Annotated in this window: 42 protein-coding genes and 1 pseudogene (1 of these 43 running past the window's edge); 27 read left to right on the top strand and 16 right to left on the bottom strand. The window is 68.5% G+C overall.

The features are described from left to right. A protein-coding gene (locus ACFXGJ_RS00215; RefSeq protein WP_378615236.1) for a non-ribosomal peptide synthase/polyketide synthase crosses the window boundary here: on the bottom strand, positions 1-11,148 show its 5' end (the start). Its footprint begins 15,720 nt before the window's first position; 11,148 of the gene's 26,868 nt are visible here — the first part of the coding sequence; it begins with the start codon at positions 11,146-11,148; its stop codon lies off the left edge, out of view. Between the two features lie 401 nt (positions 11,149-11,549). On the opposite strand from ACFXGJ_RS00215, the gene ACFXGJ_RS00210 reads away from it, so the two are divergent. The 4 genes from ACFXGJ_RS00210 (at position 11,550) to ACFXGJ_RS00195 (ending at position 14,501) form a co-directional block, all read left to right on the top strand. After that, entirely contained in the window at positions 11,550-12,056 is a 507-nt protein-coding gene (locus tag ACFXGJ_RS00210; protein ID WP_378615234.1) for a hypothetical protein, read from the top strand. Continuing rightward, the gene (locus ACFXGJ_RS00205) at positions 12,053-12,694 is read left to right on the top strand and encodes an RES family NAD+ phosphorylase (RefSeq protein ID WP_378615232.1); all 642 of its coding nucleotides are present in this window, start codon (positions 12,053-12,055) and stop codon (positions 12,692-12,694) included. Before ACFXGJ_RS00210 ends, ACFXGJ_RS00205 begins: the two co-directional genes overlap by 4 nt. Positions 12,695-12,775: 81 nt before the next feature. Then, positions 12,776-13,408 carry a DUF998 domain-containing protein gene (locus ACFXGJ_RS00200; RefSeq protein ID WP_378615230.1) on the top strand — a complete coding sequence of 211 codons (633 nt, stop codon included), beginning with the start codon at positions 12,776-12,778 and terminating at the stop codon, positions 13,406-13,408. A 43-nt stretch (positions 13,409-13,451) separates the two neighbouring features. Further along, entirely contained in the window at positions 13,452-14,501 is a 1,050-nt protein-coding gene (locus ACFXGJ_RS00195) for a tyrosine-type recombinase/integrase (protein WP_378615228.1), read from the top strand. A gap of 128 nt (positions 14,502-14,629) precedes the next feature. Here the strand turns inward: ACFXGJ_RS00195 and ACFXGJ_RS00190 are convergent, their stop codons facing one another. The 6 genes from ACFXGJ_RS00190 to ACFXGJ_RS00165 all read right to left on the bottom strand — a co-directional run bounded on the left by ACFXGJ_RS00190 (position 14,630) and on the right by ACFXGJ_RS00165 (position 21,729). Further along, positions 14,630-15,067, bottom strand: coding sequence for a MaoC/PaaZ C-terminal domain-containing protein (locus tag ACFXGJ_RS00190; protein WP_378615226.1), 438 nt, complete (start codon positions 15,065-15,067; stop codon positions 14,630-14,632). Then, entirely contained in the window at positions 15,064-15,513 is a 450-nt protein-coding gene (locus ACFXGJ_RS00185; RefSeq protein ID WP_378615224.1) for a MaoC family dehydratase N-terminal domain-containing protein, read from the bottom strand. The genes ACFXGJ_RS00190 and ACFXGJ_RS00185 overlap by 4 nt, the downstream gene beginning before the upstream one ends. Before the next feature lie 518 nt (positions 15,514-16,031). Then, complete coding sequence (locus ACFXGJ_RS00180) at positions 16,032-17,297, bottom strand: hypothetical protein (protein WP_378615222.1); 1,266 nt, start codon at positions 17,295-17,297, stop codon at positions 16,032-16,034. Positions 17,298-19,250: 1,953 nt separating this feature from the next. After that, the gene (locus ACFXGJ_RS00175) at positions 19,251-20,042 is read right to left on the bottom strand and encodes an ABC transporter permease (RefSeq protein WP_378615220.1); all 792 of its coding nucleotides are present in this window, start codon (positions 20,040-20,042) and stop codon (positions 19,251-19,253) included. Next, a complete protein-coding gene (locus ACFXGJ_RS00170) occupies positions 20,039-21,001 on the bottom strand; it encodes an ATP-binding cassette domain-containing protein (RefSeq protein WP_378615217.1) in 963 nt (320 codons plus the stop codon). The genes ACFXGJ_RS00175 and ACFXGJ_RS00170 overlap by 4 nt, the downstream gene beginning before the upstream one ends. Before the next feature lie 119 nt (positions 21,002-21,120). After that, on the bottom strand, positions 21,121-21,729 hold the full coding sequence (locus tag ACFXGJ_RS00165; RefSeq protein WP_378615215.1) for a hypothetical protein: 609 nt from the start codon (positions 21,727-21,729) through the stop codon (positions 21,121-21,123). A gap of 441 nt (positions 21,730-22,170) precedes the next feature. Here ACFXGJ_RS00165 and ACFXGJ_RS00160 point away from each other — a divergent pair, with 441 nt between their 5' ends. From ACFXGJ_RS00160 to ACFXGJ_RS00145, 4 genes are all read left to right on the top strand, one after another. Further along, on the top strand, positions 22,171-24,021 hold the full coding sequence (locus ACFXGJ_RS00160) for an HSP90 family protein (protein WP_378615213.1): 1,851 nt from the start codon (positions 22,171-22,173) through the stop codon (positions 24,019-24,021). Next, entirely contained in the window at positions 24,011-26,353 is a 2,343-nt protein-coding gene (locus ACFXGJ_RS00155; RefSeq protein ID WP_378615211.1) for a tetratricopeptide repeat protein, read from the top strand. Before ACFXGJ_RS00160 ends, ACFXGJ_RS00155 begins: the two co-directional genes overlap by 11 nt. Before the next feature lie 172 nt (positions 26,354-26,525). Then, positions 26,526-26,717, top strand: a complete 192-nt coding sequence (locus ACFXGJ_RS00150; RefSeq protein ID WP_378615209.1) for a hypothetical protein — start codon at positions 26,526-26,528, stop codon at positions 26,715-26,717. Positions 26,718-26,823: 106 nt separating this feature from the next. Next, a complete protein-coding gene (locus tag ACFXGJ_RS00145) occupies positions 26,824-27,384 on the top strand; it encodes a hypothetical protein (protein ID WP_378615207.1) in 561 nt (186 codons plus the stop codon). A gap of 340 nt (positions 27,385-27,724) precedes the next feature. Here ACFXGJ_RS00145 and ACFXGJ_RS00140 read toward each other — a convergent pair. Further along, positions 27,725-27,796 (bottom strand): annotated as a pseudogene (locus ACFXGJ_RS00140) (hypothetical protein); the annotation flags it as partial. On the opposite strand from ACFXGJ_RS00140, the gene ACFXGJ_RS00135 reads away from it, so the two are divergent. Both ACFXGJ_RS00135 and ACFXGJ_RS00130 read left to right on the top strand, forming a co-directional pair. Further along, positions 27,785-30,310, top strand: coding sequence for an ATP-binding protein (locus ACFXGJ_RS00135; protein ID WP_378615205.1), 2,526 nt, complete (start codon positions 27,785-27,787; stop codon positions 30,308-30,310). The pseudogene ACFXGJ_RS00140 and the gene ACFXGJ_RS00135 overlap by 12 nt on opposite strands. Before the next feature lie 90 nt (positions 30,311-30,400). Next, complete coding sequence (locus tag ACFXGJ_RS00130) at positions 30,401-30,721, top strand: hypothetical protein (protein ID WP_378615203.1); 321 nt, start codon at positions 30,401-30,403, stop codon at positions 30,719-30,721. A gap of 107 nt (positions 30,722-30,828) precedes the next feature. On the opposite strand, the gene ACFXGJ_RS00125 is transcribed toward ACFXGJ_RS00130, so the two are convergent. Both ACFXGJ_RS00125 and ACFXGJ_RS00120 read right to left on the bottom strand, forming a co-directional pair. After that, entirely contained in the window at positions 30,829-31,158 is a 330-nt protein-coding gene (locus ACFXGJ_RS00125; RefSeq protein WP_378615201.1) for a hypothetical protein, read from the bottom strand. 242 nt (positions 31,159-31,400) lie between these two features. Then, positions 31,401-31,766 (bottom strand): nuclear transport factor 2 family protein, encoded by a 366-nt coding sequence (locus ACFXGJ_RS00120; protein WP_378615199.1) that lies wholly within the window; start codon positions 31,764-31,766, stop codon positions 31,401-31,403. Between the two features lie 128 nt (positions 31,767-31,894). Here ACFXGJ_RS00120 and ACFXGJ_RS00115 point away from each other — a divergent pair, with 128 nt between their 5' ends. Then, positions 31,895-32,713, top strand: coding sequence for a helix-turn-helix domain-containing protein (locus ACFXGJ_RS00115; protein WP_378615197.1), 819 nt, complete (start codon positions 31,895-31,897; stop codon positions 32,711-32,713). Between the two features lies 1 nt (position 32,714). Here ACFXGJ_RS00115 and gdhA read toward each other — a convergent pair whose 3' ends face one another. The 3 genes from gdhA to ACFXGJ_RS00100 all read right to left on the bottom strand — a co-directional run bounded on the left by gdhA (position 32,715) and on the right by ACFXGJ_RS00100 (position 37,176). After that, positions 32,715-34,064 (bottom strand): NADP-specific glutamate dehydrogenase, encoded by a 1,350-nt coding sequence (gene gdhA / locus ACFXGJ_RS00110; protein ID WP_378615195.1) that lies wholly within the window; start codon positions 34,062-34,064, stop codon positions 32,715-32,717. A 121-nt stretch (positions 34,065-34,185) separates the two neighbouring features. Continuing rightward, positions 34,186-36,672 (bottom strand): ATP-binding cassette domain-containing protein, encoded by a 2,487-nt coding sequence (locus ACFXGJ_RS00105; RefSeq protein ID WP_378615193.1) that lies wholly within the window; start codon positions 36,670-36,672, stop codon positions 34,186-34,188. Between the two features lie 63 nt (positions 36,673-36,735). Further along, the gene (locus ACFXGJ_RS00100; protein ID WP_378615191.1) at positions 36,736-37,176 is read right to left on the bottom strand and encodes a helix-turn-helix transcriptional regulator; all 441 of its coding nucleotides are present in this window, start codon (positions 37,174-37,176) and stop codon (positions 36,736-36,738) included. Positions 37,177-37,300: 124 nt separating this feature from the next. Here ACFXGJ_RS00100 and ACFXGJ_RS00095 point away from each other — a divergent pair, with 124 nt between their 5' ends. The 15 genes from ACFXGJ_RS00095 (at position 37,301) to nuoN (ending at position 54,980) form a co-directional block, all read left to right on the top strand. Further along, on the top strand, positions 37,301-38,713 hold the full coding sequence (locus ACFXGJ_RS00095) for an NAD(P)/FAD-dependent oxidoreductase (RefSeq protein ID WP_378615189.1): 1,413 nt from the start codon (positions 37,301-37,303) through the stop codon (positions 38,711-38,713). Between the two features lie 16 nt (positions 38,714-38,729). Beyond that, positions 38,730-39,125 carry a hypothetical protein gene (locus ACFXGJ_RS00090; protein WP_378615187.1) on the top strand — a complete coding sequence of 132 codons (396 nt, stop codon included), beginning with the start codon at positions 38,730-38,732 and terminating at the stop codon, positions 39,123-39,125. Between the two features lie 184 nt (positions 39,126-39,309). Further along, complete coding sequence (locus ACFXGJ_RS00085; protein ID WP_378615185.1) at positions 39,310-39,720, top strand: NADH-quinone oxidoreductase subunit A; 411 nt, start codon at positions 39,310-39,312, stop codon at positions 39,718-39,720. 48 nt (positions 39,721-39,768) lie between these two features. Then, on the top strand, positions 39,769-40,323 hold the full coding sequence (locus tag ACFXGJ_RS00080) for a NuoB/complex I 20 kDa subunit family protein (protein ID WP_378615183.1): 555 nt from the start codon (positions 39,769-39,771) through the stop codon (positions 40,321-40,323). Then, on the top strand, positions 40,320-40,970 hold the full coding sequence (locus ACFXGJ_RS00075) for an NADH-quinone oxidoreductase subunit C (RefSeq protein ID WP_378615181.1): 651 nt from the start codon (positions 40,320-40,322) through the stop codon (positions 40,968-40,970). Before ACFXGJ_RS00080 ends, ACFXGJ_RS00075 begins: the two co-directional genes overlap by 4 nt. Next, on the top strand, positions 40,970-42,292 hold the full coding sequence (nuoD, locus tag ACFXGJ_RS00070; RefSeq protein ID WP_378615179.1) for an NADH dehydrogenase (quinone) subunit D: 1,323 nt from the start codon (positions 40,970-40,972) through the stop codon (positions 42,290-42,292). Before ACFXGJ_RS00075 ends, nuoD begins: the two co-directional genes overlap by 1 nt. After that, complete coding sequence (nuoF, locus tag ACFXGJ_RS00065) at positions 42,289-44,406, top strand: NADH-quinone oxidoreductase subunit NuoF (protein ID WP_378615177.1); 2,118 nt, start codon at positions 42,289-42,291, stop codon at positions 44,404-44,406. Before nuoD ends, nuoF begins: the two co-directional genes overlap by 4 nt. Then, positions 44,403-46,844: an NADH-quinone oxidoreductase subunit G gene (locus tag ACFXGJ_RS00060; protein WP_378615175.1), complete on the top strand. Its 2,442-nt coding sequence runs from the start codon at positions 44,403-44,405 to the stop codon at positions 46,842-46,844. Before nuoF ends, ACFXGJ_RS00060 begins: the two co-directional genes overlap by 4 nt. After that, entirely contained in the window at positions 46,844-48,166 is a 1,323-nt protein-coding gene (gene nuoH / locus ACFXGJ_RS00055; RefSeq protein ID WP_378615173.1) for an NADH-quinone oxidoreductase subunit NuoH, read from the top strand. The genes ACFXGJ_RS00060 and nuoH overlap by 1 nt, the downstream gene beginning before the upstream one ends. Further along, complete coding sequence (gene nuoI, locus ACFXGJ_RS00050; RefSeq protein WP_378615171.1) at positions 48,150-48,701, top strand: NADH-quinone oxidoreductase subunit NuoI; 552 nt, start codon at positions 48,150-48,152, stop codon at positions 48,699-48,701. The genes nuoH and nuoI overlap by 17 nt, the downstream gene beginning before the upstream one ends. Continuing rightward, the gene (locus ACFXGJ_RS00045) at positions 48,698-49,561 is read left to right on the top strand and encodes an NADH-quinone oxidoreductase subunit J (protein ID WP_378615169.1); all 864 of its coding nucleotides are present in this window, start codon (positions 48,698-48,700) and stop codon (positions 49,559-49,561) included. The genes nuoI and ACFXGJ_RS00045 overlap by 4 nt, the downstream gene beginning before the upstream one ends. Next, the gene (gene nuoK / locus ACFXGJ_RS00040) at positions 49,558-49,857 is read left to right on the top strand and encodes an NADH-quinone oxidoreductase subunit NuoK (RefSeq protein ID WP_378615167.1); all 300 of its coding nucleotides are present in this window, start codon (positions 49,558-49,560) and stop codon (positions 49,855-49,857) included. Before ACFXGJ_RS00045 ends, nuoK begins: the two co-directional genes overlap by 4 nt. A 1-nt stretch (position 49,858) precedes the next feature. After that, a complete protein-coding gene (gene nuoL / locus ACFXGJ_RS00035; protein ID WP_378615165.1) occupies positions 49,859-51,784 on the top strand; it encodes an NADH-quinone oxidoreductase subunit L in 1,926 nt (641 codons plus the stop codon). Further along, positions 51,781-53,403: an NADH-quinone oxidoreductase subunit M gene (locus tag ACFXGJ_RS00030; RefSeq protein ID WP_378615163.1), complete on the top strand. Its 1,623-nt coding sequence runs from the start codon at positions 51,781-51,783 to the stop codon at positions 53,401-53,403. Before nuoL ends, ACFXGJ_RS00030 begins: the two co-directional genes overlap by 4 nt. Beyond that, entirely contained in the window at positions 53,400-54,980 is a 1,581-nt protein-coding gene (gene nuoN / locus ACFXGJ_RS00025) for an NADH-quinone oxidoreductase subunit NuoN (protein ID WP_378615161.1), read from the top strand. The genes ACFXGJ_RS00030 and nuoN overlap by 4 nt, the downstream gene beginning before the upstream one ends. Here nuoN and ACFXGJ_RS00020 read toward each other — a convergent pair. Together ACFXGJ_RS00020 and ACFXGJ_RS00015 are read right to left on the bottom strand one after the other, a co-directional pair. Further along, positions 54,895-55,683: a nitroreductase/quinone reductase family protein gene (locus ACFXGJ_RS00020; RefSeq protein WP_378615346.1), complete on the bottom strand. Its 789-nt coding sequence runs from the start codon at positions 55,681-55,683 to the stop codon at positions 54,895-54,897. The two genes, nuoN and ACFXGJ_RS00020, sit on opposite strands and share 86 nt — an antisense overlap. A 70-nt stretch (positions 55,684-55,753) precedes the next feature. Next, entirely contained in the window at positions 55,754-56,314 is a 561-nt protein-coding gene (locus ACFXGJ_RS00015) for a pentapeptide repeat-containing protein (RefSeq protein ID WP_378615159.1), read from the bottom strand. A 106-nt stretch (positions 56,315-56,420) separates the two neighbouring features. Here ACFXGJ_RS00015 and ACFXGJ_RS00010 point away from each other — a divergent pair, with 106 nt between their 5' ends. Next, on the top strand, positions 56,421-57,017 hold the full coding sequence (locus ACFXGJ_RS00010) for a TetR/AcrR family transcriptional regulator (protein WP_378615157.1): 597 nt from the start codon (positions 56,421-56,423) through the stop codon (positions 57,015-57,017). Positions 57,018-57,056: 39 nt separating this feature from the next. Here the strand turns inward: ACFXGJ_RS00010 and ACFXGJ_RS00005 are convergent, their stop codons facing one another. Then, entirely contained in the window at positions 57,057-57,509 is a 453-nt protein-coding gene (locus ACFXGJ_RS00005; protein WP_378615155.1) for a PaaI family thioesterase, read from the bottom strand. Between the last annotated feature and the right edge of the window lie 162 nt (positions 57,510-57,671).

Raw genomic sequence — 57,671 nt, 5'->3', positions numbered from 1 at the left:
CCGTCGCCATGCGATCAAGGCCAGTGCCACGGCGGTGAGCATCCCGTCCACCACGTTTCCGTGGAACGCCCGCGGCAGTGTGGTGAGCAACGCACCGGTCACGCCCGGCGGCACCGCGACGGCGACGGTACCGACGGTCGCGTGAACGTCCCGCGTGGGATCCAGCGGGCGCGCACCGATCAGCGGGTCCTGACCGTCGAGGATCCTCTCCCACAACGCGAGTTCGCCCGTTCGTTGCCACACTGCATCGCGCAGGCCGTGCGACCACCGCCGCATCGACGTCCCGACTGCCGGTAGCGCGGGAGTCCGACCGGCCTGCAGACGGCTGCATGCCGACGCGAGATCCGCGACGAGAATGCGCCACGAGACGCCGTCGACCACGAGGTGATGCACCACCACGAGCAGTCGCCCGGCGTCGTTCGGGACGTCGAACCAGACCGCCCGCACCATACCGGCGGTCGCCGGATCCAGGTGGTCCGCCGCTGCGTCGAGTTCGCTGGCCGCGAGCGAGGTGAAGTCGTCTCCCTCCACCGTGTCGACCGGCACCCGACGCACCAGCGCGTCCGCCGGAACCGATCCGGTCGGCAGCACGTCCATGCCGTCTGCGAGCAGACGCGCGCGGAGCATGTCGTGCCGGTCGCGTAGCGCCTCGACGGCTTCGGCGAGAACCTCGAACGTGAGACCGGCGGGGGCAGTCAGCAACAGCGCCTGCGAGAACCTGTCGAGCCGTCCACCGCTCCGCCCCGACAGCCATCGCGCGACGGGTGTCAACGGCATGGGGCCGACGCCACCGCCCGGCAACTCGTCGAGCACCACCGCGCCGACATCGTCGAACCTCGCCCACTCGGCGAGACCGGCAACGGTTCTGCGATCGAACACGTCTCGGGGAGAGAGGATCACGCCGGACGCTCGCGCGCGGGCCACCAACTGGATCGACATGATGCTGTCGCCGCCGAGGGCGAAGAACGAGTCGTGTACACCCACCGAGTCCAGTCCGAGGATCTCCTCGAACAGCCCGGCGAGAAGCTTCTCCGTCTCGGTTCGTGGTGGGCGGCTCCCCGGCACCGCGGCTGCGAAGTCGGGCGTCGGAAGGGCTGTGCGGTCGAGCTTTCCGTGGACAGTCAGCGGAAGCGATCCGAGTGTCACCAGCGCCGTCGGCACCAGGTAGGACGCCAACCGGCCGCCGACGAAGTCGAGGACCGCTGTCGAATCGATCGTCGAGCCGGGTTCGGGCACCAGGTAACCGACCAGCCGATCCCGGCCGCCGTCTCCGTTCCACGCGACCGCCACGGCCTGTGCGACATCGTCGTGTGCGAGCAGTGCCGACTCGACCTCGCCGAGTTCGATGCGGAAACCCCGGATCTTCACCTGGGAATCGGTGCGCCCCAGATACTCCAACTGTCCGTCGGTCGTCCAGCGCGCCCGGTCGCCGGTGCGATACATCCGACTTCCCGCCGGACCGTAGGGATCGGCGACGAAGCACGAGGCCGACAGCGCGAAGCGCCGGTGGTACCCGCGCGCGAGTGCGGGACCGGCGAGATACAACTCCCCCGGCACCCCCGCCGGTACCGGGTGCAGTCGCGGGTCCAGCACCACTTCCGCGAAACCGAGACAAGGCGTGCCGATGGTGACCGGCGCCGCCGGCACCAGCGCGGCGCTGATGCTCGAGACGACCGTCGCCTCGGTCGGACCGTAGGCGTTGAACATTCGCCGCCTCGCTCCCCCGGTACCCGGGAGTTCGGTTTCCGCCCACCTCGCGACCAGCTCGGGAGGACACGCCTCCCCGCCCGTCACCACGCACCCGAGGGTGGCAAGGCCGGCCGGATCGACCGACGCCAGCGCCACCGGCGTGACGAAGCAGTGTGTGACCCCTTCGGAGTCCAACAGCCGGGCCAACTCGGCACCGCCGTACAACGACGGCGGTGCGATCACCATGGTGGCTGCCGCGCCGACCGCCAGCAGCAGCTCGAGTACGGATGCGTCGAAGCTGGGCGACGCGAAGTGCAGCGTTCTGCTCTCGGCCGTCGTCGCGAAGGTCCGTCTTTGCTGCGCCGCGAGGCTCGCCAACCCGCGATGCGTGGTCACCACGCCTTTGGGTCTGCCGGTCGAGCCCGAGGTGTAGATCAGGTAGGCCGGGTTGTCGACCCGCACCTTCGATATCCGATCGTCATCGGTGACCGGCGATGCCGGGTGGTTCGACAGCTCGTCCTCGACCTCCGGTTCGCCCAGCACCAGCCACGGCACCGTGTCGGGCACCGCGCCGCGATGCGCCGATACCGTCACGCCCCACGTGGCACCGGAGTCGGTGAGGATGTAGTCGATCCGGGCAGCCGGATGACTCGGATCCACCGGAAGGAAGGCGGCCCCCGACCTGGCCACCGCCCACACGGCCAGCACGGAGTCGACGGACCGCGGCAGGCACAGGGCGACCACGGATTCCGGCCCGACACCGCGCTCGATCAACATGCGGGCCAACTGGTTCGAGCGCTCGTCGAGATCGGCGTAGCGCACGTCGCGGCCTTCGAAGACCAACGCCACCGCATCCGGATCGCGCGCGGCCGCGCCGGCCAACAGATTTGGCAGCGTCCGTGCCGCCACTGCGGCGTCGCCGCGCACCGGGGTCAGTCCGGCGCGCTCCCGGGTGCCGAGGATGTCGATGTCTCCCACTCGGGCGGTGGGGTCGGCAGTGACCGCCGCGAGGATGCGCTGTAGTCGCGTCGCGAACCCGATCGCCGTCTCCTCGTCGAAGAGATCCGTGGCGTAGCCGAGAGATGCTGCGATCCCTGTCGGGTTGCCGCCCGAATCCACCCTCTCGGCCAGAGTCAGCTGCAAGTCGAAGTTGATTGTGTCTGTCGAGACGTCGACGGGCCGGACCCGCAGATCCGGCAGTTCCAGGGTCGGGCGCTCGATGTCCTGGAACTCCACCATCGTCTGGAAGAGCGGCGAGTACGCGGTCGACCTGGACGGATCCAGGACCTCCACCACCCGTTCGAACGGCACTTCCGCGTGAGTGAAGGCACCCAGATCGGCTTCCCGGACGGCGCCGAGAAACTCCGAGAATGTGGCTCCCCCGTCGACGTGGGTGCGCAGCACGACCGTGTTGACGAACATGCCCACCATGTCGTCGAGTTCGCGCTCACCACGACCGGCCATCGGCGTCCCGACGGCGATGTCGTCGGAACCACTCAGTCGTGCCAGCATGATCGCCAGCGCGGCATGCAGCGTCATGAACACCGTCATGTTGTGTTCCCGCGCCAACCGCACCACCCCGGCGTGCACCTCCGGACCGAGCACGAACTCGACGTGGCCGCCGCGGAGCGACCGGACATCGGGGCGTGGTCGGTCGGTCGGCAACTCCAGCACTTCGGGCAGGTCCGACAGTGTGGTGGTCCAGTAGGCCAACTGTCGCGACAGGGGCGACTTCTCGTCGGATTCCGAGCCCAGCCACGCACGCTGCCACAGCGCGTAGTCGGCGTACTGCACCTCGAGCGGCGCCCAGTCCGGTGCCGTGCCGTTCACTCGCGACCCGTACGCGCGCATCACGTCCCGTGCCAGCGGCGCCATCGAGAAACCGTCTGCTGCGATGTGATGCACCACCACCGCGAGCACGTGCACGTGCTCGTCGACCCGCAGCAGGCGCGCGCGCAGCGGGACCTGCTCCGTGACGTCGAATCCCGCCGACAGCACTCGCATCGACTGTTCGTGGAGCTCGGCCTCCCCCGACACACCTATCGGAGCGAGGTCGGGCACCGCGCCCGTCGCAGAGAGGATCACCTGCCGCGGACCGTCGGCGGCGAGTGGGAAGACGGTGCGCACGGCCTCGTGTCGCTCGATCACGTCGGCAACTGCCGCCTGTAGGGCATCCACGTCCAGTCGACCCTCGAGCCTGAGTGCGAACGCGACGTTGTACGCCGAGGAGGAGGTGTCGAACTGGTTGACGAACCACATGCGCTGCTGGGCCGGCGACACGGGCACTTCCGCCGTACCTTCCCTCGGTATCAGCGTCGGGCGGAGCTCCGGCCCGTCCCTCGACGCCGCCAGCCGTGCCAGGCCCGCCACCGTGGGGGCGTCGAACACGTCGCGAACACCGATCCGGTTCCCGACGGCTTCAGCGCCCGAAGCTCCGCCCGAGGTGGCCGCATTGATCCGCGCCACCAACCGGGTCGCGATCAGCGAGTTCCCGCCCAGCGCGAAGAAGTTGTCGTTTCGGCCCACCCTCGTGATCCCGAGCAGGTCGGCGCACACCGCGGCCACGATCTCTTCGATCGGGGTGCGAGGGGCCACGAAACCCGCTGCCACGGAATCGAAGTCGGGCTCCGGCAGCGCGGCGCGGTCGACCTTGCCGTTCGCAGTCACCGGAACCGCCTCGAGCACGACCACCACCGAGGGCACCATGTACGCGGGCAGCCAGGTCGCGGCGGTCGCGAGCACGGCCCGCTCCTCCACCACCTTTCCGCTCACCGGCACCACATACCCCACGAGACAGTCACCGGCCGGACCCTCGCCACATAGCACCACCACCGCCTGCGCCACGTTCTCGTGCCGCAGCAACACCGCCTCCACCTCACCGAGTTCGATGCGCTGACCCCGCAGCTTGACCTGAAGGTCGTTGCGGCCCAGGTATTCGAGCTGCCCGCCCGGCAGCCACCGCACCAGATCACCCGTGCGGTACAACCGGCCGCCGGGGGCGACGAGTCCTTCGGTGCCGCCGAACGGATCGGCCACGAACCGGTCCGCCGTCAGATCGAACCGTCCCCGATACCCGCGGGCCAGCTGGACCCCGCCGAGGTACAACTCCCCCGCGACGCCGACCGGCACCGGGTGCAGCCGGGCGTCGAGCACATACGTCTGGGTGTTCCACACCGGCGCCCCGATCGGCACGCCGACCGTGTCCGCATCGGTGACCTCGTGGAACGTCACGTCCACGGCTGCCTCGGTCGGACCGTACAGATTGTGCACGCCGACGCCGGGCACCAGCGCACGCATGCTCGCCGCCGTCCGCGCAGGCAACCGCTCACCCGAAGCGAACACCCACCGCAGGCTCGCGCATCCGGCCGCCGACGGCTCCGCGGTGAACACCGCCAACATCGACGGCACGAAATGCACTGCCGTCACCTCGTGCTCGGCGATCGCGCCCGCCAAGTACGCCGGATCCCGATGACCGTCCGGTCGGGCGATCACCAACCGGGCGCCCACCAGTAGCGGCCAGACCAACTCCCACACGGACACGTCGAACGTAACCGGGGTCTTCTGCAGCACCGCATCGGTGGCGTCCAACGGATACCGGTCTTGCATCCACATCAGACGATTCACGATCGCCGCGTGCGTAACCGCTACGCCCTTCGGCCGCCCCGTCGACCCGGACGTGAAGATCACGTAGGCCGTGTTCCCAGGGCGCAACGGCGCGATCCGATCGAGATCGCGCACCGGGTCGGACGACACCGCGGACACGTCGAGCTTGTCGAGCTCGACGACCGCCACGTCCGCGGGCACCACCGTCCGGTCGTCGGTGGTGGTCAGGACCAGCACCGGAGCGGCCGTCGCCACCACGTGCCCGATCCGCTCGGCCGGTTGATCCGGATCGATCGGGACATACGCCCCGCCCGCCCCGAGCACCGCATGGATCCCCACCAGCAGGTCGACCGAGCGCGACACCGCGATGCCCACTGTCGACTCCGGACCCACTCCCTCCGAGATCAGGTACCGGGCCAACCGATTCACCCGGGCACCGAACTCCGCGTACGTCAGCACCAGGTCACCGCACACCACCGCCGGGGCCGCGGGAGTGCGGACCTCCTGCGCAGCGAACAACGCGGCCAGTGTCGTCGACGGCACCTCGTGCGCCGTCGCATTCCAGGTGCCGGACAACAACTCCCGCTCACCCGGCCCGAGAATGTCGACGTCACCGACGGGAATCTCCTCATCGGCGGTGATCGCCTCGAGAATCCGGACGAACCGCTCGCCGAAGCCCGCCACCGAGCCACGATCGAACACGTCCGAAGCGAAGGTGAACCCCGCGGAGACGCCGGCAGCGGTCCCCGACTCGTCGTACCGCTCCGCAAGCGTCAGCTGCAGCTCGAACTTGGAGACACCGGTTTCGATGTCGAGGACCTCCACCGCCAGCCCCGGCAACTCCACCCTGGGCGCTTCCGTGTTTCGGAACTCCAACAAGACTTGGAAGAGTGGTGGGTACGGCGCCGAGCGACCCAGCGCGAGTGCGTCCACCACGCTCTCGAAGGGCACCGCCGTATGACCGAGCGCCTCCAGATCTGCCTCCCGGGTTCGGGAAAGCACTTGGGCGAACGTCGCTTCGGGCTTCACCGCCGTCCGCAGTGCCAGCGTGTTGACGAACATCCCCACCAGGTCGTCGAGTGCCTCCTCGCCTCGCCCCCCGATCGGCGTCCCGATCGCGATGTCTGTGGACCCACTCAGCCGCGCCGACATCACGGCCAGCGCCGCGTGCATCACCATGAACATCGTGGCGTCGTGTCGACGGGCGAGCAGGAGGAGCCCCCGATGCAGGTCCGCGGGCACCGAGAACGTGACGGTCCCGCCCCGCATCAGCATCGACCTGTCCGCGGGTCTCGGTCGATCGAGTGGAAGGTCGGTCGCGGCGGGGAGGCCGGACAGTGTGGTCTTCCAGTACTCCAACTGCTCCGACATGGTGCTGTCGGGATCGCGCTCACTGCCGAGTACCGCCCGCTGCCACAGGCTGTAGTCGGCATACTGCACCTGGAGCGGTCGCCAGTCCGGACTCTGCCGCCGTACCCGCGCGGCATAGGCGACCGTCAGATCGCGGGCGAGCGGTGCCAGCGACGCCCCGTCCGCCGAGATGTGGTGGACCACCAGCAGAAGGACGTGCTCGCGGGGACCGGTGCGGAACAAGGCGGCACGTACGGGCACCTCTGCGCTCACGTCGAATCCCCGAGCGGCCATCTCGGCGATGCGCGCGCGTACCGCCTCGTCGTCCCCGGCCCCCCTCGGCGCCAGATCGAGGACCACCCGCTCCGGTGGCACGATCACTTGGCAGGCTCCGTCCGCCGAGGCCGGATACACGGTGCGCAGCGACTCGTGCCGTTCGAAGACATCGCCCACTGCCTCACGGAGCGCCTCCGCACGGAGGGTCCCGGTCAGGCGTAACGCCATCGGAATGTTGTACGCCGGCGAGGATGTGTCGTACTGGTTGAGGAACCACAGACGTTGCTGTGCAAGCGAAAGCGGGATTCGGTCGGGGCGCCGTCGTGCCACCAGGCTCGCGCTGTCGGGGCGCCCGGCGTCGGCGCGCCTGGTCCGCGCCGCCAATGCCTCGACCGTCGGCGCCTCGAACAGGGTCCGCACACCGACGTCGACGCCCAGCGCAGCGTTGACGCGCGCCACCACCCTGGTCGCCACCAGCGAGTTTCCCCCGAGGTCGAAGAAGCTGTCGCCGCGACCGACCCGTTCGGTACCCAGGACGTCCTCGAACACCCGCGCAACGGCCTGCTCCACCGGATCGGCGGGAGCACGGAATCCGGTCGCCGGCGACGGGAACTCCGGTGCAGGCAAGGCCGCGCGGTCGAGCTTTCCCACCGGCGTTATCGGCAGCTCGTCCAGAATCACCACGGCAGCCGGGACCAGGTACGACGGCAGTTGCGCGGCGGCGTAGTTCGTCACCTCGGCACCCGTCAGCTGCTGCCCGGCCGCCGGCTGTACGTACGACACGAGCACCGGGTCACCGGCAGGTGCCGTTCGCGGCATGGTCACCGCGGTCCGCACTCGGGGATGGCGGTGGAGGACCGCGTCGATCTCGTCGGGTTCGATCCGGAAACCACGAACCTTCACCTGGAAGTCACTGCGGCCCAAGAACTCCAGCGTGTGATCGGCGCGCCAACGCACCACGTCGCCCGTTCGGTACATCCGGTCACCGGGACCACCGACGGGGTCGGCCACGAACCGTTCGGCCGTCAACGCCGCCTTGCCGTGGTACCCGCGTGCCAGGGCGTCGCCCGAGACATACAGTTCCCCGGCGACGCCGACCGGTACGGGATTCAAGCGCGCGTCGAGGACGACCTCGTTGCAGCCGCGAAGCGGAACACCCAGCGTGACGGGTCCGTTCGGAGACATCGGAGCACTGATGTTCGTCATGACGGTCGCCTCGGTCGGACCGTATGCATTGCACAACCGGCGGCCCGGCGCCCACCGCATCACCAACTCCGGCGGGCAGGCCTCACCCCCGAACACCACGTCCTGAAGGTCGGAGAGCCCTTCGTCCGGTTCGATCGAGCCGAGCGCGGCGGTGGTGATGAATCCCTGGGTGACCCGCGCCGACCTCAGGAGCCGGGACAGCTCTTCGCCGCCGTAGATCGTGGGCGGGACGATCACCATGGTTGCGCCGACGCAGAGGGCGTGGAGGTACTCGAACACGGACGCGTCGAAACTCGGCGACGAGGAGTGCAGCGTCCGTGACGTCCGTGACGCGCCGAACAGTGCGCGCTGCTCGGCGACAAGGTTGTCCAGGCCACGGTGAGTGACCGCAACGCCCTTGGGCCGGCCGGTGGAGCCGGACGTGTAGATCAGGTAGGCGGTGTTCGCCCGGTGCAGCGGCCGGGCCCGGTCGGTGTCGGTGACGACCGACACCGGCTGCGTCGCACAGTGGGACCGGAACTTCGCGTCGTCGAGCACCAGCCACGGGGTCGTGTCCGGCAGCCGCGAACGCTCGGCGGACACGGTCACGCCTACCGCGGCGCCGGAATCGCGCAGCATGTAGTCGATGCGATCGGCCGGGTAGTTCGGGTCCACCGGCACGAATGCCGCCCCCGACTTCGCTACCGCCAGCATCGCCAGGACCGACTCGATCGAGCGGGTCATGCCCAGTGCCACCGAGTTCTCCGGGCCGACGCCGCGGGCGGCGAGGACGCGCGCCAGCTGGTTCGAGCGCTCGTCCAGTTCTCGGTACGTCACCTCGACATCGCGACACGAGAGTGCGGCACCGGCAGGATTGGCTCGGGCGGCCAGGTCGAACAACTCGGGCAAGGTGTGTTCCGAGTGGCCCGGTGCGCCGCGCGCGGGAAGAAGTGTGGCTCGTTCGGTGTCGGAGAGGAGGTCGATGTCGCCGACGCGGATCCACGGGTGGGATGTGCCCGCCTGAAGGACTCGACGGAACTGCTCACCGAGCCGACGTACCGTTTCGGCGTCGAACAGATCGGTGGCGAACCCGAGTGATGCCGTGATGCCCGCCGGGTTGCCGTTGGCGTCGAAGACTTCCTCCGCGGTGGCCCGCAGGTCGAGTCGGCCGATCTCGGGGTAGGGAGTCGCGGTGGTCTGGGACCCGTCCCGACGCTCGAACAGCACCTGGACGATCGGCGCGTACGCGGGCGACTCGCGGGCCTCGAGCACCCGCGGCAGCTGCTCGAAAGCGACGTCGCAGTGCGCGAATGCCTCCCGGTCGGCGTCGCGGACGTGGCCGAGGAGGTCGGCGAAGGACATGCCCGGTTCGACACGGCTCCGCAGCACCACGACGTTGTGGCCCTCCTCCACCGTGGCCGGCGTTCCTACCGCGACATCCGCGCCGCCCCCGACCCGGCTCAACAGAACGGCGAAGGCCGTGTGCAGGACCGCGAAAGAGGTCGCGCCGTGTTCGTGTGCGAGCGCGAGCACGCGGCGATGCGTGTCCACGTCGATCGGGAACTCGACGCGGTCCCCATCGAGCGATTGAGTGGGGGGCCTGCCCCGATCGGACGGCAGGTTCAGCAGTTCCGGAAGCCCCGTGAGCCGTTCGCGCCAGTAGGCGCGTTGCTCCGCCTCGAGACGCAGCCGCTCGCCTTCTCGGGCGCTCGCCCCGTGGATCGTCGCGAGGGCGGTCGTGGGGTCTGCCGCGACGAACTCTTCGAGCAACTCGACGAACTGACGGTGGTACCGGCGCAGCGCCACATCCTCGTAGCGGTTCGGATTCGCCCGGAAGTCGACGAAGATCTTGGCTGGTGTACCTGTCGGGTAGACGTTGACCAGGAGATCTTCCACTGGACCGGACGTGACGATGTGGTACTCGCCGACCAGGGGGCCCAACCGTATGTCCTGCCGGAAGAGCATGACGTTGACCATCGGTCCGTGGAGCCCGGCGTGATCGCGCGTGCCGACGTCGCGTCGAATGTCGTCGAGACTGCACCGCTGATGCCGCAACGCGCCCGTCAGCGCGCCCCCGACCCGCGACACGAGGTCCGTGACGGTGTCTTCCGGTTCCACCGAAATCGCCAGCGGCGCGACACTGACGATCATGCCGCCGGAATCGCGCAGCACCGACGTTGTCCGGCCGGACATCGGAACCTGCACGAGGACAGTGGTTCTCGCGGTGCACCGAGACAGGAAGCAGGCGAAGGCGGCGATGGTGGTGACGGCCGCGGATGCGGTTGCCTGCCGGTCGGAAGCCGGCAGGAGCCCGGCGCGAGCCGCCTCGGAGAGGACTGCGCTCACGACCTTGCTGCCTGCGAGTGCCGGCGCAGGGCCGTGCGCCAGAGTCGATCCTTCGGAGGTCGCGAGTCGCTCCGCCCAGTACTCCCGATCCGCCACGAACCGTTCGGAGGATCGATAGCGGGCGTCGATGTCGCACAGTTGACGGAGGGTGGCGGCTCGGCACGGATCCGGGTCGCGACCCTCCAACGACGCCGTATACCGGTGCGCGATGCGGTTGAGCATCGTCATCGCGGCGTATCCGTCGAGCGCGACGTGGTGGATGCGGCTGTACCACAGGAAGTGCGACGTTCCGACGCAAAGCACAGCAGCCTTGAAGAGTCGATCTGAACCGAGCGCGACCTGAGTCTGGTAGTCCCGGTCCATCCATCCGTGTGCGGCTGCGACCGGGTCGGCCTCACCACGGAAATCGATGAAGTCGATCGACACATCGGTCGACTGGTCGACGTACTGCATCGGTTCGCCGTCGACCTCGATCACCTTGACGAAGGGCGACTGGAACTCGCGACCCGCGGCGACGGTTTCCCGGCGCAACAGGTCGATGTCGAGATCCCCGTGCAGTTCCACGTACTGCGCCACCGTGATCGGCACCGCGGGTTCGAGTTGCTGCGCAAACCAGGTCGCACGCTGCGCCGCCGACAGCGGGAAATTCACCGCGTCTGTGATCTGCGTAGCCGGCCGCGGGGCATCGACGGGCTTCACGGCGGTTCCTCACCGTCGGCCGTCCGCGCCCGGTGACAGTGCGGTCGCCTCCCCGTCCGAACTCGCGAATGCGGGAGCCGGAAGCTTCTCGCCGTCCCCGTGATCATCCGTTTGCCGCTGTCAGGGCACACAAACTTCATCGTTGCACACGGAGTCGCGGCTCGGTTCGTCGAAATTTGCCGACCCCGCGTCGGGACCAGGCAGAGCCCGTCTACTCACCTCCGCCCCGGTGCCGTTTGTCGGCTTTCGGCACGGTGAGCAGGAGTTGGAGCACGACGCGGACCTTCACGACTTCGGGCGGCGTCTGGTCGAGCGAGTTGCGCATGTCCCCGCGCGGATGTTGCGGAATCCAATCGGTTGACCTGCTTGACTTGACCTACTTGACCATGGAGGATGGGGTCATGAGCAGCCCACTGACCGAGGTCATGGCAGCGGAACTCGCAGCCAGCGGCATCGACGAGACCGAGTTGAACCCCGCCGACGTCCAGTACGTCGAGCACCGCATTCGCGACGTGCTCTCCGGGCTCAAGGCCCGACGCGCCTGGGAGAACCACATCGGGCCGATCCTCACCCACAAGCAGACCCTCGAGGTGACCGGCTGGACCAAGCAGGCGCTGAGCCAGGCAGTCCGCGAGCACCGCGTGCTGCGCCTCGTGGCCGAGGACGCGTCCACCGGCTACTCGGTAGCGGGCTTCGACGACAACTCCCCCGCACGGCCGCTGCCCGGCGTCAAGGACGTCCTGCGGGTCTGGTCGCACGCCGACCCGCGCGGCTGGATGGTGGCGTCGTGGCTGATGAGCGAGCAGCCCGAACTGGGCGGCCGCACCCCGCGACAGGCGCTGCTCGACGGCGACCGGACGCCCGCGCTCGAACTCGCACGCCAGGCCTCGGATCGAGTGGCCGCGTGAGCGCTCCCCGCGCCACGCAACACCTCTCGTCACCCCCGCCGCCGGATCACCTTCGAGACCGCTTCCCCGCCATCGACGTTCCCGCGGGCACGACGTTGCATCGCACCCACGGCGCGGCGTTCGCGCCCTGGTGGTTCGGCAGTCGAGGGCACGGACGGTTCGACCTCGCCGACCCGCGCGGCACCTGCTACACCGCGGAGTCGGAGCAGATCACCCTGCTCGAGACCTGGGGCGGCATCCGGGTCATCCCCAGCGCCGAACTGGTCGGGCGGGCCATCTCGCGCCTCGAACTCGCCGCGCCGCGGCGGGTCGCGGACCTGACCTCGAACCTCGCCGTGCAGTTCGGCGTGACCGCCGAGATCTTCACCACCGCGGACTACCACCTCACCCAACTGTGGGCAGCCGCCCTGAACGCGGCCGGATACGACGGCGTCCGGTACTGGGCCCGGCACGACCTCACCCACGACCGCGCCTGCGTCGCACTGTTCGACGACGGCGGCGACCGGACCCACTCCCGCGCCGCCGCCAGCGACTACCTGGTCGCCCGCACCGACAAGCTCGCCGCCCGCGGTGGACTGTTCGACGAGCTGCGCGCCACCTCCGGCATCGCGGTCCTCGCCATTCCCCACTCGCTGTAGCGGACCAGCTCGAGCCTCGGATCCGTATCGATTCGCTCGAAATCGACCCGGCCGTCCGTCGACGTGCTCGACCATGGTCGGGTGGAGGCCATTCCGCGCACAACCGAGCACGAGGCGGTGTCCGGCGTCGTCGGCGCCGGCGCGGCCCGGTGGGCGACGATCTCCTCGGCGGCGGCTCCGGTGCTGCTGGTCGGCGGCTGGTTGGCCGCGGGCAGCAGGCAGCCGCCCGCCTACAGCCCGGTCCGGCAGTCGATCAGCGTGCTCTCCGGTGACGCCGCAACCGACCAGTGGGTGATGACGACCGCCCTGATCGCGGTGGGCATCTGCCAGTTGGTCACCGCCGCCGGACTGTACGGGGTGCGCCCGGCGGCCCGTATCGTCCTCGCCGCCTCGGGCCTGGCCGGCATCGCGATGGCGATGATTCCGCAACCGGAGGTCGGGTCGATACCGGCGCATGTCGCCCTCGCGGTCATCGGCGCCATCACCATCACGCTCTGGCCTGCCTTCGTCGGCTCGCGGGCGTACCGCTGGCCGTCGGTCCTGAGCGTCCCGGCCTCGACGGTGGTCACGCTGGTCTTCGTCGTGCTGACAGTCTGGGTGCTCGTCGAGGCACAGGGCGGCGCGAACTTCGGCCTGTCCGAACGGATCTGCACGGGTATCGAGTCGACGTGGCCGTTCCTCGTCGTCCTCGCACTCAGGCGCAGCGCACCGTAGCTGCCGTTCGGGTCTGTCGTATCGGTCAGACAAGATGGACCCCATGCCCGGACAGCATCGGCTCGCACCCTGGTTCGAGGAGTTCCTCGTTCACCGCAGCACCGCCAAGCCCTCCCCCAACACCCTCAAGGCGTACCGGCAGGACTACCAGTCGATCGCCGAACCCCTCGCGCGCGGCGCGGGGATGGCGGTCGCCGCGCTGACGGTCGAGGTGATCGGCAAGGGCACGATGCGCGCGGCGTTCGCGGAGTATGCCCGAAGCCACCAGGCCGCCTCCATCCGGCGCTGCTGGTCCACCTGGAACATGCTGTGCGAGTTCCTGTTCACCGCCGACGCCATCGTCGCGAACCCGATGTCGTCGGTGTTGCGGCCGAAGATCCCCAAGACCGTCCCGAAGTCCTTCCGTGCGGACTCGGTCGAACGGCTGATCGCGACACTGCAGTCGCCGGATGCGGGTGACGCGCGCGCCTGGCCGGAGCGGGATTTCGCGTTGATCCTCACCGGCCTGCTGACCGGAATGCGCTCGGCGGAACTGATCGCCGTCGATCTCGGTGACCTGCGCGACGACGCGGGCGGCGGGCCCGGTGCCGCCAAGGTCATCCACGTGCACGGCAAGGGCAACAAGGAGCGCGTGGTCACGGTGGAACCGGTGGTGGTCGACGTGCTCGGCGACTACTTGGTCAGCCGGTCCGAGCGGTTCCCGGACACCGTCCGCAGGCGGTCGTCGACCGGCGCGGGTCCGTGGGACCGGTTCCGGCCCGCGGATCCCATGTTCGTCGGACGTGACGGGGAGCGGATCACCCGAGGAACCCTGCAGTACCGCGTCGAACGCGCGTACCGCCGCGCCGGCATCAACGGTGACCGGGCGAAGGGTGCTCTCGTACACCAGCTTCGGCACACGTTCGCCACGGCGATGGCGGACCAGAACGTGAGCGTCTACACGCTGATGCGGATGCTCGGCCACGAGTCGATGAACACCACCCAGCGCTACACCACGGGTGCGGGAGCGGCCGTTCGCGATGCGGCTGCACTCAACCCCGCGTACGCGCTCATCGGGCGGAGAGCCAGACCGTACACCGCGCCGCGCGACTAGAGCGCCCCTCCTGGCTCCCTAGCAGTGCAACGAGGCGCACTCACCGACTGACCGGAGAAACCGAGCGGCCCCCTCACACAGGGAGTCTGACGGGGCCGCTCTTCCGCGGTCGGTGGGGCGTCGGGAGATCAGGCGGGGAGCTTGATGTGGGCCTGGGTCTTCCCGAGAACCGTCTGACCACCGGAGGAGACGGTGACGTCGATCCGGGCGGTGCGCTCCACCTCGTCGAGCCGGGCGACCTTCGCGGACACCGTCAGGTCAGCACCGGTGAGCGGGTCGACGACGACCGGCCGCGTGAACCGGGTCTCGTACGAGACGACGGCGCTGGGGTCGGCAATCCAGTCGACAACGGTCTGCAGGGCCAGGCCTGCGGTGAGCATGCCGTGGGCGAGCACGCCGGGCAGACCGACCTCGGCGGCGACGGCATCGTTGAAGTGGATCGGGTTCAGATCACCCGATGCGCCGGCGTAACGGACGAGATCGCCACGAGTGACGGTCAGATCCGCCTTCGCGACGATCGCTCCGACTTCGAGGTCGTCGAAACGGGGGGTGGCGCCAAGGATCATGCGACGCCTCCTCGGCAGAGCAGGGTCGAGGTGACGGTGGCGACGAGCTCGCCTGTCTCGTCGTGGATCTCACAGACCGTGGAAAGGATGGTGTTGCCGGCGCGTTCGGTGACGTCGGTAATGGTCAGGGTGGTGGCCAGGTCGTCGCCAGCCACGATCGGACGCTGGTGTTCGATCTTCTCCGACCCGTGGACGACTCGACTCGGGTCCAGGCCGGTGTCCGGGGTCTGCACGAGCTGCATCACCGCCGGGCTCTGGACCACGGTGGTGAAGGTGGTCGGTGCGATCACATCAGCGAATCCCGCGGCCCGTGAGGCCCCGACGTCGTGGTGAAGCGGGTTCGTCGAACGCAGCGCACGCGCGAACTCGCGGACCTTCTCACGGCCGACGAGGTACGTCGTCGGTGGGAAGACCCGCCCAGCGAGGTTTGGACTCAGTGATGGCATCGGATGAGCCTATCGGCGCGTGGCTGGCGCTCTGCGTGGCCTTGAGCCTGGGTTGAGTTGACGGGGACGGTGACCTCTTCTCAGGCGACCACGACCCGGGTCATCACCCGATTCGGGTCGAAGCTGCCGGTGCTGAACGACTCGGTGGTCGCGGTCAGGCAGGCGGGGCCGCGAGCTGGGGAGGGTGCGACGTCGACCTCAGGCGGATCGGTGCCGCTATCGAGCCTTGGTGAGTTATGTCCCGAGGTCTGTACGGCCCGTGCAGAACTCCGAGACTCAGGCACATGTGGAGGAACTCGGTCCCGATCGGCCGACGCATCCCCCGTGGGGCCGGGAACCCTAGGCCGGACAGCAACTTCGGGCGCTCGGCCCCCGCTCGCGCGCACTGCTCCGGCGAAGCACCTAGGCCGTGTTTCACAGGCCGGCGAAGGGTGTGTCGTTGCGCGTCGATGAGTGAGGCTATGTCGCCGACCCCACCGCGTGGGCCTGAACCCCCGACGAACTAACGCCGACCACCACTAGTTGGTGAATCTGAGCGTGTCTCCCCAGTTGCCGATTTCCCAGCTCCCGTTGTAGCCCGAGAACCCGCGGTCCGTCTTGGTTGCTGTTCCACTTTTCTGATCGGGATTATCTGCCGTGGCAGTGATCTCTGCGATCTGGATCCCGAATTGGGTGATCGAGCCCCACTGCTGTATTTGACTCTGCATCTGCTGGATGTCGCGTCCGGCACTATTGCCAGAGTCGGGCTGGATTGCCGCCTTGTACGCACGCGCCGACGTCTTTATTCCGTTAAAATAGTCGAGGTAGCTTTGCTTGATAGGCCCGTTCAGTTGATCGCACATCTTGTCGCACTGTGTGACTACGTTCTCAATGTCCAGGATTTCAAACACAACGTCCGCTACCGACATGACGACTGCGACAACTGTGATGAACTTGCCGACAGCATCCATGGCACCAAAAGCAGTGGCGTCCACTTCCTCCAGAGGAAGGCCGGCAGCTTCTGCTTGTTCCTTAATGGTGGCGTTCGCAATTTTCAACTTGTAGAACATAATCGCTATGCACGCATTTTGGACAATGTATATCTCAGTCTTGCCGGGGAAATCAAAACCCGCCAGAAAGTCCATGAATTTCTTGACGTCGGCATCAGTCTTCTTACTGAGATTCAGCGTGTCCAAAGCATCGTAGACCGCGTTTATCTCGTCGCTGTTGTATAGACGCCGCGCGGACTCAGCGTACTGCCTGAAAGTCCCGACATCCAACGTCGTGTTTCTCTGCACCTGCGCCAGGAATTGCAGTAGAAGGCCGCGACATGTTCGCGTGTCGAGGCCCACCGGAGCCTTGCTCGCAATCAGATTGTTGTTTTGCTTGTATTTATCGACGTAATCACTCACCTGCGAGTTGATTTGACCGGAGATGTCAGCGTCGGCCGATGTCAGCTTATTGTTGAGTTCGGTCGACTTCGATGAAATTACCTTTTGCTGAATTATCTCAGCAGCCTGGAGAGCGGCGAACGCTGCCATCCCAAGTCCGAAAGACCAGATTGCAGCTACCGCGGCTCCGTCGGCGGCAATCTGGGTAGCGTCCGCTGCAACGGTCAGGTCACGCACCTCGCACGACAAGTCGTACAGAGTCGTGAATTCGGCGTTGACCGCCGTGTCTGAATCGAATTCTCCAAGATTTACGAAGAGAGCCTGCTCAGAAATAATGCGGTCGATGTTTTCGTCTGATTCGGTCTCCCAGGTAGACATGTAGTTCAAGTAGGTGATGAGGTCCGTGCTGCCCATGTCAGGTCGCCTTTCGAATTGACTCTTCAACCGACGTACCGCCGGCCGTCGTGAAGCTGTGGTCCTGCTGACGTAGTGCGGTGGGGCCGCGGATTCCGGCGGGTAGATCGCGCGGAAATCCGCGCCATCACCTCTTACCGCGAACGGTGACGGTGTCTCGCACCGCATGGACGAGGAGTCAGAGGTGAAGAATCGGCGCGCCCGGCGTTCCGATGTTGCCCTCTTCGAGGTCAAGTCGGTAAAGCGCCAGCGATTGTATGCTTTTCGTTCTATCGGCCGCTGTCATGTTTGCCCCCTGTTTCCGTTTGCCTGGACATTGGGATGTGGGCCCGCGAGCGCAGGTCCCTGGACAGTCCCCGCCGGAACGCGTGCGGCGGCACCGAGTCTCGACGGCACGAACGTGCAATCTCAGACCCAGCTGACGATGCGTCTAACATATTGACGCCCTAATCAGGCTATCGCAATCGTGGCATCGGCGCGTTGGGTTTGTCCAGCATTCCCGCTTCATTCGCAGACAACGTTCAAGGGACACAATCTGGTTGAAACATCAATAACAACAGCGCGTTTCGACCAATCTGGTTGAGGCGCGCAGGCCGGAGCACGGCAGGCAGAGCGTGACCTCATCCCCCGCAGTCGGGCGCACGATGGTTCGTCCGGGGTTGTAGTCAGCTTGGCCGACAGCGACATTGGTGCATCTTCCGGTGCACGCGTCGCGGTTGACCCGGGCGGAGATCTACTTCTCGGTCCTGCAACGCAAGGCGATCGCCCCGGCGGACTTCGCCGATCTGGACGCCCTCGCACCCGGATTCTGTCGTTCGAGGACCGCTACAACGCCACCGCCCGCCCGTTCGACTGGCGGTACACCCGGACCGATCTCAACGATTACCTTGCACGGCTGCGTCGCCGCGACCCGGATGCGCCCGGTCCGGAACTCGAGTCGGCTGCCTGACCCCCGACGAACTGACGCCGGTGCCCACTAGCGACACCCCGGAGGCGAAACATGCACTAGCTCAGCAGGATTAGAAGCGCCAGCGTCAGACCGACGATCAGGTAGGTTGCCGTGAGCCAGGGCCACATTGGTCCTCGCCGTGATCTGTCCATGCGGTCGATCAGTCCCATGTCCATGCAGTCCCCCGACCCTGGATCCGTGGTGTGGGTGCTCGGCGTGGCCCTCATGATTCTGTCGACCGAGGTCGTTGCGCCGTTCGCCGATAGACGTACAGTGCCCGGATTCGACGATATGCCGGCCCGGGCACGGCCGGTCGCCGATTGCCCGTGTCGACTCACCCCCGCTGGGCGGAAGTGAGTCGACCCACGTGGGTTCGGGTCGGTGCAGCTGGAACGTTAGTGGGCTGTTGGCTTCTCACGCAGGCAATACGTGTAGGCGCACACAGCTGACACCGGCCGCCTTCGAGGGACCAATCGGCCGGACCCGCTTCGGCGTGGGTCCACGGATGCGGGCCGGGAGGAGTGACAACCTTCGAGCCGATCAGCCCGGTGCCGCCGATGACGACGATCTTCGTGCTCATTCCTTCCGTTCGGGTGTTGCATCACGTGAACGAGATTCCCGCCTTCAGGACTGGACGTGTGACGATTCCGTGACATCACTGACGTGAACACCCGACTGCGCCGCCGGGATGGAAGAGGTCCGGCAAGCAGTTCCGCCGACTCGGCGGCTCGCGTCACCGGGCCGGCCCGGGGCGTGCGCCTGGCATCCGGCGTCGTTGAAAAGTGCGACCGAGTTTGCACAGCTGATGGTGTGCATCCACCGTCGGTGGATGCACACCACGGGGATCGGTGGTGGTTCCGTCACGGGAGGCTCCTCGGATGCCCTCCCCCAGCAACTGATCTGGCGTCCGCCTGGGATGTGCGCGGGGCAACCGGCTAACCGTCGGTGACTGCACCCCGCACGTGGCCGGACCATCACCCCTGATGTGAAGCCGCGGCTGCGGATCAGGACAGCAGCGCCCGCTCGTACTTGCGCACCGACAGTGGAACGCAGACGACCAGCAGCAACGCGACCCACAGCAGGGTGTAGGGCACCGGATGCTGCAGCGGCCACACGTCGGCGACCGGCACCACAGCACTGGTGTTCCCGAACAGTTCGCGGGCGGCCTGCGTGACGGCCGAGACCGGATTCCACTCCGCGAGGGTGCGGAGCACGGGGGGAAAGTTGTCGCTCGGGACGAACGTGTTCGCGATGAAGGTGAGCGGGAAGATGACGATGAACGAGGCATTGTTGACCACCTCGGGTGTCTTGACGGTCAGGCCGACCACCGCCATCAGCCAGGACATCGCGTAGGCGAACAGCAGCAGCAACGCGTAGCCGGCCGCCGCCTCGAGCACGGACGAGTGGATGCGCCAGCCGACGATCAGCCCGGTGATCGACATGATGACGACCGTGAGGACGTTGGTGCCGACGTCGGCGGCGGTGCGGCCGACCACGACCGCCGAACGGGCCATCGGCAGGGACCGGAACCGGTCCATCACCCCCTTCTGCAGGTCCTCGGCGAGACTGGTTCCGGTGATCGTGGCGCCGAAGATCACCGTCTGGACGAAGATCCCGGCCATCAGGAACTCTTTGTAGCTGACCCCCGGAACCGCGATGGCGCTGCCGAACACGTACGCGAAGAGCAGGACGAACATGATCGGCGACAGGGTCGAGAACACCAGCAGGTCGGGCACCCTCTTGACCTTGATCAGATTGCGCTTCGCGACGATCGCCGAATCCCGGACGATCCTCACGGCCGGTCACCGTCCGACTCGTCCACCACATGCCCGGTGAGGCTGAGGAACACGTCGTCGAGGTTCGGCCGCCGCAGGCCGACGTCGAGGACGGCGATGTCCTCCGCCTTCAGCCGTGCCAGGGCCTCCACGAGATCGTCGGTGCCCCCGGATACCGGGACACCGACCCGCCGGGTCTGCTGGTCGATGCTCGGCGGTTCGCGTCCGATCGTGGCCAGCAGCGCGCAGGCGCGTTCGACCTGACCCAGGTCTGCCAGCACGAATTCCAGGCGTTCGCCGCCGACCCGACTCTTGAGCTCGTCGGGCGTGCCCTCGGCGATCACGGAGCCCTTGTCCAGCACGATGATCGAATCGGCGAGCCGGTCGGCCTCCTCGAGGTACTGGGTGGTCAGCAGGATGGTCGTGCCGTCCCGGACGAGGTCGGAGATCAAGCCCCACATCCCGATCCGGCTCCGCGGGTCCAGCCCCGTCGTCGGCTCGTCGAGAAACAGCACTCGCGGCGCGCCGATCAGGCTGGCGCCGATGTCGAGTCGCCGGCGCATGCCGCCCGAATACTGCCGGACGGTGCGGTCCCGCGCGTCGAGCAGATCGAAGCGGGCGAGCAATTCGTCCGCGCGCCTGCGCGACTCGGCCTTGCTGACACCGAAGAGCCGGCCCACCATCTCCAGATTTTCGTACCCCGTCAAATACTCGTCGACCGCGGCGAACTGGCCGGTCAGCCCGATCGTGGCTCGCACTTCGTCGGCCCGGGTCACGACGTCGAGACCGAACACGGACGCGCTGCCGGAGTCGGCCAGGAGCAGGGTGGCCAGGATCCGAACCGCGGTTGTCTTACCCGCACCGTTCGGACCGAGCACACCCAGGACGGTGCCTTCCGGGACCGTGAAGCTCGTTCCGTTGAGGGCCAACGTCTTTCCGTAGTGCAGAACGAGGTCGCGGACCTCGACCGCTGCGACCATGCAGTCTCCCTACCGGGCGTGGGGCGCGCGGTCGCGGGGGTACGGGCCGGGACTCGGACGCGGTCCCGGCTCCACCCGCCGCGACTCGGAGTGATCCGCCGAACTGGGTCGGCGTCCGATCAGGGCAGCGTCCTGAGGAAGTCGAACACCGCGGGCTGCGCCGCCGGATTCGCGTTGACGACACCGGTCACCGCGCCGATGGTCGCGCCGATCGCCGCGCCGGGGATGCACCCGACGAACAGGAAGAGCACGCAACCGACCACCGCACCGATCGCCGCGCCGATATTGGCGTTGACCTGACCTCCGTGCAACCAGCCCCACTCGATCTGGGTAACCATGTTCTGGTACGCGGTCTGGCTGTAGACGGGGTGGACACCGAGAGTGGCGGGGTCCGGCGTCTGCGGGGTCAGGGTCAACGAGCGTCCATCTCCGCCGATCGCGGCGGAGATCGGGACCAGCGCCCCGTCGATGCCGTAGGCGAGCGGAATACGCACGAGCTGGGCGCCGCCGTTGTCGACGATGTCCACCGCGGTCCCTCCCGAAGCGAGCCTGAAGGCGCCCGAATCGAGCACCGTTGCCACCGACCGACCTCCCGGCTGCACCGACGTCTGGTAACCCACCGTCGCATCACCTTGCGGCGGAGCCGAATTGGCATAGGAGGTACCGGCGCCGATCCCCATCGCCGCAACTACGGCCACGGACAACACCGCGGCCCTCTGAAGTTTCATCTTGGGGCTCCTCCGATAGCGGGAAGACGGCCCCGATCAGGTCGTAGACCGTCAGGAACATCCTCTAGAATAGAGTCCGGATGGCTTCGCGTCTGCACCATCCTCGAGGTATCGACGACCCTGTCGCCGACGATGATTCACGCTCGAGCCGTCGTCACCTGGCCCGGAACTCGCAACGAAAGCCGGTGCGCGTCCTTGGGTGTTCCTCTCGTCCGGATCATGGGACCTCGACCGTGCATCGACTGTACGGTCGGGAGGTCGACAACCCAGGCGTTCCAGAACGCTTCCAGTCTCGTCGACCTACCGGTGAGGGTGCCGCACCGTGGGGGCGAGACAGGTCCCGGGCCCACAGCACGCATCGGTGGAGCGACTAGGGCAGCAGGACCAGGGACCCACCTCTCTGGCCGAAATGTCGTATTCGCTCGATAGGCTCTGTCCCCGATGACTACTAGAGCTGACGGCGACAGCCGTCCATTCCAGGTACACCTCGGCGGGATCATCGAGTTGCTCAGTGCGAGCATCTACACCGGGCCGCAGGTCTTCATCCGTGAGCTGCTGCAGAACGGGTGCGACGCGATCGCGGCCCGCCGCGAGTCGGCTCCGGGCCACGACGGCACCATCCGGGTCCTGCCCTCCGACGAGGTGGGTTCGGTGTTCGCGGTCGAGGACGACGGCGTCGGGCTGACGACCGCCGAGGTCGGCGAGTTGCTCGCGACGGTCGGCCGCAGCTCCAAGCGGGACATCCTCGATCTGCCCCGCACGGACCGCCTCGGCCAGTTCGGGATCGGCCTGCTCAGCTGCTTCATGGTGAGCGACGAGATCCGGGTCCGGTCCCGGTCGGTCACCGGCTCGCCCGCCGTCGAATGGGTCGGGCGCGCTGACGGCACCTTCACGGTGACCGAGCTCGCTGACGACCTGCCGGTCGGGACCCGGGTCGAGCTGGTTCCCCGCTACGACGCCACCGGCCTCGTCTCGACCGCCGGCGCGCGCGACCTGGCCGACCGCTTCGGCCGCCACCTTCCGGTGCGTGTCACCGTTGCCGGCGAGCCGGTGACCCGGCCGGCGCCGTTCCTCGAGCGCACGGTCGTCCCGTCGCCCGAGCTGCGTGAGCTGGGCCGGGAAGTCGTCGGTACCGAACCCTTCGCGACCTTTCCGGTGCACGTGCCGTCGACCGGCACCCGGGGCACCGCGTTCGTGCTGCCGTTCGCGCTCTCGCCCGGCCAGCGGCAGTCGAGCCGTGTCTACCTCGGCGGGATGCTGCTCTCCGAGCGGATGGACGATCTCCTGCCGGACTGGGCGTTCTTCGTCCGGTCCGTGGTCGACACCACCGGCTTGCACCCGACGGCCTCCCGCGAATCCCTGATCGAGGACGACGCGCTCGAGGCGACCCGGGCCGAACTGGGTGCCGCGGTCCGCCGTTGGGTCATCGGACTCGCCGCGCAGGCGCCGCGACGGCTCGCCGCGTTCCTGTCGGTCCACCACCTGGCCTTGCGTGCGCTCGTCCTGCACGACGACGAGCTGGCCCGGTTCATCGTTCCGCACCTGCCGATCGAGACCACCGAGGGACCGACGACCTTCGGAGAGGCAGCCCGACGCGGCGTCGTGCGGTACACCCGAACCGTCGACGAGTTCCGGCAGCTAGCCGGCATCGCCCGCCCCGATGCCCCCATCGTCAACGGCGGCTACGTCTACGACGCGGACATCGCCGCGAGACTGCCTGAGTTCGTGCCCGGCGCCGAGGTCGAGATCGTCACCGTCGCAGACGAGATCGACCACCTGGCCATGCCGCCGGTGACCGAGCGGGCCGTCTCGCGGCGACTGCAGGGGCGTGCCGACGCCGCGCTCGCCGACCTCGACTGCGCGACGGCCGTGCGCGCCTTCGAGCCGGACAGCGTCCCGGCCCTGTACGTCGCCGACGAGGCGGTGCTACGCAGTCTGCGGCGCGAGCAGGCGAGCAAGACCGGGGGGATGTGGGCGGACATCCTCGGACGGGTGGACGAGGCCGCGGCGGCCGACGGCGACACCACCGGCAGGCTGGCCCTCAACTGGCGAAATCGCCTGGTGCGCACCCTCGCCACCCTCGACGACGAGGCCGTATTGTCGCGCGCGGTGCGGATCCTCTACGTCCAGGCGTTGCTTGCCGGACACCGTCCGCTGCGGGCCGCCGACCGCGCGGCCCTCACTGACGCCATGACCGACATCGTGCACCTGTCCGTCGGCCTCGACGCCGCCGTGACCACCGATCACACACCAGGTTCCACCACCACCGACAAGGACGACCATGCCGAGTGAGACCACCGTCGCCGATCTGATCGACGAGATCGACGCGACATCGTACGGACCGGCCGAACGCGATCTGATGGAACGCGCGATCACCCTCGCCGAGGAGACCGGCGACGAGGCCTCCGCCTACGCCGTGCGGATGCGGCTGATCCAGTCCGCCTGCCTGACCGGGGACACGGACGCGCTGCTCACCTCGTTCGCCTGGTGCGTCGGCCGCAACGCCGCCGACCCGGCCACCTTCCCCACCCAGATCGACGACCACGACCTGCTGTGGTTCCACAAGTGGGTCGCCGACGCGCTCGCCTCGAACCCGATGTTCCCGCGCACGACGATCGCCGAGTCGATCGAGCAGATGGAGACCGCGTACCGCCAGGCCGGCGTCGGACAGTCCGGGGTGGTGCAGGCCCGGTTCTGGCAGGCGTTCGAGGAGGGCCGGCTCGAGGAGGCCGCCCGACATCTCGACGAGGTTGGGCGGACCCCGCGGGACGAGTACAGCCACTGCGAGGCGTGCGTGCGATCCGAGGAGGCCAGGTTCCGATTCGCCACTGGGGAACTGGAGGCGGGGATCGGCCTCGTGCAGGAGATGCTGGACAACGGACACGGATGCGCCGAGGAGCCGGAACGGGCGATGGCCCACGCCCTGGTCCCGCTGCTGCGGACCGGTCGACTCGACGACGCCGAACGGTTGCACACGCGGGGCTACCGGCTCGCCCGCGGCAACGCCACGAACCTCGACATGATCGGACTGCACCTGATCTTCCTGTCCGTCACGGGCAACCATCAGCGTGCCCTCGAGGTGCTCGAGCGGCACATCGGCTGGCTGGCGCACGACACCCTCAACGCGACCGCACACCTTGACGCCCTCACCGCCTTCGCGGTGACCTGCTCTGCGGCCGGCCGCGCCGGGCTCGGCCACGAACACGTCCGCGGGGCCGACGCCGCACCACTGCACCGCTTCCTCGGTACACACGCAGGCCCATGGACGGTCGACGAGCTGGCGCAGACCTGCTGGCGCGCCGCAGAGGAGCTCGCGGCCCGCTTCGACGACCGCAACGAGACCGCATTCCGCAGCGACAAGGTCGCTGCCGCAAGGGTTCTCGTGGAGCAGCACTGGGACCTGCCGATCGGTGCCGCACATCCGCTGCCGGCGTCGCCCGTCGCGGCGGACCCGGTCGCGGCGGCGGCGTTCGTCGACGACATGGCAGTGGCCCGGGCGGACGAGCGGGTCGACACGATCTTGGACGACGAGGGCTTGGATGCGGCACTGACCTGGGTCGAGTCCGAACTGGTCGCCGCGACGGCGCCCGGCCACCGCACCGTGCTGCTGCGGTTGCTGGCCCAGTTGCTCGCCGGCTGCGGCCGGTTCGAGGAGGCGCTGATCGCCGCCGACGGTGCCCTCGACCTGTCGGCTGCTCACACCGCGCGGTCCGTGACCGCCGCGCTGGCCGCCCTCAGCGCCCAGGTCTGCGACGACCTCGGCCGGCTGGACGACGCGGCCGCCCGACTGCGACTGGCCGCGAGGGAAGCGGAACTGGCCGGCGAGGAGTCCGTCGTCTACCGCTACCGGCTCGGCGTCGTGCTCGTCCGCTCCGGACACCCGGACGAGGCCGTGGACGAGCTCACCGCGGTCGCCCGGACCGAGGAGGCGCAGGAAGCGGAAGCCGCGGATCGCGCACTGACCCTGCTGTGGCTCGGCCACGCGCAGCGCGACACCGGCGAGCCGGGTGACGCGGTGTTGGCGTGGACCGAGGGCCAGGAGCTCGCCCGGGCGGGCGAAAACCACGAGCTCGCCACGCAGATCGGCCGGGAGCTCGGGCTGATGATGATGCGGTTCGGCGACGAGGACGCCGTCGAGGTCCTCGACGAGGCGGTCGAGGACGCCCGGCCGCTCACCGACCGCCCCGATGTGCTCGCCGACGTCCTTCACGCGCGTGGACGGGCCCGGGTCGAGTTCGGCGACGAGGACGGGCTCGAGGACCTGCGTGCCGCGGCAGAGCATCCCGACCCGTGGACTCGCGCCGACATCGAGGACTCGACCGCCCGGGCACTGGCCGAACTGGGCCGACACGACGAGGCGGTGCGGACCGGGCTCGCCGCGTCCGACGCCTACGCCGCCGCCGAGGACGTCGTCGGCTCCGGCAGCGCCCTGATCGTCGTCGCTGGGGCGCTGCTGGCGACGGGTCGCCACGAGGAAGCCGTCGCAGTCCTCAGCGACGCGGCGCCCCGGGTGTCCGAGTTTCCACCGCTCGCGACGCGTGTGGCGCTGATGGAGGGGGACGCCCTCGAGGCCCTCGGCCGGCACGACGACGCAGCGGCGGCGCGGGCGCGGGTCGACGGCTGACGTGATCTCGCCGCCGCGGATCCGGGTCACCCCGTCGGATCCGCGGCGGTGAGCTGCCCGACCTCTTCACGTCATCGGCGCAGAGGTCGGGCAGGGTCGGTGTCATGCCCGAGCGGTACGTGTTCCCGGACGGCACCACGCGGCGTTTCCGCACCTGGACGATGACGCCGGGATGTGGACCGCGCGGCCCCTGGCGCTGCTCCGCTCGGGCCGATTCCGCCGCTGCACGCTGTTGGCCGTCACCTACCAGGGGGCAGTCGACGCCATGCTCGACCACCTCGAGACTCATCCAGACGTCGAACCCACCCGTGACGCTGCCACTTTGGCGGGCGTCCTGCTCGGCGGCATCTGCTGCACCTCGTGACCCGCTCTCACTCCGCGGCCGCGGAGGCGGTGCAGCGGGAGCAACCCTCCCGCACGATGAGACGACTCCGGCAACATGTCTTCAGCCCAGGGTTACTGTGCACCTCGTGCACCTGGTACCCGACCTCCTCGACGGCGACGACATGTCGTTCCAGATGACGCCGCGGCAGATGTGGCTCGCGCGTCTGTCCGCACGCACACTCGCCGACAACGCCTACGACGACATCGAGAGGCACGGTGACGGGCCGGTGACTCGGGACATGTTCTGGTCGGTGTTCGCTGCGTTCCCGCCGGCGACGTGGGGCGAGGGCGAGCGGTGGCGGCGGCAGGTGGCCCGGTCATTCGACGACCTCGCCGACGACGTCGACGAGGGCCGCCAGCCGCTGCCGACGTGCACGGCCGAGGAGATGGCATTGCACCTGATCCTGCGCCGGGCCCGAGCCCTTCATCTCGACGACGAACTCGACGACCAACTCGCGCCGATCCCTGAGCATCCTCAGGACACCCAGTGGGACGGTCCCCTGGGCAGCCTGTTCGAGGACCGCGACGTTCTGTTGCTCTTCGATGAACAGCCGCCAGGTGACGGGGTCAACCTCGAGCCACTGCACTGGTTCGACCCGTTCATCGCCGATCGCGGACGTGACCCCGACCGAGGATTCCGCCGCTGACGGCACGCCACGTGGATCGACGAGTGAGCTCCGCTCGGCGTATCGACCCGAGTCCGTCCCCCACGCTCGGGGCAGCCACGGGCACCCCGCATGTCCCGATACTGGCGCGCGCGAGGGGCGACGCCTTGGCGGTCATGTCGCCACTTCGTCGCTGACATCGAGCCCTACCCGCTGCTCGCCGTCGTCGATCATCACCTCTGCACCCGCCTCCGCACACAGGCGCCAACGCCGACCACCGCGCGGACCGCCATGACCACGACCGTCGCGCCCGTACTGCCTTCACTGGTACCGGGAGTTCTGGGTCCCCCGAGTTTCGGCCAGTTCTACTGCAGCCTCCTGGTCAGACTCCCGTGAGCTGGGCGGCCAGCGCGCCGTCGATCGACTCGCGGATCACGTCCGCATGACCGGCATGCCGGGCCTGCTCCTCGCCGCGGACAACGGTCCTCGATCGGCGATCTGGGCGAAGATCTCAGATCCCCGGTTGGTCAGGGTCGAAGGATTGCCCAAGCTTGACCGCGCCCTGGCCTGTGGTGACGATAATTTCATGACCATGGCCTTCGGGGACGCTCACAGGTCAGTTCCCTCCGGCGGTTGGTTGCCGTCGCCGCCGCTGAACAATCTTCCTCACCCGGTAACCAGCTTCGTCGGGCGTCGGTCAGAGCTCACCGAGCTTCGGGTGCTGCTCCAGAGGCACCGTATGGTGACCCTCGTCGGGGCAGGTGGCGCCGGCAAGAGCCGTCTCGGACTCGAGTTTGCACGCGAATACAGCGACGAGTTTGTCGACGGTTGCTGGCTGGTCGAACTTGCTTCGGTTTCGGACCCCAACCTCGTTCCGCGCACCATCGCGTCGGTGATCGGGGTGCCCGAACACCCCGATCGTCCGACGGAAGATGCTCTCGCGGCTCGGTTGAGCGCGGCCCCCGCGCTGATCGTGCTCGACAATTGCGAACATCTCGTCGGCGCCGTCGCAGCGATCGCATCGGTACTGCTCGACCGGTGCGCAGGTCTGCGGATCATCGCGACGAGTCGGGAGCGGATCGGCACAGCCGGTGAGGCTATCCACCACGTGCGGGGGCTGAGCACGCCCGATGAATCCGCGGACGCGGCCGCTATCGCGGGCTCGGACAGTACCCAGCTCTTCATCGACCGGTCGCGGGCCGTGCACCCGCAGCCCGCAGCATCGAACGACAACGCCGTGGACATTGCCCGGATTTGCCGGCGTCTGGACGGCCTGCCGCTGGCCATCGAGCTGGCCGCCTCCCGAACGAGCTCGCTGAGCGTTGACGAGATTGCAGCGCGCGTCGACGACCAGTTCGCACTCCTCACGCAGAGCAACCGTGCGGCGCTACCGCATCACCGAACCCTCATCGCCGCAGTGGACTGGAGCTACAACCTGCTCAGTCCAGCCGAACGCGAGGTGTTCGACAGCCTCGCGGTGTTTTCGGGCAGCTTCCGAATCGACGATGTCCGGGCGGTCTGCGGAGGGGGTATCGACGACAGGCTTGCTGCCCTCGTCGACAAGTCACTGGTCGTCTTCGACACGACAGAGGAACCGAATTCGTATCGTCTGTTGGAGACGCTGCGCACCTACGCCCTCGCGCATGTGCGCCAGAACTCGCACCTCGCACGCCTCGAACATGCACACGCACAACACTTTTGCGCCGTCGCCGAAGCTGCCGCGGCAACGTTCCGTGGTCGCGGTGACGCCCAGTGGCTCGTGCGGCTCGAACAATCGCATCCGAACCTCCGCGCCGCCCTGGCATGGAGCGTGGCAAACGGCGACGCGGCCACCGCGACCCGCATCGCCGGCGCCCTTCCGCACTTCTGGGGAGTCCGTGGCCACTTCCTGGAGGGTCGCCGGTGGCTGGCGACGGTGCTGGCCATGTCTGGCGAGGTGGACGCCGCGGCCAGCGCGGGCGCGTGGCTCGGCGTCGGAGAACTGGCCACCTTCCAGAACGATGCCGCATCGGCGCGCAATGCGTTGGATCGGGCGGCCGTCATCTTCCGCAAGCTGGGCTCTTCGGCCAGGCTGGCCCGAACTATCCAGTACCGCGCCCTGACTGCGCTGTTCGCCGACGATCTGGACGAGGCCGAAACGCAGATCCGCGAAGCGCTGGGGGTGGCTCAGCCGGCGATCGACGCCGGCAAGCCCTCGGGGCTCCTCACGCAGGGATGGAGCCTCATGCTTCTTGCCGGTGTCGAACTGGGACGCCAACAGTATCGGGCAGCGGATCGTGACGCCGAAGCCGCGGAACGGATTCTGCGAACAGTCGGCGACGGCGAGGGAATCAGCTGGACCTCCCTGATCCGTGCGCAGGCCGTGTGGCGATCCGATCGGTTCACCGACGCACGTACCCACGCCCACCGCAGTCTTGCGGCGTTTCACGAGTTGGGTGCGCTGTTCGGGCTGTCGACGGCACTGTTCACCGCAGGCGTGATTGCGTTCAGCCGCTTTCAACCCTCGCGCCTTGCCGAGTTGGTCGGCGCGTGCGACGCGCTGTGGAACGCGATGGGAACCACTGCTCTGCCCTTCATGGCCGAGTGGGCGTCGGAATCGGTCAGCGGGGCACTCGACGAGCTCGGTCATCACAAGTTCGATCTCTGCAGACGTGAGGGCGCCGAACGTATCCAGTCCGACCGCGACGGGTATGTGCGGGAAATCCTCGACGAACTCGAGGACCAGGAAGTCTCGTCACCCAAACCTCTCCTGACACGCCGCGAACGCCAGGTCGCCGCACTTGTTCCACAGGGTCGGACGAACCGTCAGATCGCGCGCGCCCTGGGAATCTCGGAGAAGACGGTCGAAGTCCACGTACACCACATCATGGGAAAACTCGGCGCAAGCAGTCGGGCCGAAGTTGCGGCGTGGTGTATCGCGGAACGCGCGCCCGCACCAGCACCAGGAAGTAGGGGATTTCCCCAATAGCGGGTCAGTGTGTCCCGGGCCGATCCTGATTTGGAGAGGTGGGCATTCCCGACGCTCACGACAGGATCGACGATCGTTGAGGTGAGAACAATGTCCTGGGCCAGCACACATCAATGGTGGCAGGCACTGCGGGAGGCAGCGGCAGAGATCGAACGCCGCGGGGACGGCGTGCTGCCGTGGCGCCCGGAGTACGTCGGAGTATTCGGCGACCCGGACGGACTGATTGCGGCGCTCCGTTACCGGTGGAACCTGACAATACAGGCACAGGCAGACGAACTAGCCGGGCCGGACGGTGACGCGCATGAACGTGCACTGATCAACGCGAATCGAGGTATGTTGCGCATCTTGCAGGCGGTCGGAAACGGCGTAGCGGTCGCCCCGTCGGCGGCGCCAGCAGAGGCCGCGGCGTGAATCCGTTTGTCGGACTTAGTGAATTCTGCCACTGGCAGGTTCACAGGCGAACCCGATCGGTGCCGATGGGTGAACACCCCTCAGTGCACTGTGCAGGAGAAACGTAGCTATCGCGTCCGGGCAAGCCCCGCCGAGATCATCGAGGCGACCGTGTCCGGGTCCTTGGGTGTGAACGCAGGCCTCCCCCATCCCCAGATCTCCAACACGATGGCCATGGTCTTCACTGGCCGCCGAAGGTCGAGGCTGTACCAATAGCTGAAATCAGTTGTGCCCCAGATCCTCCAACGGCCTCCGATGTCGGGGAGTGCGCCGAGGTGCACGGATTCGATCCTCTCGTACGGCAGGAACCTGCTCACGAAGGGAAAATAGAAATGCCGAATCGTCACGCCTCTGTCATCGAGGCGCACAGTGCCGTCTTCGTAGAGATTCCCACCCATAGCCCAAACCCTAGCCTTACGAAACTCCTTGCCCCGGATGCAACCCCTACCAGTGCACCGCGACGAAGGCCACGGCCCGCGCTGCGAACAAACGATGACTTGCTGCACAGCGCATGGCGTGAGCCTCCTGCGTCAGGCCTACCGCGACCCTGGTGCCGTATCGCGCACGTGCTCGGTGGCAGCCGGCCGCCCGAGCGACTCGGGTTTGACGAGTTGGGCTCGGGCAGCCGGATCCGCACTCACTACGCAGCGGGCACCTTGTCCAGGAAGCCGAGCACGTGCACCAGCCGGCCGGAGTCGTCTCGCTCGACCACGTCGAAGCCCTCGATCAGGTCCTCCGCGCCCGCCGGTCCCAATTGCCAACCGAACCGAGCCTGGTCGTGATGACCGTCCACTGGGCCGAGCAACCGGAAGCGCATGCCCGCGAACTGCTGCTGCACCGCGCCGATCGTCGCGTCGATCTCCGCGGGCCCCTGCGCGGCGGCCATCGGGTCCACGTAGCGACCGTGCGGCGCCCACAACGCCTCGATCCCGGCCCGACGCTTGTCGGCGTCGGTCTCGTTCCACACCGCGATGTACTGGGCCGCAAGGTCTTCGAAGTCGCTCATGTCGTCTCTCCCTCTCGTTCCGCGGCCCGGTGGCCGTTCGGACACCACAAGACTGCGACGAACTCCGCGGCACGTCGATTACCCGGGAGGTAATGGTGACCCTTCCGCCGGCGCCCTAGGGTGACGACATGAGCACCCTGGTCGATTCCCCGCAACCGGTCGGCACGCTGCTGCGGTCCTGGCGAGAACGCCGCAGGTTGAGCCAGCTCGACCTCGCGAACCAGGCCGGGGTCTCGCCCCGGCACGTCAGCTTCCTCGAGACCGGCCGCTCGAGACCGACGAGGACCATGCTGCTCCGGCTGAGCGACCAGCTCGACATTCCGCTGCGCGAACGCAATACGCTGCTGCTCGCCGGCGGTTTCGCGCCCGCCTACCCCGAGCACTCGCTCTCCGCGGTTCCGATGGCGGCGATCGCTGCGGCCGTCGGCCAGATCCTCGAGGCGCAACTGCCCAATCCCACGGTCGTGGTGGACCGGCACTGGACCATGGTCGACGGCAACGCCGCGGTGGCCCTGTTCACCGACGGCTGCGCCGCGCACCTGCTCGAACCGCCCGTCAACGTGCTGCGGCTGAGTCTGCACCCGGACGGGATGGCGCCCCGGATCGTCAATCTCGCGCAGTGGCGGGCGCACCTGTTGCATCGGCTCGACAGCCAGATCGCGGCCACCGGGGACCCGGCTCTGCGCGAGCTCGCCGCGGAGCTGTCCCGGTACCCGTCCGACAACGGCGACGGCGCACCCGAATGCCACGAGGGCGCCGGGCTGGTGCCCGGCGCCCTCGTGGTGCCTATCAGGTTCGCCACTGCCGCAGGCGAACTCGCGTTCCTCAGTACCACCACGGTGTTCGGGACGCCGCTGGACGTCACGGTCGCCGAGCTGGCGATCGAGACGTTCTATCCGGCGAATCCCGAGACCGCGGCGACGCTCCGCCGGAACGCGGGACGGTGAATCAGATGACGCCGAGCGCGAACATCGCGTCGGCGACCTTCACGAAACCGGCGATGTTGGCGCCGAGCACGTAGTCCCCCGGCTTGCCGTACTCGTCCGCGGTGGTGACACAGCGATCGTGGATGTCGCGCATGATCTTCGACAGGCGCTGATCGGTGTAGTCGAAGTCCCAGGAGTCGCGCGAGGCGTTCTGCTGCATCTCGAGCGCGGACGTCGCCACGCCACCCGCATTCGCGGCCTTGCCGGGCGCGAACGCGACGCCGGCGCCGCGCAGCACCTTGAGCGCCTCGGGGGTGGTGGGCATGTTCGCGCCCTCGGCGACGACCTTGACGCCGTTCTCCACCAGGGTCAGCGCGGCCTTCTCGTCGAGCTCGTTCTGGGTTGCCGACGGGATCGCGACGTCACAGGGGACGTCCCAGATCGAGCCGCCCGCGACGTACTTGGCCGACGTGACCGTGTCGGTGTAGTCACAGATCCGGCCGCGCCGCACCTCCTTGATCTCCTTGAGGAGCTCGAGGTCGATGCCGTTCTCGTCCACGATGTAGCCGGCCGAGTCCGAGCAGGCGACCACGGTGCCGCCGAGCTGGTGCACCTTCTCGATCGCGTAGATCGCGACGTTGCCGGAACCGGAGACCACGACGCGGCGACCCTCGAGGCTCGTGCCCGCGGTCTTGAGCATCTCGGCGACGAAGTACGCGGCGCCGTAGCCGGTCGCCTCCTTGCGTACCTGCGAACCGCCCCAGGTCAGGCCCTTGCCAGTGAGCACACCCGACTCGTACGAGTTGTTGAGGCGCTTGTACTGGCCGAACAGGTAACCGATCTCGCGGCCGCCGACGCCGATGTCACCGGCGGGGACGTCCGTGTACTCGCCCACGTGGCGGTGCAGCTCGGTCATGAAGGACTGGCAGAAGCGCATGATCTCGGCCTCGGACCGACCCTTGGGGTCGAAGTCCGAGCCGCCCTTGCCGCCGCCGATGGGCAGGCCGGTGAGAGCGTTCTTGAAGATCTGCTCGAAGCCGAGGAACTTCACGATGCCGAGGTTGACGCTGGGGTGGAAGCGCAGGCCGCCCTTGTAGGGGCCGAGGACGCTGTTGTACTGGACCCGGAATCCACGGTTGACGTGCACGTTTCCGTTGTCGTCGGTCCACGGCACCCGGAAGATGATCTGACGCTCCGGCTCGCAGAGACGCTCGATCAGTGCACCGTCGGCGTAGTTCGGGTGCCGCTCGAGCACAACCGTGAGCGACTCGAAGACCTCGGCGACCGCCTGGTGGAACTCAGGCTCACCGGCGTTGCGATGCACGACGTCGTCGAAGTACTTGTCAACTCGCGCACGGACATGCCCACTCACAGCGGCAGCCCTCCTCTTTATCTCACAGGGATGGAGATTAAAGAGAATCACAAGAACTCATCACATATCTACTTTCCAGACAGTGATATTTCCCGCACGAAGGATTCCCCGCGAGGTCCGGTCAGCTCCCCACGTAGGCCGCGAGGTGCTCGCCGGTGAGGGTGGACCGGGCCGCGACCAGGTCCGCGGGTGTGCCCTCGAAGACGACCCGGCCACCGTCGTGACCGGCCCCGGGACCGAGGTCGATGATCCAGTCGGCGTGCGCCATCACGGCCTGGTGGTGCTCGATGACGATCACCGACTTGCCGGAGTCGACGAGCCGATCGAGCAGGCCGAGCAGGTTCTCGACGTCGGCGAGATGCAGACCGGTGGTGGGCTCGTCGAGGATGTAGACGTCCCCCTTCTCCCCCATGTGGGTGGCGAGCTTGAGGCGCTGGCGTTCACCGCCGGAGAGGGTGGTCAGCGGCTGTCCGATCTTGATGTAGCCGAGTCCGACGTCCGCCAGCCGCGCCAGGATCTTGTGCGCCGCCGGGAGTTTCGCATCGCCGGCGACATTCCCCCCGTCGCTGCGCTCCTGCCCGCCGGCGACATTCCCCCGGTCGCTGCGCACCTGCCCGCCGCCGCCGAAGAACTCCTCGGCCTGCGCCACGGACATCCCGAGCACCTCGGCGATGTTCTTGCCGCCGAAGTGGTAGTCCAGGACCTCGGCCTGGAACCGCTTGCCCTCGCACACCTCGCAGGGGGCGGAGACGCCGCCCATCATCGCCAGGTCTGAGTACACGACGCCCGCGCCGTTGCAGTTGGGGCAGGCACCCTCGGAGTTCGCGCTGAACAGGCCGGGCTTGACGCCGTTGACCTTCGCGAACGCCTTGCGGATCGGGTCGAGCAGTCCGGTGTAGGTCGCCGGGTTGCTGCGCCGCGAACCCTTGATCGCGCCCTGGTCGATCGACACCACGCCGTCCCGCCTGGCCACCGAGCCGGCGATCAGGGAACTCTTGCCCGACCCGGCCACGCCGGTCACCACCGCGAGAACCCCGAGCGGGATGTCGACGTCGACGTCCTGGAGGTTGTGGGTGTCGGCGCCGCGGACCTCCAGGGCACCGGTGGACGTGCGGAACGACGGCTTGAGCGTCGCCCGGTCGTCGAGATGCTTCCCGGTGAGGGTGCCGCTCGATCGGAGCTCGTCGACGGTGCCCTCGAAGACGATCTCGCCGCCCTCGGTGCCTGCGCGCGGGCCGAGGTCGACGACGTGGTCGGCGATCTCGATGGCCTCCGGCTTGTGCTCGACGACCAGCACCGTGTTGCCCTTGTCCCGCAACTGCAGCAGCAGGTCGTTCATCCGCGCGATGTCGTGTGGGTGCAGGCCGATGGTCGGCTCGTCGAAAACGTAGGTGACATCCGTCAGCGACGACCCGAGGTGCCGAATCAGCTTGGTGCGCTGCGCCTCTCCCCCGGACAGGGTGCCGGCCGGGCGGTCGAGGCTGAGGTAGCCGAGCCCGATCTCGACGAACGAGTCGAGGGTGTCGCCCAGGGCCTTCAGCAGCGGCGCCGCCGACGGCTCGTCCAGGCCGCGCACCCAGTCGGCGAGGTCGCTGATCTGCATGGCACAGACGTCGGCGATGCTGACCCCGTCGATCTTCGACGACCGGGCCTCCGCGCTCAGGCGGGTGCCCTCGCAGTCGGGACAGGTCTGGAAGGTGATCGCGCGGTCGACGAACGCCCGGATGTGCGGCTGCATCGCCTCACGGTCCTTGGACAGGAACGACTTCTGGATCTTGGGTATCAGGCCCTCGTAGGTGACGTTGACGCCCTCGACCTTGACCTTGGTGGGCTCCTTGTAGAGGAGGTCGTCCAGCTGCCTCTTGGTGAACTTGGCGATCGGCTTGTCGGGGTCGAAGAACCCGCAGCCGCGGAAGATCCGGCCGTACCACCCCTCCATGCTGTAACCGGGGATGGTCAGCGCGCCGTCGTTGAGCGACTTGCTGTCGTCGTAGAGCGCGGTCAGGTCGAAGTCCGAGACCTTGCCCATGCCCTCGCAGCGCGGGCACATGCCGCCGGTGATGCTGAACGCGCGGCGTTCCTTGACGGTCCGGCCGCCCTTCTCCACCGAGATCGCTCCCGCCCCACTCACCGAGGCGACATTGAACGAGAACGCCTGCTGCGATCCGATGTGCGGCTTCCCGAGCCGGCTGAAGAGGATGCGCAGCATCGCGTTCGCGTCGGTGGCGGTGCCCACCGTCGAACGCGGGTTGGCGCCCATCCGCTCCTGGTCGACGATGATCGCCGTGGTCAGCCCCTCGAGCACGTCGACGTCCGGCCGCGCCTGGGTCGGCATGAAGCCCTGCACGAAGGCGCTGTAGGTCTCGTTGATCATGCGCTGCGACTCCGCGGCGATGGTCGAAAACACCAGCGAGCTCTTGCCCGAACCCGAGACGCCGGTGAACACCGTCAGCCGCCGCTTCGGCAGCTCGACGTCGATGTTCTTGAGGTTGTTCTCGCGCGCACCGTGCACGCGGATCAGGTCGTGGCTGTCGGCGGGGTTGAGGTCGGCTGACGCTCCCCCCTGCTTCGCTCGCCGCGTCGTGTCCGTGTTCGTGGCAGTGCTCATCGTGTCTCCATGATCGTGGTGCGGAGGGAACCGGAGTGAACCGTGATGCTCACGGGCACCACGCTACGTGCGGCCCGTGACCTGTGCTTCTCGATTCCTGATCGGTCTGGTCACCTGCTTGGTGACGCACGACGGCATCTCCGCCTCGGGACGCGCCTGGTCCCGGTAGGCACTGGGCGACATTCCGACGAGTTCGGTGAACCGCGTGCTGAACGTGCCCAGCGACGAGCACCCGACCGCGAAACAGACCTCGGTGACGCTGAGGTCGCCGCGACGGAGCAGCGCCATCGCCCGCTCGATGCGTCGCGTCATCAGGTAGGAGTACGGCGACTCGCCGAACGCGAGCCGGAACTGGCGGCTGAGATGCCCGGCCGAGATGTGCGCGTCGCGGGCGAGCGCCTCGACGTCCAGCGGTTGCGCGTATTCCCGGTCCATCCGGTCGCGGACGCGCCGCAGCCGCGCGAGATCGCGGAGCTGCTGCTCCGTGGTGGGTCTGCTGGTCACCTCCGCGATCGTGCCACGTCTTCGCCCGTCGAGCGACACGCCGCCCGACCGACGTTCGCGGGGACGCGACGCGGGCGCGCGACTACCGTGGGAGCGAACGTCCACATTGCGGAGGAGCGTGCGCATGAGCGTCCAGTCGGAGCAGTCGCCTCGCCATCGAGTCGTGGTCATCGGATCCGGCTTCGGCGGATTGTTCGCCGCCCAGGCGCTCAAGCATGCGGACGTGGACGTCACCCTCATCGCCCGCACCACGCACCATCTCTTCCAGCCGCTGCTCTACCAGGTGGCCACCGGCATCCTGTCGGTCGGCGACATCGCCCCCGCCACCCGGCTGGTGCTGCGCAAACAGCGCAACGCCGAGGTCCTGCTCGGCGACGTCGTGGACATCGACCTCGAGGCCCAGACCGTCACCTCCGAGCTGCTCGACCGCACCACCGTCACCGAGTTCGACAGCCTCGTGGTGGCGGCGGGCGCCGGGCAGTCCTACTTCGGCAACGACCGCTTCGCCCGCTACGCGCCGGGCATGAAGACCATCGACGACGCCCTCGAACTGCGCGGCCGGATCCTCGGCGCATTCGAGGAGGCCGAGCTGTCCGACGACCACGAGGAGCGCACCCGACTGCTCACCTTTGTCGTCGTCGGGGCGGGCCCCACGGGCGTCGAGCTGGCCGGACAGATCGCCGAGCTGGCCAACCGCACCCTCAAGGGCGCGTTCCGCAAGATCGACCCCAGCGAGGCCAGGGTGATCCTGCTCGATGGCGCCCCCGCAGTGCTGCCCGTGTACGGCGGCAAGCTCAGCGCCAACGCGGCGGCCCGGCTGGAGAAGATGGGCGTCGAGATCCAGCTGAACGCGATGGTGACCGACGTCGACGCGGACGGACTCGTGGTCAAGGAGAAGGACGGCACCGAGCGCCGGCTCGACGCCCAGTGCAAGGTGTGGTCGGCCGGAGTGCAGGCCAGCCCGCTGGGCAAGCAGCTCGCCGAGCAGTCCGGCGCCGAGATCGACCGGGCGGGCCGGGTGCACGTCAACCCCGACCTGTCCCTGCCCGGACACCCGAACGTGTTCGTCGTCGGCGACATGATGTCGCTCGACAACCTGCCCGGCCTGGCACAGGTCGCGATGCAGGGTGGCAAGTACGCCGCCAAGCAGATCAAGGCCACCGTCGCCGGCCAGCCGGTCGACGCCCGTCAGCCTTTCAAGTACTTCGACAAGGGGTCGATGGCGACCATCTCGCGCTTCAGCGCGGTTGCGAAGGTCGGCAAGCTCGAGATCACCGGTTTCATCGGCTGGTTGATGTGGCTGGTCATCCACCTGATGTACCTGGTCGGCTTCCGCAGCAAGTTCTCCACCATCCTGTCCTGGACGGTGACCTTCGTCGGCCGCGGCCGCGCCCAGATGGCCTCGACCGAGCAGCAGGTGTTCGCGCGCAACGCCATCGAGCACCTGGAGCACTACGAACGCGCCAGAGCCGCCGGCCTGATCGGCGACCCGACCGCGGTCGAGACGGGCGAGGAACGCGAGCAGGCCGCCGGCTGACGGGCCGGGTGAGTCCGTGACCGCACCGCTGCGCGTACTCGTCTACAGCGACGACGCCGACACCCGCCGGCAGGTCGTTCGGGCGCTGGGCACCCGACCGCACCCCGACCTGCCCGACCTCGAGTTCGTCGAGGTCGCGACCGCCCCCATCGTCATCTCCCACCTGGACGCCGGCGGCATCGACCTGGCCATCCTGGACGGCGAGGCAGTACCCGCGGGCGGGCTGGGAATCGCCAAGCAGCTCAAGGATGAGATCGAGGACTGCCCGCCGATCCTGGTGCTCACCGGCAGGCCCGACGACGCCTGGCTGGCCGACTGGTCGCGGGCCGAGGCCGCGGTGCCGCACCCGATCGACCCGCTCCGGCTGACCGGACCGGTCGTTTCGTTGTTGCGCGCCCGGCTCGGGGACTGATCGCCAGGCTCCTGGCCGCTGCGGGAGTCCCTTTGCCGCCGTTGACTCTTCGCCCGCACACCGAGAGATTCTCGTGCGCGACGCGCCCACCGCTCACACCACCGCGAACGACCTTCGCCGGTAGTCTTGTGCCGTAGCTCACTTCACTGTCGCGATCCACAAGGCGAGAGGTGGTGTCGACCGGATGAATCTCTACCTGCCCATCGTGGTGCTCGGGGCGATCGCTGTCGCCTTCGCGGTCGTCTCGGTCGTCATCGCGGCGATCGTCGGACCGAAGCGCTACAACCGCGCCAAGCTCGAGGCGTACGAGTGCGGCATCGAGCCGACGCCGTACCCGCTGGCGGCGGGGGGCGGAGCGTCCGGGCAGTCGGAGAGCGGAGCCGGCGGAGCGACCAGGCAGTACATCCCGGTCAAGTACTACCTGACCGCGATGCTGTTCATCATCTTCGACATCGAGATCGTCTTCCTCTACCCGTGGGCAGTGCACTTCGACGCGCTGGGCGTGTTCGGTCTCGTGGCGATGGCCGTGTTCATCTTCAACGTCTCGGTCGCCTATGCGTACGAGTGGCGACGAGGCGGCCTCAGCTGGGACTAGGCGGCCACCGCGCCGCATCCGATCGAGCGAGAAGGAGCAGAACCGCACATGGGTCTCGAGGAACAGCTACCGAGCGGCTTTCTGCTGAGCACCGTCGAGGGCCTCGCCGGATACCTGCGCAAGGGGTCGCTGTGGCCGGCGACCTTCGGTCTCGCCTGCTGTGCGATCGAGATGATGGCCACCGGTTCCCCCCGCTACGACATCGCCCGCTTCGGCATGGAGGCCTTCCGCGCCTCGCCCCGCCAGGCCGATCTGATGATCGTCGCGGGCCGGGTCAGCCAGAAGATGGGGCCGGTGCTGCGGCAGGTCTACGACCAGATGGTCGAGCCGAAATGGGTTCTCGCGATGGGCGTGTGCGCCTCCTCCGGCGGCATGTTCAACAACTACGCGATCGTGCAGGGCGTCGACCACCTGGTGCCGGTCGACATCTACCTCCCCGGGTGCCCGCCGCGACCGGAGATGCTGCTGCACGCGATCCTGAAACTGCACGAGAAGATCGGGCAGATGCCGTTGGGCGTCAATCGCGAGCAGGCGGCGCGGGCGGCCGAGGAGGCAGCGCTCGCGGCGACCCCCACCATCGAGCTGAAGGGCCTGCTCCGATGAGCGGCGAGCGCGGACTGTTCGGGGTGCACGGCTCCGGGGACACGTCCGGATACAGTCGCCTGGTTCGTCCGATCCCGCTGCCGGGCAGTGCAAGCCGACCATTCGGCGGGTACTTCGACGAGATCGCGGACGATCTGACGGCGGCCCTCGCCGACGAGGGCACGAGCTTCGAGGACGCGATCGAACAGGTCGTCGTCTTCCGGGGCGAACTCACCCTGCATGTTCGGCGGGAGGCCCTGCCGCAGGTGGCCCGCCTGCTCCGCGACGATCCGGACCTGCGGTTCGAACTGTGCCTGGGCGTCAGCGGGGTGCACTACCTGCAGGACACCGGCCGCGAACTGCATGCGGTCTATCCGCTGACGTCGATCACCCACAGTCGCCGAGTCCGGCTCGAGGTCTCGACGCCGGACGCCGACCCGCACATCCCGTCGCTGGTCGGGGTGTACCCGACCAACGACTGGCACGAACGCGAGACGTACGACTTCTTCGGCATCGTCTTCGACGGCCACCCGGCGCTGACCCGGATCGAGATGCCCGACGACTGGAACGGCCACCCGCAACGCAAGGACTACCCCCTCGGGGGCATCCCGGTCGAGTACAAGGGCGCGCGGATACCGCCGCCCGACGAGCGGAGGTCGTACACCTGATGCCAGATCCCGTCACCACAGGAGCCTCGCCCGAGGAGCGGCCGGCGACCGCCGTCACGGTCACCGGTCAGGACTGGGATGCGATTCCCGGCGCCGTCACCGGCGAGGAACGCATCGTCGTCAACATGGGACCGCAGCACCCGTCCACCCACGGCGTGCTGCGGCTGATCCTGGAGATCGAGGGCGAGACGGTGACCGAGGCCCGCTGCGGGATCGGCTTCCTGCACACCGGGATCGAGAAGAACCTGGAGTACCGCAACTGGACTCAGGGCGTCACCTTCGTCACCCGGATGGACTATCTCGCCCCCTTCTTCAATGAGACGGCCTACTGCCTCGGGGTCGAGAAGCTGCTGGACATCACCGACCAGGTCCCCGAACGGGCGAGCGTGGTGCGGGTGCTGCTCATGGAACTCAACCGCATCTCGTCCCACCTGGTGGCGCTCGGCACCGGCGGCATGGAACTGGGCGCCGTCACCGCGATGCTCTTCGGGTTCCGGGAACGGGAACTGGTGCTCGACGTGTTCGAGATGATCACCGGCCTGCGGATGAACCACGCCTACGTCAGGCCCGGCGGTCTGTCGCAGGACCTGCCGGACGGAGCCGTCGCGAAGGTGCGCGAACTGCTCGAGATCCTGCCGACACGACTGCGCGACCTCGAGTCCATGCTCAACGAGAACCCGATCTGGAAGGGCCGCACCGTCGGCATCGGCACCCTCGACCTCACCGGCTGCATGTCGCTGGGGATCACCGGCCCGGTCCTGCGAGCCACCGGCCTGCCGTACGACATCCGCAAGGCGCAGCCGTACTGCGGTTACGAGAACTACGAGTTCGACGTGGTCACCGACACCGGCGGCGACTGCTACGGCCGCTACCGGATCCGGGTCGCGGAGATGACCCAGTCGCTGGGGATCGTCGAACAGTGCCTGGACCGGCTGCGGCCCGGCCCGATCATGGTCGAGGACAAGAAGATCGCCTGGCCGGCCGACCTGACCCTCGGGCCCGACGGCCTCGGCAACTCCCCGGATCACGTGCGCGACATCATGGACACCTCCATGGAGGGCCTGATCCACCACTTCAAGCTGGTCACCGAGGGGATCCGGGTGCCCGCCGGTCAGGTGTACGTGTCGGTCGAGTCGCCCCGCGGCGAACTGGGGGTCCACATGGTCAGCGACGGCGGGACCCGCCCCTACCGGGTGCACTTCCGCGACCCCTCGTTCACCAACCTGCAGGCCGTCGCCGCGATGTGCGAGGGCGGCATGGTCGCCGACGTCATCGCCTCCGTCGCGAGTATCGACCCGGTCATGGGCGGGGTGGACCGATGAGCGAGAAGCCGGTGTTCGTCGAGTTCGGCCGCAGGCCCACCGAGCCGGGACTGCTGGTGAAACCCGGTGCCCGGCAGTCATATCCGGCCGAGGTGCGCGCCCGTCTCGAGATCGACGCCAAGGCGATCGTGGACCGCTACCCCGACTCCCGGTCCGCGCTGCTCCCCCTGCTGCACCTGGTCCAGTCCGAGGACGGGTACATCACCCCGGCTGGCGTCGAATTCTGCGCGGGCACAATCGGACTCACCGGCGCCGAGGTCGCCGCGGTGGCCACCTTCTACTCGATGTACCGCCGCGACCCGACCGGGGACTACCACGTCGGGGTCTGCACCAACGCCCTGTGCGCCACCATGGGCGGCGACGCGATCCTCGCGGCAGTCGAGCAGCATCTGGGCATCGGGCCCGGCGAGACCACCCCCGACGGCCGGGTCACCGTCGAGCACATCGAGTGCAACGCTGCCTGCGACTACGCCCCGGTGATGACGGTCAACTGGGAGTTCTTCGACAACCAGACACCAGAGTCGGCAACGGCGATCGTGGACGCGCTGCGCGCCGGCGAACAGGTCACCCCCACCCGGGGCGCGCCGCTGTGCACGTTCCGCGAGACCGCGCGGATACTCGCCGGATTCCCCGACGACCGCCCCGGCGCCCTCGAGTCCACCGGCGGTGCCGGCGACGCGACGCTGGCGGGACTGCACGTGGCCCGCGCGCTCGGCGACGAATCCTCGCTCACCCCGGTGCTGAGCCGGCACTGGGACGAACCCGAGTCCTGGACCCTGGCGACGTACCTGCGACACGAGGGGTACCAGGCGTTGCGCACGGCACTGGCGACGGACCCGGACCAGATCATCGCGATGGTCAAGGACGCCGGACTGCGCGGACGGGGTGGCGCCGGCTTCCCCACCGGCACCAAGTGGTCGTTCATCCCGCAGGGCGACGGCAGGCCGCACTACCTGGTGGTCAACGCCGACGAGTCCGAGCCGGGCACCTGCAAGGACATGCCGCTGATGCTGGCGACGCCGCACGCGCTGATCGAGGGCGCGATCATCGCCGCCTACGCGATCCGGGCCCAGCACGCGTTCATCTACCTGCGCGGGGAGGTCGTGCCGGTGCTGCGCCGCCTGCAGGCCGCTGTCGCGGAGGCGTACGCGGCCGGGTACCTCGGCCGCGACATCCTCGGTTCGGGGTACGACCTCGAGTTGGTGGTGCACGCCGGTGCGGGGGCGTACATCTGCGGCGAAGAGACGGCGCTGCTCGACTCGCTCGAGGGCAGGCGCGGACAACCGCGGCTGCGCCCGCCGTTCCCGGCGGTGGCCGGCCTGTACGCCGCGCCCACCGTCGTCAACAACGTCGAGTCGATCGCGAGCGTGCCGCCGATCATCCGGGGCGGCGTCGACTGGTTCCGGTCGATGGGCCCCGTCGAATCCCCCGGGTTCACGCTGTACTCGCTGTCCGGGCACGTCACCACCCCGGGACAGTACGAGGCCCCGCTGGGCATCACGCTGCGCGAACTGCTCGGCTACGCCGGCGGGGTCCGCGCCGGCCACACGTTGAAGTTCTGGACGCCCGGCGGCTCCTCGACCCCGATCCTGACCGAGGAGCACCTCGACGTCCCGCTCGACTACGAGCACGTCGCCGGCGCCGGCTCGATGCTGGGCACCAAGGCCCTGCAGATCTTCGACGAGACGACCTGCGTGGTCCGAACCGTATTGCGGTGGAGCGAGTTCTACGCGCACGAGTCCTGCGGCAAGTGCACGCCGTGCCGCGAGGGGACGTACTGGCTGGTGCAGATCCTCGACCGGCTCGAACGCGGCGAGGGCAGCGAGGAGGATCTGGAGAAACTGCTCGACGTCTCCGACAACATCTTCGGCCGCGCGTTCTGCGCGCTCGGCGACGGCGCGGTCAGCCCGATCACGTCCTCCGTCAAGTACTTTCGCGAGGAGTACCTGGCACACATCGAGTCGGGTGGCTGCCCGTTCGACCCGGCGCGGTCCGTCCTCGCGCCGCACACCGACGTTCCACCGGTCTCGGGTGATGGGAACCATCATCCGGTCCAACCGGCTGAAGGTTCCCGTCACCCCGGTGGGAACGGTGCAGGGGGGAGGCCGCGATGACCGTCACGGACAGCTCGAATGCCAGCAACGTGGCGCCGGCGGACCTGGTGACCCTGTCCATCGACGGCGTCGAGGTCGCCGTGCCGAAGGGAACCCTGGTGATCCGGGCCGCCGAACTGGTCGGCATCCAGATCCCCCGCTTCTGCGACCACCCGCTGCTCGCCCCCGTCGGCGCGTGCCGACAGTGCCTGGTGGAAGTGGAGGGCCAGCGCAAGCCGCTCGCCTCGTGCACCACGACCGTCGGCGAGGGGATGGTCGTGCACACCCAGCTCACCTCCCCGGTGGCGGACAAGGCCCAGCGCGGCGTGATGGAACTGTTGCTCATCAACCACCCGCTGGACTGTCCCGTGTGCGACAAGGGCGGCGAATGCCCGCTGCAGAACCAGGCCATGTCCAACGGCCGCGCCGAGTCCCGCTTCCACGGCGTCAAACGCACCTTCCCCAAACCGATCCCGCTGTCGAGCGAGGTGCTGCTCGATCGGGAGCGGTGCGTGCTCTGCGCCCGGTGCACCCGCTTCTCGCAACAGATCGCGGGCGACCCGTTCATCGAACTCATCGAGCGCGGTGCGCTGCAGCAGGTCGGCATCTACGCGAAGGAGCCCTTCGAGTCGTACTTCTCGGGCAACACCGTGCAGATCTGCCCCGTCGGAGCCCTCACCGGGGCGTCCTACCGGTTCCGGGCGCGACCGTTCGACCTCGTGTCCAGCCCCAGCGTGTGCGAGCACTGCGCCAGCGGATGCGCGCAACGCACCGACCACCGGCGCGGCACCGTCCTGCGCCGGCTGGCGGGCGACGATCCCGAGGTCAACGAGGAGTGGAACTGCGACAAGGGACGGTGGGCGTTCACCTACGCGACCCTGCCCGACCGGATCACCGATCCGATGGTCCGCGACGCGAGCGGCACCCTGGTGGTCGCGTCCTGGTCGGAGGCGCTGACGGTCGCGGCGCGCGGACTGGCCGCCGCGCACGGACGCGCGGGCGTGCTGGTCGGCGGCCGCTCCACCGTCGAGGACGCCTACGCCTACGCGAAGTTCGCGCGAGTCGCCCTGGGCAGCAACGACGTCGACTTCCGAGTCCGAGCCCACTCGCGGGAGGAGGCGGACTTCCTGGCGGCCCGGGTGGCCGGGCGCGGACCCGCGGGCGGTGTCAGCTACGCGGACCTCGAGAAGGCGCCGGCCGTGCTGCTGGCCGGGTTCGAGCCGGAGGAGGAGTCGCCGATCGTCTTCCTGCGGCTGCGCAAGGCGGTCCGCCGCGGCGCGCTGAAGGTGCTGTCCGTCGCCCCGTTTGCGAGCAACGGGCTGACCAAGTTGTCGGGGACCCTGCTGCAGGCCGTCCCGGGCCGCGAGTCCGCCGTCCTGGACTCCCTGCACGACTCCGACCTGCTGGGAAGTCCGGGTGCGGTGATCCTGGTCGGCGAGCGGCTCGCGGCGGCACCGGGCGCGCTCTCGTCCGCGGCCGCGCTGGCCGACGTGACGGGGGCCCGGCTCGCCTGGGTGCCGCGCCGCGCCGGCGAACGCGGGGCGATCGAGGCGGGCGCCGCGGCGAACCTGCTGCCCGGCGGCCGGCCCGGCCGCGACCCCGCCGCCCGCGCCGAGGTCGCCGAGGCCTGGGGCCTGACTCGTCTGCCCGACGACCCCGGCCGCGACACGACGGGCATCCTCGAGGCCGCGCGGGACGGCGACATCGCCGCGCTGGTCGTCGGGGGCGTCGAGATCGACGACCTGACCGATCCGCAGTTGGCGGCGAACGCCCTCGACGCCGCGGAATTCGTTGTCAGCCTGGAGATTCGCCACAGCGCGGTCACCGAGGTCGCGGACGTGGTACTGCCGGTGGCCCCCGTCGCGGAGAAGCCCGGCACCTTCCTCGACTGGGAGGGCCGCGAACGTCCCTTCGCCGCGGCCCTCCGCGACACCGCATCGATGCCCGACCAGCGGGTGCTCGACGCGCTCGCCGAGGCGATGGGCGTCCGACTGGGACTGCCCGACGCGGCCGCCGCGCGCACCGAACTCGCCGGACTCGGCGCGTGGCACCGCGAGGTCCCCGAGTCCCCCGCGGTGAGCGCGGGACCGGCGCGGTCGCCGGGTCCCGGTGAGGCGGTCCTCGCCGGCTGGCGGATGCTGTTGGATTCGGGCCGGATGCAGGACGGGGAGCCCCAGTTGGCCGGCACGGCCCGGCCGCCGGTACTGCGCCTGTCGGCCGGGTCCGCCGCCGAGATCGACGCCGCCGAGAGCGATCTGGTGACGGTCAGCACCCACCGCGGCGCGATCACCCTGCCGCTGACGATCACCGACATGCCCGACCGGGTGGTGTGGCTGCCGGTGAACTCCCCCGGCTCCCAGGTGCATCGGCACCTGGGGGCGGCCGCGGGCGACGTCGTCGGGATCCAGCTCTACGAGAAGCACGCCGACGACGACGTGACGGACGGCGGGGCCCGCTGATGACCGGCTACACCGACCTGTCCGCCTTCGGCCACGACCCGTGGTGGCTGATCCTGCTCAAGGCCCTCGCGATCTTCGTCTTCCTCATGCTGACCGCCACCGCGATGGTCTACCTCGAACGCAAGATCATGGCGCGGATGCAGATGCGGATCGGCCCGAACCGGGTGGGCCCGCGCGGCATGCTGCAGAGCATCGCCGACGGCGTCAAGCTCGCGCTGAAGGAGGACATCGTCCCGCGGGCCGTGGACAGGCCGATCTACATTCTGGCGCCGGTGATCGCCGCGGCTCCCGCGTTCATGGCGTTCGCCGTCATCCCGTTCGGTCCGGAGGTCTCGATCCTCGGGACCCGAACCCCCCTGCAACTGACCGACCTTCACGTCGCCGTCCTGTACGTACTCGCGGTCGCCTCCGTCGGGGTGTACGGCATCGTGCTGGCCGGCTGGTCGTCCGGCTCGACCTATCCCCTGCTCGGTGGACTCCGGTCGACCGCGCAGGTCATCTCCTACGAAATCGCGATGGGCCTGTCGTTCGCCGCGGTCTTCCTCGACTCCGGCACCATGGCCACCTCCGGCATCGTCGCCGCCCAGGAGGGCAACTGGTACGTCTTCCTGCTGCTGCCCTCGTTCCTGATCTACCTGACCTCGATGGTCGGCGAGACCAACAGGGCCCCGTTCGATCTCCCCGAGGCCGAGGGCGAGTTGGTCGGCGGCTTCCACACCGAGTACTCATCGCTGAAGTTCGCCATGTTCATGCTCGCCGAGTACGTGAACATGGTGACGGTCTCCGCACTGGCCACCACGCTGTTCCTCGGCGGCTGGCGCGCACCGTGGCCGCTGAACATGTGGTCGGGCGCGAACTCCGGCTGGTGGCCGCTGCTGTGGTTCGTGGCGAAGGTGTGGATCTTCATGTTCGTGTTCGTCTGGCTCCGGGCGACCCTGCCGCGGCTGCGCTACGACCAGTTCATGAAGCTGGGCTGGAAGGTGCTCATCCCGGCCTCGCTGCTGTGGGTCATGGTGGTCGCCACGGTCCGCGAACTCAGCGAGACGGTCGACCAGTTCCGGGTCACGACCGCCGTCGTGGGCGTGGTGGCCGTCGCGGTGGCCGCGACCTCACTGCTGTGGGTTCTGCTGCGCCGCCGCTCCGTCCGCCCCGAATCCGCTCCCCCGCCAGGCCCGTTCGACCCGATGGCGGGCGGGTTCCCGGTGCCGCCGCTGCCGGGACAGACGCCCCCGGGCCGGCGCCGGGCCCTGGTCCCCGCCACCGCCCGCGCCGAGACCCCCGACCACGACACTCAGGAGGGCAGCAATGCCGCAGCGCACTGACTCCCCACCCAGCAGCTCCCCGGGCTTCGCCCGCCGACTGCTCGCCCCGCTCGCGGGGTTCGGCGTGACGCTGGCGACGATGTTCAAGAAACCCGCCACCGAGTCCTACCCCGAGCAGAAGACGCCGACCGCGAGCCGCTACCACGGCAGGCACCAACTCAACCGGTACCCGGACGGGCTCGAGAAGTGCATCGGCTGCGAGCTGTGCGCGTGGGCGTGCCCCGCCGACGCCATCTTCGTCGAAGGCGCGGACAACACCGACGACGAACGCTATTCGCCCGGTGAGCGTTACGGCCGCGTCTACCAGATCAACTACCTCCGGTGCATCGGCTGCGGACTGTGCATCGAGGCCTGCCCGACGCGCGCACTGACGATGACCAACGAGTACGAGATGGCCGACGACAACCGGGCCGACCTGATCTACGACAAGGACCGGCTGCTGGCACCCCTCGAGCCGGGCATGGAGGCGGCGCCGCACCCGATGAGTCCGGGCACCACCGCACAGGACTACTACCGCGGAGGTCCGGTCCGGTGAACCGCGACGCCGCCGCCGGCCTGCTCGCCGAGACGTTCACGCGGACGTCGACGGTCGAGGGCGTGCAGTTCTGGATCCTCGCCACGCTGGCAGTGATCGGCGCCATCGGCGTGGTCAGCGCGACCAAGGCCGTCTACTCGGCGATCTTCCTCGCGACCACGATGATCATCCTTGCCGTCTTCTACATCGCCCAGGGGGCAGTGTTTCTCGGCGTCGTGCAGGTCGTCGTGTACACCGGCGCGGTCATGATGCTCTTCCTGTTCGTCCTCATGCTCGTGGGCGTCGACTCCTCCGAGTCTCTGGTGGAGACGATCCGCGGGCAGCGGGTGGCCGCGGTGGTGGTGGGCATCGGATTCGGGACCCTGCTGATCGCGGGCCTCGGCAACGCCTTCACGACCTCGGCCGAGGGTGCGGGCGGCTACGTCGGGCTCGACCGGGCCAACGCCGGCGGCAACGTCCCCGGCCTGGCCGACCTGATCTTCGTCCGCTACGTGTGGGCGTTCGAACTCACCGGCGCGCTGCTCATCACCGCGACCATCGGCGCGATGGTGCTGGCACACCGGGAACGGTTCGAGCCGCGCAGGACCCAGCGCGAGATGGCGCAGGACCGCGTTCGCGAGGGCGTCCAGGTCACGCCGCTGCCCAGCCCCGGCGTGTACGCCCGGCACAACGCGGTGCACATGCCCGCCCGGTTGCCGGACGGTACCGCCGCCGAGTCGTCGGTCAGCGCGGTGCTGCAACGCCGCCGCACCTACGACGACGCGGGTCGGGCGTCCCGCGAAACCCGCGCCACGCCGGCCGAACCCGGGCCGGACGACCACAGCTCACCGGACGACCACGGAGAGGACGGGACGCGATGAACCCGGACAACTACCTGTACCTGTCCGCGTTGCTCTTCTCCATCGGCGCGGGCGGTGTGCTGATCCGCCGCAACGCGATCGTGGTGTTCATGTGCATCGAGCTGATGCTCAACGCCTCGAACCTCGCCTTCGTGACGTTCGCGCGGATGCACGGAACCCTCGACGGGCAGATATTCGCGTTCTTCACGATGGTGGTCGCCGCCGCCGAGGTCGTCGTCGGCCTGGCGATCATCATGACCATGTTCCGTTCCCGCCGTTCGGCTTCGGTCGACGACGCCAACCTGCTGAAGTACTGACATGAGCGGGGGGATCTGGCTGCTGCCGGCGCTGCCGCTGTTCGGTGCGGCGGTGCTGCTGCTCGGGGGCAGGCGCACCGACCGCTGGGGCCACCTGCTCGGCTGCGGCACCGCGCTGGCCTCGTTCGCGGTGGGGGTGGCGATGTTCGTCGGCATGCTCGGCCGCCCCGACGCCGAGCGCGCGCTGCACGAGAACCTCTACAGCTGGGTTGCCGTGCCCTCTGGTCGCTTCGCAGGCTCCGCTCCTGCCGCCCAGCTACACGTGGACTTCGGTCTGCAACTCGACCAGCTGTCGATGTGCTTCGTGCTTCTCGTCACGGGAGTCGGCTCGCTGATCCACGTCTACTCGGTCGGCTACATGAGCCACGACCCGGATCGCAGGCGATTCTTCGCGTACCTCAACCTGTTCCTCGCCGCGATGCTGCTGCTCGTGCTCGCGGACAACTTCCTCGGTCTCTACGTCGGGTGGGAGGGCGTCGGTCTCGCCTCCTACCTGCTGATCGGCTTCTGGCAGTACAAGCCGCCCGCGGCGACCGCCGCGAAGAAGGCCTTCGTGGTCAACCGGGTCGGGGACATCGGCCTGATCGTCGCCCTGATGATCATGTTCGCGACCTTCGGATCCGTCGACTTCGCAGGCGTTTTCGGCGCCGCCCCGGCGGCGAGCGAGGCCACCACCACCGCGATCGGACTGATGCTGCTGCTCGCGGCGTGCGGCAAGTCGGCGCAGGTGCCGCTGCAGTCCTGGCTGGGCGACGCGATGGAGGGTCCGACGCCGGTCTCGGCCCTGATCCACGCCGCGACGATGGTGACCGCGGGCGTGTACCTCATCGTGCGGTCCAATCCGATCTTCGACCTGGCGCCGGGCGCGCAGCTGGCGGTGGTGATCGTCGGCGCGGTGACCCTGCTGTTCGGCGCGATCATCGGCTGCGCCAAGGACGACATCAAGAAGGCGCTGGCGGCGTCGACCATGAGCCAGATCGGCTACATGGTCCTCGCCGCGGGACTCGGCCCCGCCGGCTACACCTTCGCGATCATGCTGCTGCTCAGTCACGGCTTCTTCAAGGCCGGCCTGTTCCTCGGGGCGGGCTCGGTGATGCACGGCATGAACGACGAGACGGACATGCGCCGCTACGGCGGACTGCGCACCGTCATGCCGATCACCTTCGTCACGTTCGGCCTGGGATACCTTGCCATCATCGGCATTCCGCCGTTCTCGGGCTTCTTCGCCAAGGACAAGATCATCGAGGTCGCCTTCGACGCCGGCGGCGCAAAGGGCGCGATCCTCGGGGTGGCCGCACTGCTCGGCGCCGGGATCACCGCGTTCTACATGACCCGGGTGATGCTGATGACGTTCTTCGGGCAGCGGCGCTGGCGTACGGACGAGCCGCCGACGCCGCACGAGTCCCCCGGCGTGATGACCGTACCGATGATCCTGCTCGCGGTGGGTTCGGTGGCCGCGGGAGCGGTGTTCACTGTCGGCTCCTCGCTCGAGCACTGGCTCGAACCGGTCGTCGGCGCGCACGCCCCGGGCGAGGCCGTCCTGCCCGTCTGGGTGCTGACCGTGACCACGCTGGCGGTCGTGCTCGTCGGCGTCGCGGTGGCCTACCGGCAGTACGGCACCGCGCCGATTCCGGAGCAGGCGCCGGTCGAGGTCTCCGCGTTGACCGTCGCGGCGCGCAACGATCTGTACGGAGACGCGGTCAACGAGGCGGTGTTCATGCGTTCTGGCCAGTACCTGACCCGACTGCTCGGGTTCGTCGACAGCAGGGGCGTCGACGGCGCGGTCGGCGGGGTCGCCACGGTGGTCGCGGGCACCTCGAATCGCTTCCGGCGCATGCAGACCGGCTTCGTCCGGTCGTACGCCCTGTACATGTTCACGGGTGCGGCGGTGGTCGTCGCGGCGATGGTCTTGGTGGGGGTCCGGTGAACCACTTTCCCTGGCTGACCACGTTGTGGGTGGTGCCGCTGGCCGGCGCGGCTCTGGTGCTGGCGTTGCCCGCGGCCGCGCGCCGGATCGCGAAGGTGGTCGCGCTGGCGGCCTCCCTCGTCGTGCTCGCCCTGGTGGTGGTGCTGGCGTTGCGGTTCGATCCGTCGGGCGCGCAGTACCAGTTCGTCGAATCGCATTCCTGGATACCGGCTTTCGGCACCCGGTACACCCTGGGGCTGGACGGCATCGCGCTGGTTCTGGTCGCCCTGACCGCGGTCCTGCTGCCGCTGCTGATCCTCGCCGGCTGGAAGGATGCGGAACCGGGTGACCCGACCACGGGGCAGGCGCGTTCGACCCACGTCTACCTGGCGTTGTTCCTGATCGTCGAGTCGATGGTGATCGTGTCCTTCGCGGCGCTCGACATCCTGCTGTTCTACGCCTTCTTCGAGGTCATGCTCGTTCCGATGTACTTCCTCGTCGGCGGGTTCGGCGCGGATCGTGCCCGCCGGTCCCGCGCCGCGGTGAAGTTCCTGCTGTACAACCTCTTCGGCGGCCTCATCATGCTGGCCGCGGTCATCGGCCTGTACGTCGTCACGGCGGGGCCGGACAGCCCGTTCGCCTCGGGCACCTTCGACTTCCGCGAGATCGTCGCCGCGGTCTCCTCCGGCACCCTCGCGATCGACTCCGGGGTGGCGAAGGCGCTGTTCCTCGGCTTCATGTTCGCCTTCGCGGTCAAGGCGCCGCTGTGGCCGCTGCACAGCTGGCTCCCCGACGCGGCCGTGGAATCCACCCCCGCGACAGCGGTTCTCATGATGGCCGTCGTCGACAAGGTGGGCACCTTCGCGATGCTGCGCTACTGCCTGCAGCTGTTCCCGGACGCGTCGCGGTACTTCGCGCCGCTGATCGTGACGCTGGCGGTGATCGGCATCGTCTACGGCGCGGTGCTGGCCATCGGTCAGGCCGACATGATGCGGCTGATCTCGTTCACCTCGATCTCGCACTTCGGCTTCATCGTCCTCGGCATCTTCGCGCTGACCAGTCAGGCGCAGGCCGGATCCGTGCTGTACATGGTCAACCACGGCATCTCCACCGCGGCACTGTTCCTGGTGGCCGGGTTCCTGGTGTCCCGGCGCGGCAGCCGGCTCATCGCCGACTACGGCGGTGTGCAGAAGGTCGCGCCCATGCTGGCGGGCACGTTCCTCATCGCCGGCCTGGCCACCCTGTCCCTTCCCGGGTTGGCGCCGTTCGTCAGCGAGTTCCTCGTCCTGATCGGCACGTTCACCCGCTACCCCGTCGCCGCGGTGGTCGCGACGAGTGCGCTGGTACTCGCGGCGATCTACGTGTTGTGGATGTACCAGCGGACGATGACGGGCCCGGTGACGACGGGCAACGAGAAGCTCACCGACCTCGTGCCGCGGGAGATCGCGGTGCTCGCCCCGCTGATCGCCCTGCTGATCCTGCTCGGCTTCTACCCCAAGCCGGTGCTGGACGTGGTCAATCCCGCAGTGACCGCGACCCTGACCACCATCGGTGAGCACGACCCCGCACCGACGGTGCCGCAGGGGCTGTCCGGCACCGGCCGTCTCGGCGACGACGTTCACGGAGGTGTGTACCGGTGAATACCGCGACCCTGCCCACGCCGTCGATCGAGTACGGTCTGCTCTCGCCGATGCTGATCGTGTTCGGCGCCGCCGTCCTCGGGGTGCTCGTCGAGGCGTTCGCGCCGCGACGCGGCCGCTACCCGAGCCATCTGGTGATCAGCCTCGCCGGGCTGGTCGCGGCCTTCGTCGCGGTGATCGTGCTTGCCGCGCATCTGCATTCGTCCGGTACGGCCGGGCACTCCGCGGTGATGGGGTCGGTGGCCGTCGACGGTCCCGCCCTCTTCCTGCAGGGGACGATCCTGCTGGTGGCGATCGCGTCGATCCTGCTGGTCGCCGAGCGAGGTGTCGAGGCCGGCACGGACGCCGCCGCCAGGACGGACACGTTCGCTCCGCGCGCCTCCGCGCTGCCGGGCAGCGTCGCCGAGCGGGAGGCCGCGAAAGTCGGTGTGGCACAGACGGAGGTGTTCCCCCTCCTCCTGCTCGCGGTCGGCGGCATGCTGCTCTTCCCGGCCGCCGACGACCTGCTGACCATGTTCGTGGCGCTCGAGGTGCTCTCGTTACCGCTGTACCTGCTGTGCGGGTTGGCGCGCCGCCGGCGACTGCTGTCCCAGGAATCGGCGATGAAGTACTTCCTGCTCGGCGCGTTCTCCTCGGCGTTCTTCCTCTACGGCGTCGCACTGCTGTACGGGTACGCGGGCACCGTCCGGCTCGGCGGCATCGGCGACGTGGTCGCGGCCCACGCGGAGGCCGACAACGCGCTCCTGATCGGCGTCGCACTGCTCTCGGTCGGCCTGCTGTTCAAAGTGGGTGCGGTGCCGTTCCATTCGTGGATCCCCGACGTGTACCAGGGAGCCCCGACCCCGGTCACCGCGTTCATGGCGTCGGCGACGAAGATCGCCGCGTTCGGCGCGCTGCTGCGGGTGTTCTACGTGACGCTGCCCGACCTGCAGCAGGACTGGCGCCCGGTGCTGTGGGCGGTCGCCATCGCGACTATGGTAGTCGGCTCGGTCGCGGCGGTGACCCAGACCGACGTCAAGCGGATGCTCGCGTACTCCTCGATCGCGCACGCCGGGTTCATCCTCACCGGCCTGATCGCCGGGAACCGGGCCGGGCTGTCGGCGACGATGTTTTACCTGCTGGCCTACGGATTCAGCACCCTCGGCGCGTTCGCGATCGTCGGCCTGGTGCGCGACGCCGGCGGCGAGGCCACCGAGATGTCCCGCTGGGCAGGGCTCGGACGCCGGTCCCCCGTGGTCGCGTCGGTGTTCGCGCTCTTCCTGCTCGCATTCGCGGGCATCCCGCTGACGAGCGGGTTCGTCAGCAAGTTCGCGGTCTTCCAGGCCGCGGCCTCCGGCGGGGCGGTGCCGCTGGTGCTGGTCGGCGTGGTGTGCAGCGCGATTGCGGCGTTCTTCTACGTTCGCGTGATCGTGCTGATGTTCTTCACCGAGCCGCCCAGCGATCCGCCCACGGTCGTGGTGCCGAGCGCGCTGACTGCGGCGGCGATCTTCGTCAGTGCGGCGGTGACAGTGATCCTCGGCGTCGCGCCGCAGCCGGTGCTGGACCTGGCAGACCGGGCGGCCGAGTTCCTGCGGTGACGTGTTCCGGATTTGCTGCGGTCGAACCGATCTGCGGCCTGCCCAGGCTCGGGACGGCCTGCTGCACCGTGGCGGCGACCAGTCCAACGGCCGCCAAGGGAGCAGCGAAGAGCAGCAACAGCCAGTGTGACGACCAGTTCGCCAGCCCAGCGATCGACAAACCGACGAGTGCGGCGAAAACCAACCAGGAAACCCACCCTCGCAGTGCCAGCGCCGCCACCGCTGGTGGGGTTGCGAGCAACAGCCCGATGCAGAGCAGGGGCCATACCCCCAACACGTGAACGATCGAGTCATCGCACTGCAACGGGGATCGGACGCCGTCGAGGTACAGCTCACCGCTCTTCGAGCACGACAACGACACGCCGGCCATCGGTGACGTGCCCACCCACGCGGAAAATACCAACGCGACCACAGCCGAGGACCACCACACGGCTCTCAGCATCGACGCGTCCGCAGCCTGGTCAGGATGACGACAGCGAAGGTACGGCGCAAGGTTCCTCGTCCAATCGGGGTCGGTCTTCGCGGCGAAGGCGGAACCCACGACCACGGACGCATCGCCGTCCTCGAGGTGGACGACGGGTGTTGTTCGCGGAGTTCCGGTCTCGCGTCCAGGTACCGTCGGCAGACAGGCAGTCCCGCCGCCCGCCCGCCGATGCTGCCGTTCGACGTCCCGTACAAGGCGACGGTCGCGCGGTCGCGAAATGCCAAGGCGGTCTTCACATCGGATGCACCTGTTGCCGGACCTCCGTCGAACGTCTACCGGTCACAGCCGGTCAGTCCGGCAGGGTGACGTCTGTGAGATCGGCACCGTCGAGGACCGCATCGGCGATGTTTGCGCCGGTCAGATCGGCCTTGGCCAGGTACGTCCCGACGAGCGTCGCGCCGGTCAGATCGACGTCACCGAGATATGCGCCGGTCCTGTACGCGCCGGAGAGGTCCGCCCCGGCGAGATTCGCGTGCCCGAGGTACGTCGACGTCAGGTACGCCATCGTCAGGTCGGCGTTCCGCAGGTCGGCCCTGGTGAGATACGCGCCGGTGAAGTTCGCGTCGTGAGCGACCACCCCAGTGAGCTCGGCCCTCAGCAGCACGGCGCCGACCAGTTCGGCCGAGGTCAGATTTGCAGCCGCGAGCCTGGCATCGGTGAGGTCGGCTCCCGACAGATCGGCGCCGGTGAGGTCGACGCCGTCCAGGTTTGCACCCGCCAGGTTCGTGCCCGCCAGGTCGGCGTCGACGAGGCTGACCCTCCCCGAGTCACGCTCCGCCCGTAGGGAATTCCAGGCTGACACATCCGAGCGCAGCAGGTCGAGAGGATTCGCGTGCGAGGTCGAACTCATCCAGTCCCCCGAAACTCCCAGCGCGGCGGGACGTTCCACCGCACGTTGACGGCGTCAACCTAGCAGCGGGTTGTTGACAGCGTCAACCACCTTCTATCCTCGGGAAATGCAGGAGCGAACCCGGGACACACGCCGCGCCCTGATCGACGCGGCCAGCGACCTCTTGGCGCGGGGCGGGTCGGCTCACGTCACCCTGCGAGCGGTCGGCGCGGCGGCCGATGTGTCGCGGACGGCGCCGTACCGCCACTTCCAGGACAAGGACGACCTGCTCAGCACGGTCGCCGCAGAGAACCTGGGGCTGCTGAAGGCCGAGATGCAGCGCGCGGTCGCGGACAGCACGACCGACACCACCCCGCTGTTTCGCGCCTGCCTCGCCTACGTCCGCGTCGCCTGGGAGTACCCGAACCACTACCGGCTCGAGTTCGGCGGCGACTACGTGATCAACCCAAGCCGGGTGCTGGTAGACGCCGCCCACGACTTCAGCGGGTACTTCGACGAGCTCGTCGTCGAGGCTCAGCAGAGCGGCACCCTCATCACCGGCGACACCCGGGAGGTCGGCCCGCTGCTCTGGGTCCTGCTCCACGGACTGGCGATGTCCAACCACCTGGTCGCCGACCGAGGGTGCGAACCCGGGACCGGCTACGAAGTCGAGGACATGGAGCGCGTACTCGCCCTGGCCCTGCGCAGCCTCGCGCCGCGCTGAGCGTCGATCCGCCTCGGGCGGATCGACACTGACGCCGGATCAGCTTCCGAGCCGGTCCATTTCGGTAACGTTCGCGAGCCGGACCTGACCGCGCGCGATCAGCCTGTCACGCTCGTCGACGACCGCGACCTGCCAGAGCTGCTGGGTGCGCCCGCGGTGCACGGGGGTCGCCTCGGCGAACAGGGTTCCCTCGCGGACCGCGCGCAGGAAGTCGGTGTTGTTGTTGACGCCGACGACGTGGCCGCGGTCGGCCAGCCAGATTCCGCCGCCGATGCTGGCGAGCGTCTCGATGACCGAGCAGTACACACCGCCGTTGACGATCCCGGCCGGCTGGTGGTGTTCGGGGCGCGCCGCCCACTGTGCGCGCACCCGGTCGCCGCTCAGTTCGGTGTACTCGAGCCCGAGGATCTCGCCGAAGCCCTTGTTGAGGAAGGGGGTCACCTGCGCGGGATCCGCCGTGGCCAGGTCGCCGATCGAGACCGCGTCGCTCATGTTCCACTCCATCGTTCACGAACCGTCCTCGTCGACGGTCCTGCCTCTCAGTGCTACACGACGGCGAGGGGAACCTCGCACGCGGCACCGCCGGGAATGGCGACGGGCTGTCTCTTATACAGCCCGTACCCTCGGTCATGTGGCTGATCAGGGGCGCACCGC

It is taken from the genome of Rhodococcus sp. NPDC059234 (assembly GCF_042754225.1).
Lineage (GTDB): Bacteria > Actinomycetota > Actinomycetes > Mycobacteriales > Mycobacteriaceae > Rhodococcus_G.
Note: the sequence above shows the minus strand (reverse complement) of the source record. Positions and strands in the feature narration are given on the sequence as shown.

Coding starts and splice junctions, on each gene's coding strand:
- ACFXGJ_RS00115 (WP_378615197.1), top strand. CDS start 31,895: ATGAGCACCCTGGTCGATTCCCCGCAACCGGTCGGCACGCTGCTGCGG.
- ACFXGJ_RS00190 (WP_378615226.1), bottom strand. CDS start 15,067: ATGATCCTTGGCGCCACCCCCCGTTTCGACGACCTCGAAGTCGGAGCG.
- nuoL (WP_378615165.1), top strand. CDS start 49,859: ATGAGCGGGGGGATCTGGCTGCTGCCGGCGCTGCCGCTGTTCGGTGCG.
- ACFXGJ_RS00105 (WP_378615193.1), bottom strand. CDS start 36,672: ATGAGCACTGCCACGAACACGGACACGACGCGGCGAGCGAAGCAGGGG.
- nuoI (WP_378615171.1), top strand. CDS start 48,150: ATGCCGCAGCGCACTGACTCCCCACCCAGCAGCTCCCCGGGCTTCGCC.
- ACFXGJ_RS00160 (WP_378615213.1), top strand. CDS start 22,171: ATGACTACTAGAGCTGACGGCGACAGCCGTCCATTCCAGGTACACCTC.
- ACFXGJ_RS00080 (WP_378615183.1), top strand. CDS start 39,769: ATGGGTCTCGAGGAACAGCTACCGAGCGGCTTTCTGCTGAGCACCGTC.
- ACFXGJ_RS00125 (WP_378615201.1), bottom strand. CDS start 31,158: ATGGGTGGGAATCTCTACGAAGACGGCACTGTGCGCCTCGATGACAGA.
- ACFXGJ_RS00135 (WP_378615205.1), top strand. CDS start 27,785: ATGACCGGCATGCCGGGCCTGCTCCTCGCCGCGGACAACGGTCCTCGA.
- ACFXGJ_RS00155 (WP_378615211.1), top strand. CDS start 24,011: ATGCCGAGTGAGACCACCGTCGCCGATCTGATCGACGAGATCGACGCG.
- ACFXGJ_RS00210 (WP_378615234.1), top strand. CDS start 11,550: ATGAGCAGCCCACTGACCGAGGTCATGGCAGCGGAACTCGCAGCCAGC.
- ACFXGJ_RS00150 (WP_378615209.1), top strand. CDS start 26,526: ATGTGGACCGCGCGGCCCCTGGCGCTGCTCCGCTCGGGCCGATTCCGC.
- nuoF (WP_378615177.1), top strand. CDS start 42,289: ATGAGCGAGAAGCCGGTGTTCGTCGAGTTCGGCCGCAGGCCCACCGAG.
- ACFXGJ_RS00085 (WP_378615185.1), top strand. CDS start 39,310: ATGAATCTCTACCTGCCCATCGTGGTGCTCGGGGCGATCGCTGTCGCC.
- ACFXGJ_RS00185 (WP_378615224.1), bottom strand. CDS start 15,513: ATGCCATCACTGAGTCCAAACCTCGCTGGGCGGGTCTTCCCACCGACG.
- ACFXGJ_RS00195 (WP_378615228.1), top strand. CDS start 13,452: ATGCCCGGACAGCATCGGCTCGCACCCTGGTTCGAGGAGTTCCTCGTT.
- ACFXGJ_RS00170 (WP_378615217.1), bottom strand. CDS start 21,001: ATGGTCGCAGCGGTCGAGGTCCGCGACCTCGTTCTGCACTACGGAAAG.
- ACFXGJ_RS00130 (WP_378615203.1), top strand. CDS start 30,401: ATGTCCTGGGCCAGCACACATCAATGGTGGCAGGCACTGCGGGAGGCA.
- ACFXGJ_RS00010 (WP_378615157.1), top strand. CDS start 56,421: ATGCAGGAGCGAACCCGGGACACACGCCGCGCCCTGATCGACGCGGCC.
- ACFXGJ_RS00095 (WP_378615189.1), top strand. CDS start 37,301: ATGAGCGTCCAGTCGGAGCAGTCGCCTCGCCATCGAGTCGTGGTCATC.
- ACFXGJ_RS00165 (WP_378615215.1), bottom strand. CDS start 21,729: ATGAAACTTCAGAGGGCCGCGGTGTTGTCCGTGGCCGTAGTTGCGGCG.
- ACFXGJ_RS00060 (WP_378615175.1), top strand. CDS start 44,403: ATGACCGTCACGGACAGCTCGAATGCCAGCAACGTGGCGCCGGCGGAC.
- ACFXGJ_RS00015 (WP_378615159.1), bottom strand. CDS start 56,314: ATGAGTTCGACCTCGCACGCGAATCCTCTCGACCTGCTGCGCTCGGAT.
- ACFXGJ_RS00075 (WP_378615181.1), top strand. CDS start 40,320: ATGAGCGGCGAGCGCGGACTGTTCGGGGTGCACGGCTCCGGGGACACG.
- ACFXGJ_RS00005 (WP_378615155.1), bottom strand. CDS start 57,509: ATGAGCGACGCGGTCTCGATCGGCGACCTGGCCACGGCGGATCCCGCG.
- nuoH (WP_378615173.1), top strand. CDS start 46,844: ATGACCGGCTACACCGACCTGTCCGCCTTCGGCCACGACCCGTGGTGG.
- nuoD (WP_378615179.1), top strand. CDS start 40,970: ATGCCAGATCCCGTCACCACAGGAGCCTCGCCCGAGGAGCGGCCGGCG.
- ACFXGJ_RS00120 (WP_378615199.1), bottom strand. CDS start 31,766: ATGAGCGACTTCGAAGACCTTGCGGCCCAGTACATCGCGGTGTGGAAC.
- nuoK (WP_378615167.1), top strand. CDS start 49,558: ATGAACCCGGACAACTACCTGTACCTGTCCGCGTTGCTCTTCTCCATC.
- ACFXGJ_RS00180 (WP_378615222.1), bottom strand. CDS start 17,297: ATGGGCAGCACGGACCTCATCACCTACTTGAACTACATGTCTACCTGG.